At 64.1% G+C, this 54993-nt stretch carries 57 protein-coding genes and 1 tRNA gene (2 of these 58 running past the window's edge); 27 read left to right on the forward strand and 31 right to left on the reverse strand.

The annotated features are described in order from the left end of the window. Both RBB39_RS08090 and RBB39_RS08095 read right to left on the reverse strand, forming a co-directional pair. Window positions 1-148, reverse strand: the 5' portion of a protein-coding gene (locus RBB39_RS08090; protein WP_045995061.1) for a DsbA family protein. The gene continues 533 nt to the left of window position 1, outside the view; only the first 148 of its 681 coding nucleotides appear in the window; the start codon lies at window positions 146-148; its stop codon lies off the left edge, out of view. A 190-nt stretch (window positions 149-338) separates the two neighbouring features. Next, on the reverse strand, window positions 339-827 hold the full coding sequence (locus RBB39_RS08095) for an Lrp/AsnC family transcriptional regulator (RefSeq protein WP_197037138.1): 489 nt from the start codon (window positions 825-827) through the stop codon (window positions 339-341). A 164-nt stretch (window positions 828-991) separates the two neighbouring features. Here RBB39_RS08095 and RBB39_RS08100 point away from each other — a divergent pair, with 164 nt between their 5' ends. Further along, complete coding sequence (locus RBB39_RS08100) at window positions 992-1915, forward strand: DMT family transporter (RefSeq protein WP_124803971.1); 924 nt, start codon at window positions 992-994, stop codon at window positions 1913-1915. 89 nt (window positions 1916-2004) lie between these two features. Here the strand turns inward: RBB39_RS08100 and RBB39_RS08105 are convergent, their stop codons facing one another. Continuing rightward, the gene (locus RBB39_RS08105) at window positions 2005-3006 is read right to left on the reverse strand and encodes an NADP-dependent oxidoreductase (RefSeq protein WP_253028900.1); all 1002 of its coding nucleotides are present in this window, start codon (window positions 3004-3006) and stop codon (window positions 2005-2007) included. A 388-nt stretch (window positions 3007-3394) separates the two neighbouring features. Here RBB39_RS08105 and RBB39_RS08110 point away from each other — a divergent pair, with 388 nt between their 5' ends. The 6 genes from RBB39_RS08110 to RBB39_RS08135 all read left to right on the forward strand — a co-directional run bounded on the left by RBB39_RS08110 (window position 3395) and on the right by RBB39_RS08135 (window position 8967). Continuing rightward, entirely contained in the window at window positions 3395-4195 is an 801-nt protein-coding gene (locus tag RBB39_RS08110; protein WP_306169001.1) for a FadR/GntR family transcriptional regulator, read from the forward strand. 7 nt (window positions 4196-4202) lie between these two features. Then, entirely contained in the window at window positions 4203-5243 is a 1041-nt protein-coding gene (locus RBB39_RS08115; protein ID WP_108449155.1) for a TRAP transporter substrate-binding protein, read from the forward strand. 187 nt (window positions 5244-5430) lie between these two features. Further along, window positions 5431-5991: a TRAP transporter small permease subunit gene (locus RBB39_RS08120; protein WP_253028901.1), complete on the forward strand. Its 561-nt coding sequence runs from the start codon at window positions 5431-5433 to the stop codon at window positions 5989-5991. Continuing rightward, on the forward strand, window positions 5991-7295 hold the full coding sequence (locus tag RBB39_RS08125) for a TRAP transporter large permease subunit (RefSeq protein WP_124803967.1): 1305 nt from the start codon (window positions 5991-5993) through the stop codon (window positions 7293-7295). The genes RBB39_RS08120 and RBB39_RS08125 overlap by 1 nt, the downstream gene beginning before the upstream one ends. Before the next feature lie 92 nt (window positions 7296-7387). Beyond that, window positions 7388-8062, forward strand: a complete 675-nt coding sequence (locus RBB39_RS08130; RefSeq protein WP_222516707.1) for a 2-dehydro-3-deoxy-6-phosphogalactonate aldolase — start codon at window positions 7388-7390, stop codon at window positions 8060-8062. Beyond that, complete coding sequence (locus RBB39_RS08135; protein WP_124803965.1) at window positions 8059-8967, forward strand: 2-dehydro-3-deoxygalactonokinase; 909 nt, start codon at window positions 8059-8061, stop codon at window positions 8965-8967. Before RBB39_RS08130 ends, RBB39_RS08135 begins: the two co-directional genes overlap by 4 nt. Before the next feature lie 317 nt (window positions 8968-9284). Here RBB39_RS08135 and RBB39_RS08140 read toward each other — a convergent pair whose 3' ends face one another. The 10 genes from RBB39_RS08140 to RBB39_RS08185 all read right to left on the reverse strand — a co-directional run bounded on the left by RBB39_RS08140 (window position 9285) and on the right by RBB39_RS08185 (window position 17900). Continuing rightward, complete coding sequence (locus RBB39_RS08140; protein WP_045995291.1) at window positions 9285-9593, reverse strand: hypothetical protein; 309 nt, start codon at window positions 9591-9593, stop codon at window positions 9285-9287. 380 nt (window positions 9594-9973) lie between these two features. Continuing rightward, complete coding sequence (locus RBB39_RS08145; protein ID WP_124803963.1) at window positions 9974-10513, reverse strand: gluconokinase; 540 nt, start codon at window positions 10511-10513, stop codon at window positions 9974-9976. 120 nt (window positions 10514-10633) lie between these two features. Next, the gene (locus tag RBB39_RS08150) at window positions 10634-11491 is read right to left on the reverse strand and encodes a nitrilase-related carbon-nitrogen hydrolase (RefSeq protein WP_124803961.1); all 858 of its coding nucleotides are present in this window, start codon (window positions 11489-11491) and stop codon (window positions 10634-10636) included. A 60-nt stretch (window positions 11492-11551) separates the two neighbouring features. Next, window positions 11552-11728, reverse strand: coding sequence for a hypothetical protein (locus tag RBB39_RS08155; RefSeq protein WP_253028864.1), 177 nt, complete (start codon window positions 11726-11728; stop codon window positions 11552-11554). A gap of 140 nt (window positions 11729-11868) precedes the next feature. Continuing rightward, the gene (locus RBB39_RS08160; protein WP_108450189.1) at window positions 11869-12618 is read right to left on the reverse strand and encodes an SDR family oxidoreductase; all 750 of its coding nucleotides are present in this window, start codon (window positions 12616-12618) and stop codon (window positions 11869-11871) included. Window positions 12619-12772: 154 nt separating this feature from the next. Further along, window positions 12773-14080 carry an MmgE/PrpD family protein gene (locus RBB39_RS08165; protein ID WP_253028863.1) on the reverse strand — a complete coding sequence of 436 codons (1308 nt, stop codon included), beginning with the start codon at window positions 14078-14080 and terminating at the stop codon, window positions 12773-12775. A gap of 131 nt (window positions 14081-14211) precedes the next feature. Next, window positions 14212-15105 carry a glycine betaine ABC transporter substrate-binding protein gene (locus RBB39_RS08170; RefSeq protein ID WP_253028862.1) on the reverse strand — a complete coding sequence of 298 codons (894 nt, stop codon included), beginning with the start codon at window positions 15103-15105 and terminating at the stop codon, window positions 14212-14214. Between the two features lie 45 nt (window positions 15106-15150). After that, window positions 15151-15882 (reverse strand): ABC transporter permease, encoded by a 732-nt coding sequence (locus RBB39_RS08175; protein WP_124803953.1) that lies wholly within the window; start codon window positions 15880-15882, stop codon window positions 15151-15153. Between the two features lie 4 nt (window positions 15883-15886). After that, on the reverse strand, window positions 15887-17047 hold the full coding sequence (locus RBB39_RS08180) for an ABC transporter ATP-binding protein (RefSeq protein WP_108133011.1): 1161 nt from the start codon (window positions 17045-17047) through the stop codon (window positions 15887-15889). Window positions 17048-17234: 187 nt separating this feature from the next. Then, window positions 17235-17900, reverse strand: a complete 666-nt coding sequence (locus RBB39_RS08185; protein ID WP_045995115.1) for an ABC transporter permease — start codon at window positions 17898-17900, stop codon at window positions 17235-17237. Between the two features lie 430 nt (window positions 17901-18330). Here RBB39_RS08185 and RBB39_RS08190 point away from each other — a divergent pair, with 430 nt between their 5' ends. The 7 genes from RBB39_RS08190 to RBB39_RS08220 all read left to right on the forward strand — a co-directional run bounded on the left by RBB39_RS08190 (window position 18331) and on the right by RBB39_RS08220 (window position 25223). Next, entirely contained in the window at window positions 18331-18792 is a 462-nt protein-coding gene (locus RBB39_RS08190; protein WP_306169002.1) for an SUF system Fe-S cluster assembly regulator, read from the forward strand. Between the two features lie 79 nt (window positions 18793-18871). Beyond that, a complete protein-coding gene (gene sufB / locus RBB39_RS08195) occupies window positions 18872-20314 on the forward strand; it encodes a Fe-S cluster assembly protein SufB (protein ID WP_045995117.1) in 1443 nt (480 codons plus the stop codon). Between the two features lie 75 nt (window positions 20315-20389). Next, window positions 20390-21142 carry a Fe-S cluster assembly ATPase SufC gene (gene sufC / locus RBB39_RS08200; RefSeq protein WP_045995118.1) on the forward strand — a complete coding sequence of 251 codons (753 nt, stop codon included), beginning with the start codon at window positions 20390-20392 and terminating at the stop codon, window positions 21140-21142. Then, entirely contained in the window at window positions 21139-22485 is a 1347-nt protein-coding gene (gene sufD / locus RBB39_RS08205; RefSeq protein ID WP_108133009.1) for a Fe-S cluster assembly protein SufD, read from the forward strand. Before sufC ends, sufD begins: the two co-directional genes overlap by 4 nt. A 2-nt stretch (window positions 22486-22487) precedes the next feature. Beyond that, entirely contained in the window at window positions 22488-23729 is a 1242-nt protein-coding gene (locus tag RBB39_RS08210) for a cysteine desulfurase (RefSeq protein WP_108133008.1), read from the forward strand. 86 nt (window positions 23730-23815) lie between these two features. Beyond that, the gene (gene sufT / locus RBB39_RS08215; RefSeq protein WP_045995121.1) at window positions 23816-24388 is read left to right on the forward strand and encodes a putative Fe-S cluster assembly protein SufT; all 573 of its coding nucleotides are present in this window, start codon (window positions 23816-23818) and stop codon (window positions 24386-24388) included. Between the two features lie 58 nt (window positions 24389-24446). Continuing rightward, window positions 24447-25223 carry a vancomycin high temperature exclusion protein gene (locus RBB39_RS08220; protein WP_071211162.1) on the forward strand — a complete coding sequence of 259 codons (777 nt, stop codon included), beginning with the start codon at window positions 24447-24449 and terminating at the stop codon, window positions 25221-25223. Between the two features lie 100 nt (window positions 25224-25323). Here RBB39_RS08220 and RBB39_RS08225 read toward each other — a convergent pair whose 3' ends face one another. From RBB39_RS08225 to RBB39_RS08240, 4 genes are all read right to left on the reverse strand, one after another. Further along, window positions 25324-25800 (reverse strand): hypothetical protein, encoded by a 477-nt coding sequence (locus tag RBB39_RS08225; protein ID WP_045995122.1) that lies wholly within the window; start codon window positions 25798-25800, stop codon window positions 25324-25326. Between the two features lie 288 nt (window positions 25801-26088). Next, on the reverse strand, window positions 26089-27003 hold the full coding sequence (gene rimK / locus RBB39_RS08230) for a 30S ribosomal protein S6--L-glutamate ligase (protein ID WP_045995123.1): 915 nt from the start codon (window positions 27001-27003) through the stop codon (window positions 26089-26091). 33 nt (window positions 27004-27036) lie between these two features. After that, window positions 27037-27474, reverse strand: coding sequence for a RimK/LysX family protein (locus tag RBB39_RS08235; RefSeq protein ID WP_045995124.1), 438 nt, complete (start codon window positions 27472-27474; stop codon window positions 27037-27039). Window positions 27475-27565: 91 nt separating this feature from the next. Next, a complete protein-coding gene (locus RBB39_RS08240) occupies window positions 27566-28603 on the reverse strand; it encodes a DUF3549 family protein (protein ID WP_045995125.1) in 1038 nt (345 codons plus the stop codon). Window positions 28604-29082: 479 nt separating this feature from the next. Between RBB39_RS08240 and RBB39_RS08245 the strand changes: the two genes are divergently transcribed. The 5 genes from RBB39_RS08245 (at window position 29083) to RBB39_RS08265 (ending at window position 32337) form a co-directional block, all read left to right on the forward strand. After that, complete coding sequence (locus RBB39_RS08245; protein WP_306169003.1) at window positions 29083-29829, forward strand: amino acid ABC transporter substrate-binding protein; 747 nt, start codon at window positions 29083-29085, stop codon at window positions 29827-29829. 17 nt (window positions 29830-29846) lie between these two features. After that, a complete protein-coding gene (locus RBB39_RS08250) occupies window positions 29847-30521 on the forward strand; it encodes an amino acid ABC transporter permease (protein ID WP_045995127.1) in 675 nt (224 codons plus the stop codon). Continuing rightward, window positions 30518-31267 carry an amino acid ABC transporter ATP-binding protein gene (locus RBB39_RS08255; RefSeq protein WP_306169004.1) on the forward strand — a complete coding sequence of 250 codons (750 nt, stop codon included), beginning with the start codon at window positions 30518-30520 and terminating at the stop codon, window positions 31265-31267. Before RBB39_RS08250 ends, RBB39_RS08255 begins: the two co-directional genes overlap by 4 nt. 184 nt (window positions 31268-31451) lie before the next feature. Next, complete coding sequence (locus RBB39_RS08260; RefSeq protein WP_108133007.1) at window positions 31452-31796, forward strand: YqcC family protein; 345 nt, start codon at window positions 31452-31454, stop codon at window positions 31794-31796. A gap of 40 nt (window positions 31797-31836) precedes the next feature. Beyond that, a complete protein-coding gene (locus RBB39_RS08265) occupies window positions 31837-32337 on the forward strand; it encodes a gamma-glutamylcyclotransferase family protein (RefSeq protein ID WP_124803947.1) in 501 nt (166 codons plus the stop codon). Window positions 32338-32636: 299 nt separating this feature from the next. Here the strand turns inward: RBB39_RS08265 and RBB39_RS08270 are convergent, their stop codons facing one another. Both RBB39_RS08270 and RBB39_RS08275 read right to left on the reverse strand, forming a co-directional pair. Then, window positions 32637-33278 (reverse strand): OmpW family protein, encoded by a 642-nt coding sequence (locus RBB39_RS08270; protein ID WP_124803945.1) that lies wholly within the window; start codon window positions 33276-33278, stop codon window positions 32637-32639. Window positions 33279-33546: 268 nt separating this feature from the next. After that, entirely contained in the window at window positions 33547-34155 is a 609-nt protein-coding gene (locus RBB39_RS08275) for an OmpW family protein (protein ID WP_124803943.1), read from the reverse strand. 299 nt (window positions 34156-34454) lie between these two features. Here RBB39_RS08275 and RBB39_RS08280 point away from each other — a divergent pair, with 299 nt between their 5' ends. Continuing rightward, complete coding sequence (locus RBB39_RS08280) at window positions 34455-34775, forward strand: hypothetical protein (RefSeq protein WP_108450176.1); 321 nt, start codon at window positions 34455-34457, stop codon at window positions 34773-34775. 143 nt (window positions 34776-34918) lie between these two features. Here RBB39_RS08280 and putP read toward each other — a convergent pair whose 3' ends face one another. The 4 genes from putP to RBB39_RS08300 all read right to left on the reverse strand — a co-directional run bounded on the left by putP (window position 34919) and on the right by RBB39_RS08300 (window position 41243). Beyond that, the gene (gene putP / locus RBB39_RS08285; RefSeq protein ID WP_045994400.1) at window positions 34919-36397 is read right to left on the reverse strand and encodes a sodium/proline symporter PutP; all 1479 of its coding nucleotides are present in this window, start codon (window positions 36395-36397) and stop codon (window positions 34919-34921) included. Window positions 36398-36606: 209 nt separating this feature from the next. Next, on the reverse strand, window positions 36607-39798 hold the full coding sequence (putA, locus tag RBB39_RS08290; RefSeq protein ID WP_306169005.1) for a bifunctional proline dehydrogenase/L-glutamate gamma-semialdehyde dehydrogenase PutA: 3192 nt from the start codon (window positions 39796-39798) through the stop codon (window positions 36607-36609). A 180-nt stretch (window positions 39799-39978) separates the two neighbouring features. Further along, entirely contained in the window at window positions 39979-40803 is an 825-nt protein-coding gene (locus RBB39_RS08295) for an AraC family transcriptional regulator (protein WP_306169006.1), read from the reverse strand. 68 nt (window positions 40804-40871) lie between these two features. Next, a complete protein-coding gene (locus RBB39_RS08300; protein WP_045994420.1) occupies window positions 40872-41243 on the reverse strand; it encodes a hypothetical protein in 372 nt (123 codons plus the stop codon). Between the two features lie 385 nt (window positions 41244-41628). Between RBB39_RS08300 and RBB39_RS08305 the strand changes: the two genes are divergently transcribed. Further along, window positions 41629-42552, forward strand: coding sequence for a YeeE/YedE thiosulfate transporter family protein (locus tag RBB39_RS08305; RefSeq protein WP_306169007.1), 924 nt, complete (start codon window positions 41629-41631; stop codon window positions 42550-42552). A 115-nt stretch (window positions 42553-42667) separates the two neighbouring features. Here RBB39_RS08305 and RBB39_RS08310 read toward each other — a convergent pair whose 3' ends face one another. From RBB39_RS08310 to RBB39_RS08335, 6 genes are all read right to left on the reverse strand, one after another. Next, window positions 42668-43075 (reverse strand): DUF1090 domain-containing protein, encoded by a 408-nt coding sequence (locus RBB39_RS08310; protein WP_306169008.1) that lies wholly within the window; start codon window positions 43073-43075, stop codon window positions 42668-42670. A 369-nt stretch (window positions 43076-43444) separates the two neighbouring features. Then, window positions 43445-43518: transfer RNA gene (locus tag RBB39_RS08315), tRNA-Gly, on the reverse strand. A gap of 164 nt (window positions 43519-43682) precedes the next feature. Further along, window positions 43683-44936: a methyl-accepting chemotaxis protein gene (locus RBB39_RS08320; RefSeq protein ID WP_045994406.1), complete on the reverse strand. Its 1254-nt coding sequence runs from the start codon at window positions 44934-44936 to the stop codon at window positions 43683-43685. Window positions 44937-45291: 355 nt separating this feature from the next. After that, a complete protein-coding gene (locus RBB39_RS08325; RefSeq protein ID WP_045994407.1) occupies window positions 45292-45636 on the reverse strand; it encodes an AzlD domain-containing protein in 345 nt (114 codons plus the stop codon). Further along, on the reverse strand, window positions 45633-46358 hold the full coding sequence (locus tag RBB39_RS08330) for an AzlC family ABC transporter permease (protein ID WP_045994408.1): 726 nt from the start codon (window positions 46356-46358) through the stop codon (window positions 45633-45635). The genes RBB39_RS08325 and RBB39_RS08330 overlap by 4 nt, the downstream gene beginning before the upstream one ends. Next, the gene (locus tag RBB39_RS08335; protein ID WP_306169009.1) at window positions 46355-46921 is read right to left on the reverse strand and encodes a helix-turn-helix domain-containing protein; all 567 of its coding nucleotides are present in this window, start codon (window positions 46919-46921) and stop codon (window positions 46355-46357) included. The genes RBB39_RS08330 and RBB39_RS08335 overlap by 4 nt, the downstream gene beginning before the upstream one ends. A gap of 116 nt (window positions 46922-47037) precedes the next feature. Here RBB39_RS08335 and RBB39_RS08340 point away from each other — a divergent pair, with 116 nt between their 5' ends. Beyond that, window positions 47038-47712 carry a metallophosphoesterase gene (locus tag RBB39_RS08340; RefSeq protein WP_306169010.1) on the forward strand — a complete coding sequence of 225 codons (675 nt, stop codon included), beginning with the start codon at window positions 47038-47040 and terminating at the stop codon, window positions 47710-47712. A gap of 461 nt (window positions 47713-48173) precedes the next feature. Here the strand turns inward: RBB39_RS08340 and RBB39_RS08345 are convergent, their stop codons facing one another. Continuing rightward, window positions 48174-48596: a CBS domain-containing protein gene (locus tag RBB39_RS08345; protein WP_045994411.1), complete on the reverse strand. Its 423-nt coding sequence runs from the start codon at window positions 48594-48596 to the stop codon at window positions 48174-48176. A gap of 50 nt (window positions 48597-48646) precedes the next feature. After that, window positions 48647-50113, reverse strand: a complete 1467-nt coding sequence (locus tag RBB39_RS08350) for a dihydrolipoyl dehydrogenase (protein WP_306169011.1) — start codon at window positions 50111-50113, stop codon at window positions 48647-48649. 194 nt (window positions 50114-50307) lie between these two features. On the opposite strand from RBB39_RS08350, the gene RBB39_RS08355 reads away from it, so the two are divergent. The 5 genes from RBB39_RS08355 to RBB39_RS08375 form a co-directional block, all read left to right on the forward strand. Then, on the forward strand, window positions 50308-50922 hold the full coding sequence (locus RBB39_RS08355; RefSeq protein ID WP_306169012.1) for a YqaE/Pmp3 family membrane protein: 615 nt from the start codon (window positions 50308-50310) through the stop codon (window positions 50920-50922). Window positions 50923-51071: 149 nt separating this feature from the next. Next, window positions 51072-51941: a DMT family transporter gene (locus RBB39_RS08360; RefSeq protein ID WP_306169013.1), complete on the forward strand. Its 870-nt coding sequence runs from the start codon at window positions 51072-51074 to the stop codon at window positions 51939-51941. A 121-nt stretch (window positions 51942-52062) separates the two neighbouring features. Continuing rightward, complete coding sequence (locus RBB39_RS08365; protein ID WP_108132991.1) at window positions 52063-52944, forward strand: NAD(+) kinase; 882 nt, start codon at window positions 52063-52065, stop codon at window positions 52942-52944. Between the two features lie 13 nt (window positions 52945-52957). Further along, on the forward strand, window positions 52958-53944 hold the full coding sequence (locus RBB39_RS08370) for a metallophosphoesterase (protein WP_108133024.1): 987 nt from the start codon (window positions 52958-52960) through the stop codon (window positions 53942-53944). 271 nt (window positions 53945-54215) lie between these two features. Next, window positions 54216-54993: the 5' portion of a rhomboid family intramembrane serine protease gene (locus RBB39_RS08375; protein WP_306169014.1), read on the forward strand. The gene runs 68 nt beyond the window's last position; the window shows 778 of its 846 coding nt (coding positions 1-778); its start codon is at window positions 54216-54218; its stop codon lies beyond the right edge, outside the window.

The raw sequence follows: 54993 nt of genomic DNA on the forward strand, positions 1-54993 counted from the left end.
GCTCGAAGGGGCGCCAGACGACGCGGATGTCATGACCGAACCTGTCTTCCAGCGCCTCCAGTTCGGGCAACTCCAGGTAGCAGAACGGGCAGCGCAGATCGCTGAAGACCTCCAGGGTCAGGCGTGGGGGAGCGGGCGGGGTCGGCATGCAACTCTCCTGGGTGGCGGTACGTGGGCCCGGACGGCAATGGGATCGACCCTAGCTTGACGATTGATGACGCCGAAGTGAAGCGCCGACGTCAGCTAGGCTCGATGCTGGCGAAGCTGCGTCAGCCGTGATCACCGGCTGAGGCGACGTCTGCCTGGTGGGGCTGTGCAGCGGATCCTCGTGTGGAGCCTTACGAATCGTCGTCAGTTGGACGGGCGTCGCGCAGATCCAGGGCGCCGGCGCGCTTGACGGCACGGATGGCAAAGCTCGAATCCACGGTATTGACCATGGGCAGGGTCTGCAGCTGTCGCACCCAGCGCTCGTAGCCTTTCAGGTCGGCGCTGACGATCTGCAGCAGATAGTCGAAGGCGCCGGACACGGTGTGGCACTCGATGACTTCGGGCATGTCTGCCACGGCGGCTTCGAAGGCTTCCACCAGGGCGTCCTGGTGGCGGCTGAGCTTGACGTGGACGAACACCGTCAGCCCCAGCCCCAGGCGTTCGCGGTCCAGCTCGGCGCGGTAGCGCTGGATCAGCCGCTGTTGCTCCAGCCGGCGTATGCGCCTGGCGCAGGGTGACGGCGACAGCCCCACCCGCTCGGCCAGTTGGTGGCTGGTGAGTCGTGCATCCTGCTGGAGCAGGGCGAGCAGATGGCGATCGATACGGTCCAGTTTTTTCAACGGATTGGCTCAATCTTGCGGGTCGAAGAAAAATATTGGCATGTCCTGCCAATATGGGTCCAGCGCGTCGTTGTCTTTGCCTGCATTTGCCCGACCGTTGGCGGCAGACTGAGGGTCAGCAGGGGGCTCGTTCAGGCGCCCATCGAACCTCACGGAGTTCTTTCATGTCGTCTTCCTTGACCCAGGTGGCACCGCTTGTCGCCTCTCCCCGGCGCGCCCTGTTGGGGGTCGCCGCTGCACTGGGGGCGGTGCTGATCTGGTCGTGCTACTTCCTGTCGCTGCGCCAAGGGGCGCTGTCACCACTGGGAACGCTCGACCTGACCCTGTTTCGCTACGCCGTGCCTGGCCTGGCGCTGCTGCCGTTGGCGCTGCGTCGGCGCCAGCGTCTGCTGGCGGTCAACCCGGTGTGGCTGGTCGGCATGATGGCCGGCGCCGGCATACCCTTCTTCCTGCTGGGGGCGGTGGGCATGGGGCTGGCCCCGGTGGCCCACGGCAGCACCCTGATCCCCGGGGCAGCGCCGCTGTTCGTCAGTACCCTGGCGGTTTGGGTCTTCGCTCAGCCGTTGTCGCGGGGGCGTGCCGCCGGCCTGGTCGCCATCGGACTCGGCGTCGTCTGCCTGCTGGCGTCCGGGGGACAGGGCTCGCAGAGCCTGCTGCTGGGGCAGGGCATGTTCCTGCTGTCCAGCGTGATGTGGGCGGTGTTCACCCTCAGCGTGCGTCAGAGCGGTCTGTCGGCGCTCGAGGCCACGGCGGTGGTCACGGTGCCCAGTGGACTGGTCATTGTGCTGACGGTGATCGGGCTCGAGGCGAGCGGGGCGGGGGGGCTGTCCCTGCATCTGGTGCCCACGAAGGAGTGGCTGGTGCAGTTGGTGGTGCAGGGCATCCTGGTGGGGCTGGGGTCTGGCCTGCTGATGGGCGTGGCGATTCGACGGCTGGGGGCCGAGGCGACCTCGGCGCTGGGCTCGCTTACCCCGGTGGCGGCCACGGCGCTGGCCTGGTGGGCGCTGGACGAGACGATCGGTGGGGTCACGGCGGTGGGCATGCTGATGGTGGTGTCCGGCGTGATGATTGCCAGCCGTGGCCGTTGATGGCGCGGCGGTCATTCGAGCAGTGCTGAACCAGAGACACCGCCCGTAGGCGGTGTCTGGGTCAATCGTCCAGCAAGGGCAATCAGCAATCAGCCCAGGCGCACCAGCATCTTGCCGGTGTTGGCCCCCTTGAATAGGTCGAGGAAGGCTTCCGGCGTGGCCTCGAGGCCCTCGCGCACGGTCTCCTGGTAGTCGATCTCGCCGGCCGCGACCTTGGGACCGACGTCCTTGAGAAAGGCCGGGTAGTTGTCCCAGTGCTCGAACACGATAAAGCCCTGCATGCGCGCTCGGCGAATCAGGATCATCGCCAGGTTGGCCGGTCCCGGTGCCGGGCCTTCATCGTTGTAGCGGGAAATCATGCCGCACACGGCGATGCGGGCGCCGACCCTGAGGTTGTTCAGCGCGGCTTCCAGGCAGACACCGCCGACGTTCTCGTAGTAGACATCGAAACCGTCCGGGCAGGCCTTGGCCAGATCCTCGCTGAGGGTGGCGGCGTCCTTGTCGCGGTAGTCCACCGCGATCACGCCCTGGGACTCGAGCCAGTCGCGCTTCTTCTGGCTGCCGGCCAGGCCGACCACAACACCACCCTTGGCCTTCGCCAGCTGTACCGCCAGAGAGCCCACCGCGCCGCTGGCGGCGCTGACCAGCACATTGTCACCCTGCTGCATCTCGGCGATGGCATTCAGGCCGGTCCAGGCGGTCATCCCCGGCATGCCCAGCACGCCCAGGTAGGCCTGTTCCGGCACGTCCAGATCGGGCAGGGCGGTCACGCCGTCGGCGGGCAGTTGGGCCACGTCTCGCCAGCCACCCATGTGGCTGACCTTGTCACCCACCTTGAAACGATCGTCACCGGATTCGATGACCTCGCCGACGGCGGCTCCTTCCAGCGGTGCCTCGAGTTCGAAGGGTTCGATATAGGTGGTGACACCGCTCATGCGCCCACGCATGTAGGGGTCCACCGACAGCCAGCGATTGCGGATGCGCACTTCACCGTCAGCCAGCGCCGGCAGTTCCTGCTGCTTGAGCTTGAAGACGTCCTGGCTGGGGGTGCCGGTGGGATACTCGCTGATGGTGTAGTAGTTCGACTGCATCATGCCTCCTTTGCGTGATGAACCGGAAGTCGATTGGCTGTCGTTCCGGAGAGTGCGAAGCGTGGCCGAGGGTCGCTCGGATTCACGCCTCGCTCCGTGATCATCGATAGGTGTACGGTCGCCACAATAGACCAGTCGGTCTGTTTCGTAAAGGGGGCGATTGTCTTCCTGGGTCCGAGGTCTATTCACTACGACTGTGCCGAATCAGCGAGGTTCCCCGAGGAGCGCCATGGACAGGGCGTGGCGGCAGGGCGCTACCCAATCATGACTAAAGTCTAAAGGCGTTTGAAACACGTTTTCGTCAAGCTATGTCGTACATAGCGTGTAGCACCGTCCGACACACGGCGCTACATGTCCGATTTCTCTCGTTCCCTGTATGGATGGCTCCATGTCGGCAAGTTCCACTTCCACGCGTCGCGCGCGCCCGGACATCGCCGATGCCCTGGCCGAGGCGATCTTCGCCGGTGAGTATGCGCCGGGGGACTTCCTGCCCAGGGAAGTGGATCTGTGCGAGCGCTTCGAAGTCAGCCGCTCCACCGTGCGCAGTGCGCTGCAGGTACTGGTGGCGGCGGGCATGATCACGCGGATCTCGGGCCAGGGATCTCGGGTTCAACCACTGGAGGGCTGGCACCTGCTGGACCCCAGGGTGAGCGGCTGGCTGGCGCGTTTTGCCCATCCCAATCCGGTGATCCAGCGCGAAGTCTTCGCCTTTCGCGTGGCGGTGGAGCCCTTTGTCGCCCGTCTCGCCGCCGAGCACGCCACCGCCGCCGACCTGCTGGCCATCGAGACGGCCTATGAAGGCATGATCGAAGCGCTGGCCAACGATGATCTACGCTTTGATGGCAAGAGCCACGACGAGTATGACGTGGCCTTTCACGAGGCGATCTTTACCGCATCGCACAATCTGGTGTGGGCCCAGATCAGCCACGTTCTCAAACCCGCCATCGCGCTGCTGGTGGAACGCTCCAACCACAGCGCCGACAGGCTCAACGACAGCATGGATCGTCACCGCCGGGTGATGGAGGCGATCCGGCTTCGCCAGCCGCAGGAAGCCGCCCAAGCGGCTCTCGCGGTACTGGAGCGCACCGGGCAGGACCTGGGTCTCGAAGGGGTGACAAGGTCGCCCGCCACGATCGAGACCACCTTCGACGCTCCCGAATTCCCTGCAACTCGCCAACAAGAAGGATGAGATTCCCATGATGGCAAGCACCAAGCTCAAGTTCTCTGGTTCCGCGCTCACGACGTTGGGCGCGGCGATCCTCGCGGCAACGGCGACCTCTGCCCAGGCGGCCGAGTACGAGTGGACCTTCCAGACCTCCGAGACTGCGGGTGAGCCGCAGTTCGAGATGAAGAAGGCCTGGGCCGACAACGTCGAGACCATGTCCAACGGCCGCATCTCCATCGAGATCCTGCCGGTCAACGCCGTGGTCCAGGCCAACCAGACCCTGCAGGCCGTGCAGTCCGGCATTCTTCAGGGCCACCTGACCGACCCGAGCTACTTCACCGGCCAGAACCCGGCCTTCGGCATGATCGGCAACCTGGTAGGCGCCTGGAGCGATCCCTACGACTTCCTCGACTACATGAACAACGCCGGTGGCGAAGAGCTCTACAACAAGCTGGTCGAACCTTACGGAGTCCACCTGATCGGCGCCGCCGCCACTGGCCTCGAGTCGCTGCCGTCGACCAAGCCGGTGCGCTCCATCGACGACATGCAGGGCCTCAAGCTGCGTGCACCCGAGGGCATGGTCTACAACATCTTCGAGGCCGCCGGCGCGACTCCGGTCAACCTTCCGGGCTCCGAGGTCTATACCGGCCTCGAGAAGGGCGTCATCGACGCTGCCGACTACACCGTGTTCGCCACCAACCAGGCCCAGGGGCTGCACGAGTTCGCGCCGTACCCGCTGTACCCGGGCTTCCACTCGCTGCCGATGGTGGCGGTGTCGCTCAACAAGGACGTCTGGGACAGCCTCTCCGATGACCTGAAGGGCATCCTCGAGACCTCGGTCGACGCCCTGGCCTACGAGATGGTGGCCGAGCTCAAGACCCGCGACATGGAAGCCGTGCGCGAGGCTCGCCAGAACCCGGATATCGAGATCATCGACCTGCCGCAGGAGGAGCGCGTGGCGTTCCGCAATATCGCCAAGCAGGAGTGGGAGAACTGGGCCGAGAAGAACGAGATCACCCAGGAATTCTACGAGTCCGTGGTGGCCTACCTCGAGAACCACAACCTGCTGTAATCCTCGCTGGCGTGCGCCAGTGGAACCCGGGGCGGTGCCGAGGCACCGCCCCCTCCTTTTCATCTTGCGATGTCCGCGCCCGTTGGGGCGATAGATCACGGGCGTCGCGATACATCAATGTCGAGGATGTCTCATGAGTGACGAGACACGTGCAGGGCCTGGGCCCGACCCATCACCCGATCCGTCAATGGACAAGACGCCCGAGCGTGCCCCCGATGTGGTGCGCAGTCGGTTCGACCGTGGCGTGGTTCGGGTGGCCCAGTTCGCCGCCTGGCTGGTGTTCATCGCCATGGCCATCAGCGTCTATGAGGTGATCATGCGCTATGGCTTCGGCGCGCCCACCTCCTGGGTCCACGAGACCGTGGTCATGCTGGTGGCGGTCAGCTTCTGTCTCGGCGGCCCGGCCGCGCTGGCCTCCAACCGCCATATCCGGGTCAAGGTGCTCTACGACGCCGTGGGCCCGAGGTTCCGGCTGTGGCTCGATCGCTTCAATGACTTGGTCACCTTCGGCTTCTGCCTGGGCATGACCTACGCCGCCTGGGTGATGTTCTATGGCGCCTCCCACAACCCCCTCGGCGAGTGGCAACTGGAGCGCTCCGGCACCTCCTGGAACCCGCCGTTCCCCGCCCTGGTCAAGGGCATGATCCTCGCCGCGGTGGCGATCATGTGCGTCCAGGCGCTGATTCACCTGATCCAGTCGATCAAGGGCAAGCCCGCCCCCGACGCACCCGAAGGAGGCGCTGACTGATGAGCATCGCAGACGGAACCCTGCTGCTGGTCGGCGCCATCTTCGCGCTGCTGGTCACCGGCCTGCCGCTGGCCTTTATCACCGGCCTGGTGGCGCTGGCCTTTACCTTCGGCTGGTTCGGCCCCAACGCCCTGCCGCTGGTGACCAGCCGGGTCTACGGCTTCGTCACCGAGTACTCGCTGGTGGCGGTGCCGATGTTCGTGCTGATGGCCTCGCTGCTCGACCGATCGGGCATCGCCAAGGATCTGTTCAACGCCATGCGGGTGTTCGCCGGGCGACTGCCCGGGGGCGTCGCCGTGCAGACCGTGGTGGTGGCCTTCTTCCTGGCCGCGCTGTCCGGCATCATCGGCGGCGAGATCGTGCTGCTCGGCATCCTGGCGCTGCCGCAGATGCTCCGCCTCGGCTACGACAAGCACCTGTCGATCGGCGTGGTCTGCGCCGGCGGGGCGCTCGGTACCATGATGCCGCCGTCCATCGTGCTGATCATCTACGGCCTGATCGCCAGCGTCTCCATCGCCGACCTGTTTACCGCGGCGATCACCCCGGCGGTGATCCTGATGCTGTCCTACATCGGTTATGTGCTGGTGCGCTGCCTGCGCAACCCCGCCATGGGCCCGCCGATGAGCGAGGAGGACCGCAACGCCGGCTTCGCCTCCAAGGGTGCCGCGCTGCGCTCGATCATCGTGCCGGCGCTGATCGCCTTCATGGTGCTGGGCTCGATCTACGGTGGCGTGGCCTCGGTCACCGAGGCGGCGGCCATGGGCGTGTTCGGCGTGCTGCTGGCGGTGCTGGCCCGGGGCGAGTTCTCGTTCTCGATGATGCACCAGAGCCTGTCCCAGACCCTGGTGACCTGCGGCATGATCATCTGGATCGGCATCGGCGCCGCCGCCCTGGTCGGGGTCTACAACCTGATGGGCGGCAACCGCTTCATCTCCGGCATGATCATGGATCTGGACGTCTCGCCCATCGTGATCATCCTGGTAATGATGGCGATCCTGATCGTGCTCGGCATGTTCCTCGACTGGATCGGGGTGGCCATGCTGACCCTGCCGATCTTCGTGCCGATCATCGTGCAGCTGGGCTACAGCCCGATCTGGTTCGGCATCCTGTTCGCGGTGAACATGCAGGTGTCCTTCCTGTCGCCGCCGTTCGGTCCCGCGGCCTTCTACCTGAAGGGCGTGGCGCCACCGGAGATCAGCCTCAAGGACATCTTCGTCTCGGTGCTGCCCTTTATCGCCCTGCAGCTATGCGTACTCGCGGCGCTTCTGGTGTGGCCCGAGATGGCCATGTGGCTAGTCAACTAGGTCTGAACCCTGACGGCGAAGGGCGGCAACAGCCGCCCTTCGCTTTATCATGGGGCTGAGTTTTCCTTCTTTTCGACTTCGAGGACTTTGCGATGAACGACGCTCAACGTCGCGTGCTGGACGCTGCCATGGCCGAGACGCCGCTGGTGGCGATCCTGCGTGGTATCACGCCGGACGAGATCGAGCCGGTCTGTCACGCCCTGGTCGAGGCCGGTTTCCGGCTGATCGAGATTCCGCTCAACTCGCCTGAGCCCTGGGTCAGTATCGAGCGCGCCGTGGCCTGTTGTCCCGACGACGTCTTGATCGGTGCCGGCACGGTGCTCGACGAAGACGATACCGCTCGGCTTGCCGAGCTCGGGGCGCCGTTGATGATCACCCCCAACACGGAGGCCGAGCTGGTGGCGCTGGGCGCCGAGCGTGGGCTTGCGCCGATGATCGGCTGCATGACCCCGACCGAAGCCTTGGCCGCGGCGCGGGCAGGGGCGACGGCACTCAAGCTGTTCCCGGCGGCACGCCTGGGTACCGGCTACTTCAAGGACATCAGTGCGATCCTGCCCAAGGGCCTGCCGGTGCTGGCGGTGGGCGGTATCAATCGCTCCAACATGGCCGAGTGGCATGCCGTCGGCATCGCCGGCTTCGGTTTCGGCAGCAACCTCTACAAGCCCGGACGCAGCGCCGTCGAGGTGGGGGAGATCGCACGCGAGCTGGTGGCCGAATGGCAGCGTCTGGCGGCTGACCAGGCAGGCCAGCAAGGGGGTGGCGCATGAGCCGGCGGCTGATCGCCATTGACTGGGGAACCAGCAACTTTCGGGCCTTTCTGGTGGACCGCGACAGCGGCGAGTGTCTCGATAGCGTGCGCTCGGATGCCGGGCTCAAGTCGTTGAGCACGGACGAATTCCCGCATTACTGCGAGGCCCAGGTCGGGGCCTGGCGAAAGGGCGGTGAAGTGCCGGTCTACCTGTCGGGCATGGTCGGCTCGGCGCGGGGCTGGAGCGAAGCACCGCAGCTCGAGGTGCCGCGTTCGGCCACCGACCTGGCCGACAATGTCGTAGCGGCGCCGGGGCTGGACAACGCCTGGATCGTGCCTGGCCTCAAGGTGGTGCGCGAGGATCACGTCGACGTGATGCGCGGCGAGGAGATCCAGGCCTTCGGTGCACTGGCGCTGCTGGGCTTGTCCGCCGGGGTCTGCTGTCTGCCGGGCACCCACAGCAAGTGGGCCCGTCTGGAAGGAGAGCGGCTGATCGACTTCTCCACGGTGATGACCGGCGAGCTCTATCATGCGGTGCGGTTTCATACCCTGCCGGGAGAGCCGGCCAGGGGCAGCGACGCCCACGACGCCGATGGCTTTGCCCAGGGGCTGGCGGCGGCGGACCATCCGGCGGGCTTGATGCACGCCCTGTTCGAAGGCCGAAGCCGCCACCTGTACGCAGGACTTGGCGCCCACCAGGTGGGCAGTTTTCTGTCCGGGGTGCTGATCGGTGCCGAGGTGCTGGCCCAGCGCGAGCATCTGCTGGACCACCAGGGCGCGGTGGTACTGGTCGGCTCGTCCAGTCTCAATCCGCTCTACCGCCAGGCGCTGGAGCGCCAGGGCATTCGCGTCGAGGAAGTCGACAGCGACAACGCCACCCTGGCCGGGCTGGTTGCCTTGGCCGAACGCCACCGCGCGGGCTGATTGTCTGGGCCATGTCACCAGGGCTGAATTGCCCAAGCCCAGTCACCCAAGCCTAGTCACCAAGGCCTGATCACCAGTGTCTTGATCATCGGCGTCATGTCATCAGCGATGATATCTGCACGCCAGCGGTGGGGAGTTGAGGCCGAAGCCTGAGGGGTGGCCCAAATGGGCCATCACAGGCATCAAGGACCGGCGACCGATGCAGTTTCTCGACGGTCCTTGATGTCCGCTGGTGCTTGATGCCTATCTAGACTGTTTTCAGGTGCCAGGCGATTACCAGGTACGGCGTGGCCATATCAAGGCGCGGCCGCCAGGATTCAGGACGGGCGGAACTCGCCACTGGCGGTGGAGGACAGACCGTCAAAGGCACCATGACCGACAAAGGTCATGTCGTTGAAATCCAGCACGTAGCGCAGCGCCAGCTGTTGCTCCTCGAGTCCGTAGACGAAGATCCGGTGCTCATCGACCGGGGTCGCCAGGTAGGCGGAGCTGATGTCCTGAGCTTTCTGGGACGGTGAATTGCCGCCCAGGCGATGACGCATGCGGGTGGCATTCTCGAAGACGACGCCCCAGGTGGTGCCGTCACAGTTGAATTCAAACGTCTTGCCTACCATTGGATCTGTCATGGGAGCCTCCTGTCTGCTGATATCGACGCGCTGGCCAACTGTACTGACTAATCAGTAACGTGCCGTCCGATAACGTGCTGACGAGTTACGTACTGACCAGCGACGCGCTGATGTCGACGTTCCGTTGTCGACGGCCGGTTGTTGCCGCGATTTGCCGGGATGCGGTCAACGCTGTTCGCCGTCGGTACTGGTGGTCGACCAGAGTTGCAACATGACGACTTGGTGACAATTCTACGGGCTTCATTACTGCTGCATGGGCGAGAAACTTTGCCTTCGCGCTATCACCGATAAAAAAGCTGACAGCAGCCTGTCAGGAAAGGGCGATACCGAGGTCGGGTCGGGTCTCACTGCGACAGGTCGTTCAGCGCTGGCATGCGGGACTATCGACGGCTCGCAAGCTGTGCCAGGAAGTCATCGATGATGGCATCGGGGGTCATCTGGATATCGCAACGGATGGCCTCGTCATCGCCTGGCATCTCCAGGGTGGCGAGCTGACTCCTGAGCATGTGCTCGCCGGCGAAGAAGTGCTGTCCACGGCTGTTCAGCCGCTCCAGCAGGACCTCGTGGCTGCCATGCAGATAAAGAATCTCCAGCGCGGGTGCTCCTTCACGCAGCAGGTCCCGGTACTGGCGCTTGAGCGCCGAGCAGCCGATGACAAGCGATTGCCCCTGCTGCTGATGCTCCCGGTAGAGCCCTGCCAGGGTGGCAAGCCAGCCCTGACGATCCTCGTCGGTGAGCGGTTCTCCGCGGGACATCTTGGCGATGTTTTCGGGGCTGTGATGGTCATCACCGTCGATAAACAACGCGCCGGTTCGTTCGGCCAGCAGTTTGCCGATATACGATTTTCCCGAACCGGACACGCCCATGACGAGCAGGCAAGAAGGAGAGGAAAGGCCGCAGGATCGAGACGATGTTGTCATAGGTGGCGCCGAAAATTGTCTGCAAGATGGAAGCGTTATCCTAGCATTTTCACCTTGAGAATTCTCGACGCCTGGCGTCTCGATACCGTTGTCGAAAGCGCTACGCGAACCGGCGCTGTATCAGCGATAGCCGCTCATCAGTTCGCGAATCAGGGGGCTGTCGGCGTCACGCAGGGTCGGCAGTTCGAAGCGTGCCCTGGCGATGGCGGTACGTGACAGTTCGGCGCAGATCAGGGTCTCGCGATCCTCGGCCTCGGCCAGGCTCTCGCCGCGTGGCCCGAGGATGCGCGATCCGCCCCAGAAGTGGCTGTCGCCTTCGGGTCCATAGCGGTTGGCCATCAACACCGGCGTGCCATAGGTCATGGCGTAAAAGCGCACGTTGAGCGCCCAGTTTTCCTCGTTGGAAAAGTCCTCGGAGACGATGCCGGAGGCCGAATTGATCGGTGCACACAGTACCGTCGGCCGTGCCAGCAGGGCGGCATGCACCAGCGCCGGATTCCACAGGTCGGCGCAGATCATCGAGGTGGTGCTCCAGCCGGGGCGCACCGCCACCTCGGTCAGCCTGGCGCCATGGCTGAACCACTTGCCTTCCTCGAGTCCGCCGTAGGTGGGCAGGTTGAGCTTGCGATGCACCGCCGCGATGCGACCGTCCTGGAGGATCGCCAGGGCGTTGTAGATCTCGCCGGGGCTCGCTTCCTCGACGAAGCCGACGATGACCTGCATGCCGGCGGCCGCCTTGGCCAGCTGGATCAGCCGCGGGTCTTCCGATGGCATGGCCACCTCCAGCACCCGCGGGCCCAGGCCATAACCGGTCAATGAGAGCTCGGGAAAGACCAGCAATTCCACGCCACGACGGCGGGCGTCATGAATCACGTCGAGGTGATGGGCGAGATTGGCCTCGACGTCACCAAGGCGCGCGTTGATCTGGGCGCAGGCGACCTGTAGCTGGTCCTGATGCTGCTTGGCCTGATGCTGCATTGCTGGAATTCCTGAGGGTGGGGGCAGGGCGCCACAAGGTGCCGCAATTTGCCTGGCGGATCAACGTTCCTCACTGCTGTCGCTGTTGTCTCTGCTGCGCCCGGGCGTTGCGTCGCGGATGGCATCGCTTTCCTGGGGAGGCTGCAGCTTGCGCTTGAGCATGCGAAAGCCGATCCAGTGGATGACGGCCAGCCCGACGAGGACCGCGGCGATAAGGAGATAGAAGCGAGTGTCCATAGAAAGGGCTCCGTTGCGGGCCCCGGATCGCCTGGGGCCGAAAAAATGCCTGACAGCAACATCTTCTATACGTCAAAAAGACAGACGGCGAGGCGACCTGGGTCACGAGCCGACGAAACCAGGCGCTTGTCAGACGAGCCCTAACGACCTCCGGCGGGGTCGATAAAGGACCCCGTGACATAGGAGGCCGCGTCGGACAGCAGCCAGACGATGGCCTCGGCGACCTCTTCCGGACGACCGGCACGCCCCAGCGGACAGCCGGGCCCGAGTTCAGCCAGCCGCTCCGGTCGACCTGCCCGGGCATGGATATCGGTCTCGATCAGCCCTGGACGTACGGCATTGACGCGAATGCCACGGGGGCCCAGTTCCTTGCTCAAGCCGATGGTCAGCGTATCCAGTGCGCCCTTGCTGGCGGCGTAGTCGACGTACTCGTTGGGTGAGCCCAGGCGAGAGGCCATGGAGCTGACGTTGACCAGGGCGCCATGGTCGATCAGGGCGCGCGCGGCTTCCCGGGCGACCAGCAGGGCGCCGAGCACATTGGTGTCGACCACCTGACGCAGGCGCTCCACTGACATATCCGTCAGTGCCATGGAGGGCGCCACGATGCCGGCGTTGTTGACCACCCCGGTGATCGGGCCCAGACGTTGTCGCGTGCTGGCAAACAGCGCCATCACCTGGGCCTCCTCGACCACGTCGGCCTGAAGGGCAATGGCGCCGTCTTCGCCGGTCAGCGCCTGACAGGCTGCCAGGGTGTCCCGGGCGGCAGCGTCATCGCTGCGGTAGCTGAAGGCGACTCGCGCACCGGCACGGGCGCAGGCCAGGGCGGTGGCGCGGCCGATGCCGCGGGAGCCGCCGGTGATCAAGATGACGTCGGAGGGGGCGAAAGGCATGTCGAATCCTCGGGTAGCGGTCTCATCTGCCTATCCTTGGCGCTTTCACGGCGCTTGTCACCTTTGCCACCTTTGTCACCCATGGCACCTTTGTCACCCTAGCCACCTCCCGTCTTGTTCGACGCCCTGGGCTCGCGCGTTCAAGCTCGCGCGTTCAAGGTTGTCCCAGCAACCTCCGCAGATCGCCGATGGGGCGTGTTTCCAGGGTGCCGACGACCTCCTCGATCTCATTGGCGCGTGCGCCCAGCACCGGGCTCGCCAGGGCCTGAAACTTGGCTGCGATCTCGTCATCGCTCAGCGGATTGTGAGGATTGCCACGGGCTTCCATGGCAGGGCTTTGAATACGGCGACCATCGCGCAGGTGCAGCGTAGCGCTGGCCCAGCGCTCGGCCGGGAAGCGTGCGTTGCAGTCATCGCATTCGGTGATCGTCACCCGCCGTGACAGCGCCACGAGATCGTCGTCGCCGAGATCCCGGCTGATGGCGGCGACGTCGATGGTGCCTCGATCGAGGGCGCAGGCGACCGACCAGGGCAGGCTGTACTGGGCCTGTTCGGTCGTGGTCGGGGCGATGGTATGAAGGCGTCTGGCCTCGTGGAAGGTGGTGATCTCGATGCGTTCGATATTGTCCACCTGGCGTTCGGCGGCGGGTATGGCGAGTACCGCCTCCACCGCCGGCTGGGCCCAGCGGCATACCGGATAGGCCTTGAAGTACTGTTCCGACAGGTAGTCACGCCGTCCCAGATCACCCCATACCGCGGCTTGCTGCTCGTCGCACAGGGTCACCGCCGGGGCGCCGGTGAAGCCGTCCTCGGCCAGCAGCGTGGCCGCGACGCCGGCCTGGGCACCCCAGCCGCTGCCATCCTTGAGCATGGTGGGGTGATCGATGCAGCGCATCATCTGGCTGCGTGGACCATAGAATTCGGCGATGCCGAGGGCGTGTTCCAGCTGGGCCGGGTCGAGGCCCTTGAGGCGCGCGGTCACCGCTGCCACACCGAGGGCATTCCAGGCCCCCGAGGTGTGGTAGTCGGGGCTCGAGGCGTGCAGCGCGATGCCGGCCCGGGTGGCGATCTCGTAGCCCATCGCCAGCAGGCCGAGAAAATCCCTGCCGCTGACCTGCTCGATCTCGGGCAGCGCCAGCAGTCCCGGCAGGATGGCAACGCCGGCGTGGCCCTTGGTCAGCACCTGGCCGTCGTGGGCGTCGAGTGCATCGATCAGCCAGGCGCCGTGCAGGGCGACGCCGGTAGCCGACGCCGTTGACGACGCGAACAGCAAGGGGCGATCCCCCGCGTGCTGCACCCTGACGTAGCTCCGTGCGTGCTCGGCCAGGGCAGTGTCGGTGGCGCCGGCGGCGACGCCGATCAGGTCGACCAGGCAGCGCTTGGCGTGGCGACACTGAGCGTCATCGAGGCGGTCGAGGGGAGACGTGAGGATCCAGTGGATGACGTCCCGGGAAGTGCTCATGGGGAGGTCCTTTGTCGAACAGGGAGAGCAGCAATGCAGGAGGGGGGGCGACCGGTCGCTGCTGCTGCAGGTTCCGCTCGCCGCACGCTGGCGAGCTAAGAAAAAGGCCCCCGAGCGGGGGCCTTGAAGGGTCACAGCAGTTCGTTGTCCTCGAGGAAGGACTCGGCGACGTCCTCGATGGTCTCGCGCTCGACGTCCACCCGGGCGTTGAGGCTCGCCATGGTGTCGTCATCGAGCAGCGCCGACAGCGCGTTCATCTGCTCTGCGAGCTCCGGGTTGGCGTCCAGGGTGTCCTGGCGGACCACCGGGGTCAGGGCGTAGGCCGGGAAGAAGCCCTGGTCGTCTTCGAGGATCTGGAAGTCGAAGGCCGGCACACGGCCGTCGGTGGCAAACACCAGGCCGATATCGACCTGGCCGTCGCGCAGCGCCTGATAGACCAGGCCGGAGTCCATGCGCTTGACGGCACCACGCTCGACGCGGAAGTCGTAGGCGCGCTGCAGCGGACGCCAGCCGTCTTCGCGGGCGTAGAACTCGGCGTTCATGGCAAAGGCAAGCTCTTCACCGTCATTCACCGCGGACGCCAGGTCGGACAGCGTACTGATGCCCGTTTCCTCCACGCTCTCGGCGCGCATGGCCAGGGCGTAGGTGTTGTTGGCGGCGGAAGGCTCGAGCCACACCAGGCCCTTCTCGCCGTCCAGTTCCTTGACGCGCTGGTAGGTCTCGTCGGCGGACAGCGATTCGGTGACGTCGTTGTAGTTGATCAGCGAGGTGCCGGTGTACTCCCAGTAGAGGTCGATCTGGCCGTTTTCCTGAGCCTGGCGCAGTACCGCCGAGCCCATGCCGGCGCGGGTGTCGACGTCGTAGCCGAGCCCGTCCAGATACTGGGTGGTCATGCTGGCCAGTAGTTGCTGCTCGGTGAAGTTCTTGCCACCGATCACGATCTCGTCGGCACTGGCGGTCGTCGTGGCGGTAGCCGTAGCGGTAAACAGGGCCAGGCCGGTCAGGGTGGTCATCAGGGTCTTCATGCGAATATCTCCTTGCAGGGTGTCGTTGTTGGAAAGCCCAGGTGTTTAGGCCCGCGCCGGATTGACGCCGCGCGGCACCACGATGAAGGCCACGCCGGCCACCAGGGCGTCCACCAGGATCGCCAGCAGCGCGGTGGGGATGGCCCCGGACAGCATCATGATCGGATCGTAGAGATCGATGCCGGTGAAGATCAGCTCACCCAGTCCGCCTGCGCCGATCAAAAAGGCCAGGGGCACCGTGCCGACGTTGATGGTCAGGGCGGTACGGATACCGGCGAAGATGACGTAGAGGGCATTGGGCAGTTCCACCTTGAGCAGGCGCTGGGTCGGCGACATGCCGATCCCGGCAGCGGCCTCCTTGAGCGCCGGCGAGACGCCCTTGAGTCCGGCGTAGGTGTTGCGCGCGATGGGCAGAAGGGTGGCCACGAACAGGCCAAACACCGCTGGCACGGTGCCGATGCCGAGAAAGCTCATGGACAGCGCCAGCACCGCCAGGGTGGGGATGGTGGTGCCGACGTTGAGCACCTGCATCATCGATTCCGCGGCCTTGGCCATGCTCGGGCGCGACAGCCACACCCCCAGCGGGATCGCGACCAGGATCGCCAGGCTGCCCGACAGGAAGGTCAGCCACAGGTGCTGGACCACCAGATACTGGACGTCGGGCAGGTACCACAGGAAGTCATCGATGGCGCCGCTGGCCTGGGCCCATACCCCGAGCAGGAAGATGGCAATCAGGGCAAGGACGAGTCCGGCGCTTTTCAGGCTTCGAATCAGCATCGGCTCACTCCTTGGGCTCGGCGGCCACGGCGGACGTCTCGCGCTGCTTGGTACGGAAGCGGGCGCCCAGGTGGTGGGTCATGGCGCGCTGGGTGATCTGCCCGCAGACGCGGCCCTCCTCGTCGACGCAGGGCAGCCAGGTGATGTCCTGGGCGAACATCAGCGAGGCCACTTTGCGCAGGTCGTCGTCGAGACTCACCGTGGCCGGCACGTTCTGGAAGTGGTCGCGGCAGTAGCCCTTGGTGGTGCGGGCCAGGGAGCGGCTGATCAGGCCCACCGGCTGGCGCTTGTCGTTGATCATCAGGATCGAATTCTGGTAGCCGAAGTCGTCGATGCGTGCGAGCGCCGTGGTCAGGGTGTCCTCGGGCTTGACGGTACCGATCTCATCGCTGACCACTTCGGCGACCTTGACCAGGTTCAGCCGCTTGAGCGCGCGGTCCTCGCCCAGGAAGGACTCGACGAAGGCATTCTTCGGCGCCGCCAGCAGGTCGTCGGGGGACGAGTACTGCACCAGCTTGCCCTCGCGGAACACCGCGACCCGATCCCCCATCTTGATCGCTTCGTCGATATCGTGGCTGACGAACATGATGGTCTTCTTCAGGTCCTGCTGCATCTTCAGGAATTCATCCTGGATCACCGCCCGGTTGATCGGGTCGATGGCGCCGAAGGGCTCGTCCATCAGCATCACGGGGGGATCGGCGGCCAGTGCCCGGGCCACACCGATGCGCTGCTGTTGACCACCGGACAGCTCGGACGGATAGCGCTTGAGAAAGGCGTCGGGTTCCAGCGCGATCATGTGCATCAGTTCGCGTGCACGCTCCTTGTAGCGCGCCTTGTCCCAGCCCAGCAGCTTGGGCACCACCGCGATGTTCTCCTCGATGGTCATGTTGGGGAACAGGCCGATCTGCTGGATGACGTAGCCGATGTTGCGGCGCAGGTCCTGGGTGTCCATGCCGGTGGTGTCGTCGCCATTGATGAACACCTTGCCGGAGGAGGGCTTCACGATCCGGTTGATCATCTTGAGGGTGGTGGTCTTGCCGCAGCCGGAGGGGCCGAGCAGGATGCAGATCTCGCCGCTGGGGACCTCCATGTTGATGTGGTCGGCAGCGACGACCGCGCCCTTGGGCGTATCGAAGACCTTGGTCAGGTTTTCCAGACGAATCATGAGCAAATCCTTGTATGCAAGTCGGCGTCGGCGAGCTCCGGGTCGTCGATGGGCGTCGACGGTGCCGCTGTCGAGGCGGCGGCTCACCTGTTGTCGTGTCGACGTTCCGGCTGCGCTCGGGCGGTGTGGCGTGCAGGACGCCAGCCGCCGCAGCGGTATTTTCCCGACGCTGCCGGAACACAAATGGTCAGGCGGCGTTGGCGGCGCCTTCCATGCCCTTGGGCGTGAAGCGCTTCTGCACCGCCAGCAGGCCGTAGTCGACGATAATCGCCAGCAGGCTGACCGCCACCGCGCCGACGATCAGCTGGCGCGGGTCGGACTGGGAGATACCACGGCTGATAAAGGTGCCGAGACCGCCGGCGCCGATATAGGCGGCGATCGCCATGACACCGATATTGAGCACCACGGCGGTGCGCACCCCGGCCATGATCACTGGCACCGCCAGTGGGATCTCGACCATCCGCAGGCGCTGGCGGTGGCTCATGCCGATGCCACGGGCAGCCTCGCGCAGGGCCGGGTCGACGTTGTTGATGGCGGTGTAGGTGTTACGAATGATCGGTAATTGGGAGTACAGCAGCACCGCGATCACCGCCGGCAGGTAGCCGATGCCCTGACCGATCAGCGACAGCACCGGAATCATGATCCCGAACAGCGCGATGGAGGGCACGGTGACGATGATCGACGCTGCGTAGAGCACCGCCTGGGCGACGCGCTCGTTGCGGGTGATGGCGATGCCGATGGGCACCCCGGTGAGGGTGGCGATGCCGACGGCAACGCCCACCAGCGAGATGTGCTCGAGGGTCCGGGACAACAGCAGGTCGGCGTTGTCCAGGGCGTACTGAATCAGTTCCAAGGCAATAGCTCCTGTCGAGGCCTCGCGGCGGGGTGAGTCGGGCCTGTGAACGGCCCTGGGCCAGGACACACGTCATCGGCTCGGCCTTACAAGAGGCGAGGCGTTGCGTTCACTGGCCGTTGATACGGCACAAGCTTAGCAGAATGAAGTATCTATTTGGTTTGATCATGAATGACGATCTGCAATGACGGGAATTGATGGATCTGATGCTTGGGGGTGAGGCTGTCAACCCGGACGCATAGTTAAAGTAAATGAGAATGATTGGTTTTAATGTGTCTATCGGCGGCGATCGTGCCGAGAACGTGAGGACTATCGACGTGATAGATGTGTGCCGCTCTTCACATGGAGGTTATACAGGACTAAAATGGTCCCCAATCGAAGCAGGGGCTGAGCCCTGCACCGACGAGGGGAACTCCCCGAGGAGATGGGCATGCTGAAGCTTTCCCGGTTGACGGACTATGCGGCGGTGGTGATGGCACAGATCGCACGTCACCCCCAGCAGCCGCACGCCGCCGGAGAGCTCGCCGAAGCGGTGCAGTTGCCTCACCCCACGGTGAGCAAGACGCTGAAGATGCTGGTGCGCGCGGGACTGCTGGTGTCCCGGCGCGGCGCCCAGGGTGGCTACTACCTGGCGCGTACTGCCTCGGAGATCACCGCCAGCGACATCATCGCGGCCATCGAAGGGCCGGTGGCGGTGACCGAATGCAGCCACGCCGATGGCGAATGCGACCTGGCCTCCACCTGCGGGGTGGCCGACAACTGGCAGCGAGTGTCGCTGGCGATCCGCGAACTGCTCGACAGCATCACCCTGGCGCACCTGGCCGACAGCGCGCCGCTGAAGCTGCCGATTCGCCTGCCGATCCAGAGCATCAGCCTGGCGGCGGAAGCCTGACCAGCGCCTCATCGACATCGACTTCATTACCCTGGGCGGGTAACGCCCGCCGACCGAACCGTCCGGGAGGGGACACATCATGGCAAGTCAGGAAATGGAACAGCTCGTCCGTCGCGAATATAAAGAAGGATTCGTGACCGACATCGAGAGCGACACGATCCCGCCGGGGCTGGATGAAGACACCATCGCCTTCATCTCCAAGAAGAAGGGTGAGCCGCAGTGGATGCTCGATTGGCGCCTTGACGCCTACCATCAGTGGCTGAAGATGACCGCGCCGTCCTGGGCCCATCTGGACTATCCGCCCATCGACTACCAGGCGATCTCGTATTTCAGCGCGCCCAAGCGTGAGGAAGACAAGCCCCAGAGCCTCGACGAGGTGGACCCCAAGCTGCTCGAGACCTACGAGAAGCTGGGCATCCCGCTGCATGAGCGTGCGGCCCTGGCTGGCGTCGCCGTGGACGCGGTGTTCGACTCGGTGTCGGTGACCACCACCTTCAAGGACAAGCTGGCCGAGGCCGGCGTGATCTTCTGCTCCATCTCCGAGGCGATCCGCGACTATCCGGAGCTGGTCAAGCAGTACCTGGGTACCGTGGTGCCGACCAGCGACAACTACTTTGCCGCGCTCAACTCGGCGGTGTTCACCGACGGCTCGTTCGTGTTCGTGCCGGAAGGCGTGACCTGCCCGATGGAGCTGTCCACCTACTTCCGCATCAACGCCGCCAACACCGGCCAGTTCGAGCGCACCCTGATCGTGTGCGAGAAGAAGGCCCAGGTGTCCTACCTGGAAGGCTGCACCGCACCGATGCGCGACGAGAACCAGCTGCACGCCGCGGTGGTGGAACTGGTGGCGCTGGAAGACGCCAGCATCAAGTACTCCACGGTGCAGAACTGGTATCCGGGTGACGAGGACGGCAAGGGCGGCATCTACAACTTCGTCACCAAGCGTGGCGACTGCCGTGGCGACCGTTCCCACATCAGCTGGACCCAGGTCGAGACCGGCTCCGCCATCACCTGGAAGTACCCGTCCTGCATCCTGCGTGGCAAGGACTCCATCGGCGAGTTCTACTCGGTGGCGGTGACCAACGGTCGCCAGCAGGCCGATACCGGCACCAAGATGATCCACCTGGGCGAGGGCTCCAAGTCCACCATCGTCTCCAAGGGTATCTCCGCCGGGCGTTCCAACCAGTCCTATCGTGGTCTGGTCAAGGTCGGCCCGCGGGCCAAGGGCGCGCGCAACTTTACCCAGTGTGATTCGCTGCTGATCGGCGATACCTGCGGTGCCCACACCTTCCCGTACCAGGAGATCGGCAACTCGACGGCCACGGTGGAGCACGAGGCGACCACCTCCAAGATCGGCGAGGACCAGCTGTTCTACTGCCAGAGCCGCGGTATCTCCGAGGAAGACGCGGTCAACATGATCGTCAACGGCTTCTGCAAGGACGTCTTCCAGGAGCTGCCGATGGAGTTTGCGGTCGAGGCAGAGGCACTGCTCAACGTGACGCTCGAAGGCGCGGTGGGCTGACCCCCGGCGCCAACTTCCACCCTTATTCGTTTTTCTCCCGCCGCCCGGCGCGGCGGGCATCGCAAAGGTGTCTACATGCTCGAAGTCAAGGATCTCCACGTCACCGTCGAGGGCTCTGAAATCCTCAAGGGTCTGACCCTGTCCATCCAGCCTGGCGAAGTGCACGCCATCATGGGTCCCAATGGCGCCGGCAAGTCGACCCTGTCCGCCGTCATCGCGGGCAAGGACGGCTACGAGGTGACCGCGGGCTCGATCACCTTCGAGGGCAAGGATGTCCTCGAGATGGAGATCGAAGAGCGCGCCCAGGCCGGTCTGCTGCTGGGCTTTCAGTACCCGGTGGAAATCCCGGGGGTCAAGAACATCTACCTGCTCAAGGCGGCGCTCAACGCCCAGCGCGAGGCGCGCGGCGAGGGCGAGATTCCGGCACCCGAGTTCATGAAGCTGATCAAGGAAAAGGTGTCCTTCATGAAGATGGACAACAGCTTCCTGCAGCGTGCCGTCAATGAAGGCTTCTCCGGCGGCGAGAAGAAGCGTAACGAGATCCTGCAGATGCTGGTGCTGCAGCCCAAGCTCGCGATGCTCGACGAGATCGACTCCGGCCTCGACATCGACGCCATGAAGGTGGTGGCCGATGGGGTCAACTCGCTGCGCAGTGAAGATCGCGGCATCCTGCTGGTGACTCACTACCAGCGCCTGCTCGACTACATCGTGCCCGACCACGTCCACGTGCTGGTGAACGGCCGGATCGTCAAGAGCGGCGGCGCCGAGCTTGCCCATGAACTCGAATCCCGTGGCTACGACTGGGTCGTAGAGGAGCCCGCTGCATGAGTGATGTGCAACGCTTTCTCGATCGTCTGAACGAGCGCAGCGAGGCGCGCCGCGGCGAACCCACCTGGATCGCCGCACGGCGCCAGGCCGGTGCGGCCCGCTTCGAGGCGATGGGCTTTCCCGATCGCCGCGTCGAAGAGTGGAAGTACACCGACGTGCGCGCCATTAGTCGCACCGACTTCCAGCTCACAGGCTCTGCCGAGTTTTCCCAGGCCAGCGCCGCTGCCCTGACGCTGCCGCTGGACGCCCACCGTCTGACCTTCGTCGACGGCGTCTTTTCCAGCGCCCTGTCGGACCTGTCCGAGCTGCCGGGTGGCGTGCAGGTGCAGCCGCTGTCCCAGGCCCTGGAAGAGAACCACGAGGCCGTCGGCGGCCCGCTGGGGCGCCTGACCGGGGTCGAATTCTCGGCCTTCTCGGCGCTCAACACCGCCTTCTTCGAGGAGGGCGCGCTGGTGCGCCTGGCGCCCGGCACCGTGGTCGACAAGCCTATCGTGCTGCAGTTCCTGTCCCGGGCCAACGAGGCGCCGGTGATGAGCCACCCGCGTATCCTGATCGAGGCGGGCGGACGCAGCCAGGCCACCGTGATCGAACACCATGTGGGTGAAGAGGGCGCCGCCAACTTCACCAACCTGGTGGAAGAGGTGATGCTCGATCGTGGCGCCAACCTGACCCACTACAAGCTGGTGGAGTCGCCCGAGCAGGACCTGCACGTGGCCAGTATCCACGTGGAGCAGTGCCGCGACGCTCAGTTCACCTCCTTCAACATCACCCTCGGTGGTGGACTGGTGCGCAACGACCTGGTCAGCGACCTCAATGGCCAGGGCGCCGAGGTGACCTTCAATGGTCTGTTCTACGGCCAGAATCGCCAGCACGTGGACAACCACACCCTGGCCAACCACAACGCGCCCCACACCTTCTCCCACGAGAACTACAAGGGCATCCTCGATGACCGCGCCCACGGCGTGTTCAACGGCAAGGTGATCGTCAAGCGCGACAGCCAGAAGATCGAGGCCGACCAGAGCAACGCCAACCTGCTGCTCTCCGATCGTGCCCAGATCGACACCAAGCCCGAGCTCGAGATCTACGCCGACGACGTCAAGTGTTCCCACGGCGCCACCACCGGTCAGCTCGACGAGGAAGCGGTGTTTGCCCTGCGTACCCGCGGGCTGGATGAGGCCACTGCACGTGGACTGCTGACCCTGGCCTTCGCCGGTGAGGTGATGGACCAGGTGAATCTGGACGCGGTGTCCGAGCGGGTCGAGCTGACCGTGGCCGGTAAGCTGCCCGAGCGCTTCCACCTGGCCGGTCTGGTGGAAGCCGCCGTGGCCCTCAACGAGGACTGAGCATGACCCACTTCAGCGATCTGCTGCTCGATGTGGCGAGGGTGCGCAAGGACTTCCCGATCCTCGATCGGGAGGTCCACGGCAAGCCCCTGGTCTATCTGGACAACGCCGCCACCAGCCAGACGCCACGTCAGGTGATCGAGGTGTTCGATCACTACTACAGCCAGATGAACGCCAATATCCATCGTGGCCTTCACACCCTGGCCGACGAGGCCACGGCGGCCTTCGAGGGCACCCGGGAGACCGTGCGTGCCTTTGTGAACGCCGCGAGCACCCGCGAGATCGTGTTCACCCGTGGCACCACCGAGGCGATCAACCTGGTGGCCCAGAGCTGGGGGCGCGCCAACCTCGGTCCCGGTGACGAGGTGCTGATCTCCCAGCTCGAACATCACTCCAATATCGTGCCCTGGCAGCTGCTGGCGGCCGAGCGCGGCTTCACCATCAAGGTGATCCCGGTGGATGAGCGTGGCGCGCTGGATCAGGACGCCTACCGTGACCTGATCGGCGAGCGCACCCGGCTGGTGGCGGTCAATCACGTCTCCAACGCCCTCGGTACCATCAACCCGGTGGCCGAGATGGCCCGGGTCGCCCATCAGCACGATGCGCTGATTCTGGTGGATGGCGCCCAGGCGGCACCCCATGAGCCGATCGATGTTCAGGCCATCGGTGCCGACTTCTACGCATTTTCGGGGCACAAGGTCTATGGTCCCACCGGCGCCGGCGTGCTCTACGGCCGCGAGGCGCTGCTCGAGGCCATGCCGCCCTGGCAGGGTGGCGGCGAGATGATCGCCACGGTGTCCTTCGAGACGCCGACCACCTTTGCCGCCATCCCCCACAAGTTCGAGGCGGGCACGCCGGCCATCGCCGAAGTGATCGCCCTGGGCCGTGCCATCGAATGGGTCAACTCGATCGGCCTTGAGCACATCAGCGCCTGGGAGCATCGTCTGCTCGAGCACGCCACCGAAAGCGTGGCGGCGGTGGATGGCCTTCGCGTGCTGGGCACCGCGCCGGACAAGGCAGGCGTCTTGTCCTTTGTGGTCGACGGCGTGCATAGCCAGGATATCGGTCTGCTGATCGACCAGCTCGGCGTGGCGATTCGTACCGGCCACCACTGCGCCCAGCCGCTGCTGGCCCAGTTCGGCGTCGATGCCACCTGTCGCGCTTCCTTTGCGGCCTACAACACCCCGGAGGAAGTCGACGTGCTGGTCGAGAGCCTCCAGCGGGTGATCAGCATGCTGCGCTGAAGCAGCAGGGCGGCTCGGGGCGGCGCGTACCGCCTCGAGCCCTGGTTGGCAAGGGAGTCATTCGGCGTACCCGCCTAAGGAATTGCATGAGCGAACACGATCAGATTGCTCAACTGAGCAAGGGCCAGCAACTGCCGTTGCAGCGGGACGTGGAGGTCATCTCCATTCCCTTCGGCAAGACGGTGACACTTGACGAGGACAGCATCGTCTCGGTGATGCAGGCCAAGGGCAGCACCCTGAGTGTTGCCTACGAGGGACGTCTGTACCTGATCGAGGGATCCAACCTGGACGCGGTGGGCCTCGAGCCGATGCCACGCCCGACACTGGACCCCGAGGCCGACGATGCGGCGATCGAGGCGTTTGTCTGGGATCAGCTCAGGACTTGTTTCGATCCCGAGATCCCGGTCAATATCGTCGATCTGGGACTGGTATACGGTTGTCGTATCGAGCGCCTGATCAGTGGTGAGCGCATCGTCACCATTCGCATGACCCTGACAGCCCCCGGTTGTGGCATGGGCGATGTGATCGCGGCGGATGCGCGCAACAAGATTCTGGGAGCACCGCAGATTTCCAAGGTGCATACCGAGATCGTCTTCGATCCCCCCTGGAGTCGTGAGATGATGAGCGACGAGGCCAAGCTGGAACTTGGCATGTTCTGACCCGGCCCTCTCTGGCCCGCGCAGCGGGTCCTGACCTCCGCTGTCAATTGGAATCGTCATGCGCGAGCCGCTGTTCACGATGTTTCGTCGCCTGCTGCTGTGTCTCGGTAGCCTGGTCCTGTTGCTCGCCCTGGCCTTTGTCGCGGCCAACGCCTGGGTGGTGGCCACCACCCGCGATCGCATCGCTCCTCGCCTCGTCGAATGCCGCCCCCACCAGGTCGGCATCGTCTTCGGCACCTCCCACTGGACCCGCAGCGGTACCCGCAATCCCCACTTCGAAGGGCGCATGATCGCCGCCGCCCGGTTGATGAACGAAGGACGTCTGCGCCACCTGCTGGTGTCCGGTGACAATGCCACCCGCTACTACAACGAGCCGGTGACCATGTGGCGCGATCTCAAGGCGCGTGGCGTGCGCGAGGTCGACATGACGCTGGACTACGCCGGTTTCAGCACCTTCGATACCCTGGCCAGGGCCCGCGACGTGTTCGAGGTGGAGCGCGCGCTATTGATTACCCAGGACTGGCACCTGCCGCGGGCGCTGTTCATCGCTGATGCCCTGGGACTTGAGGTCGAGGGCTGCCCGGCGCCCGAGAGGGAGGGTTCTCGCTGGCTGATCCTGCGAGAGTGGGTGGCCCGGGTGGCGACCCTGGGCGATCTCTACCTGTGGCAACGAGAGCCGCGCTTTCTTGGCCCGCTGGAGCCTTTGAAGATCGCGGCGCCGGCAGCTCGCATCGAGGCTCGGAGTCTTCACGAGATCATCGATGAGGTGTTGACCAGAGGCGACGCCAGTGTGGCGCCATTGCTGCTGCGCACGCCCGACGCCGACAAGAACTGAGAGCAGCCCCTTTACCCAGGCATCCGCTTCACCAATAAAAACGCCTTGCCGGCAGAGCCTGGCAAGGCGTTTTCGTGGATTGGCGTTGTGGTCGGCGGCGTCAGCGTTTGACGGTTCGACGGCCTGCGCCACGCTTCTGGGCGGTCGACTTCTGCAGGTCGTAGAGCTCGCGAATCAGCGCGCGGCAACCCTTCCATACCTCTTCGATCACCGGCTCGATGGGGCCCGGCAAGGGATGGGTAAACAGGGTGGAGAGGGACTGCATCAGCACCCGCTCCTGCTCGAGCAGCTCGTTGATCAACACCTGTGAGTCGTTGCCGACAAAGCTCTTGAGACGACTCCACAGCCACATGTAGTCGTCGCGTTCGACGTCGGCATCACGCGGCAGCAGGTCGAGGTGTTCGCGCGCCAGCTCCTGGAGCTCGCGCATGGTCTTCTGGCGCGTCTCGAAGTGGGGCTCCAGAGCGTCGCGCAGCGAGGGTCGCAGGCGCTCGAGATTGTCCTGGAAATAGTCGACGCTGTCGGCCAGGGCCTCCAGCAGGCTGTCCATCGCCACCTGGCGATTATCGAGAAACATGCGCGTCACCTCCTCCGGTGACGCAAATTGTGGGGCTCCAGCAGGAGTTTTGCCACCCCTAATGTGGCAAATATTTATGATTCTTGCGGTGGGGTGGTCGATCGCTTCGACCTTGGTCGAAAAGCGCTGACAAAGTTGGCCCGGTTGCGGCGAGATATCGTCGTAGGCGAAGGGCCGCCTCGCGCTTGTGAGCGGTAAGTGAGCGCCAATGACAAGACGGGCGACCGTACTATCGGTCGCCCGTCGGCGTCATCCTTTACGGGGCTTTTATCTTGAGCCCTTGCCGCTTCAGCCCTTGGGTTTGGCCGGCGTACGGGTCCGTGGACGCGCCGTGGCGCTCTTTTCCAGGTGTTCGATGACCAGGCCGGCGATGTCCTTGCCGGTGGCGCTCTCGATGCCCTGCAGGCCGGGCGAGGAGTTCACCTCCATCACCACGGGGCCATGGTTGGAGCGCAGCAGGTCGACACCGGCCACGCGCAGCCCCATGGACTTGGCCGCGCGGATGGCGGTGGAGCGTTCTTCCGGGGTGATACGGATGACGCTGGCGCTGCCGCCGCGGTGCAGGTTGGAGCGGAACTCGCCTTCGGCCGCCTGGCGCTTCATCGCTGCCACCACCTTGTCGCCGATGACAAAGCAGCGGATGTCGGCGCCCTTGGCTTCCTTGATGTACTCCTGAACCATGATGTTGGCCTTCATGCCCATGAACGCCTGGATCACCGATTCCGCCGCCTGGTTGGTCTCGGCCAGCACCACGCCGATACCCTGGGTGCCTTCCAGCAGCTTGATCACCAGCGGGGCGCCCTTGACCATGGTGATCAGGTCCGGGATGTCATCGGGGGAGTGGGCGAAGCCGGTCACCGGCAGGCCGATGCCCTTGCGAGACAGCAGTTGCAGTGAGCGCAGCTTGTCGCGGGAACGGGTGATACCGACGCTGTCGTTGAGCACGGTGACGTTCATCATCTCGAACTGACGCAGCACGGCGCAGCCGTAGAAGGTGACCGAGGAGCCGATGCGCGGGATGACGGCGTCGAAGGGCTCGAGTTCCTCACCCTTGTAGTGAATCGACGGATGGTGAGAAGCGATGCTCATGTAGCAGCGCAGCGTATCGACCACCCGGGCCGTATGGCCGCGTTGTTCGGCGGCTTCCACCAGGCGACGAGTGGAGTAGAGATTGCGGTTGCGGGACAGCAGCGCGATATGCATGTGCGAGTCTCCAGGTCAGGGGCGGTGGATCCGTCAGGGTTCGCCGTGCAGAAAGGTAGCGCCGGGCGCCACCAGCAGGCGGCGCAGTGCGCGGCGACCGAGAAGCATGGGGTGGCGCATGTTGCGCCGGTCGGTCAGGGATAGCTCGACGGGAAATTCCAGATCCCCCATCTGCATCTGGGTGCGAATGAAGTAGCGCCACTCGGCCTGGCCGTTGGAGCTGGTGACCTTGCGCCGATCATGCAGGTGCATGCGGTACTGATGTGACGGACTGTCGGGGCCGCCGGCACGGGTGACGAAGCTGACCCATAGGATCTCGTCCTCCTCGAAGGACTCGATCTCCTCGGCGTGCAGCGCCGAGGTGCGAGCGCCGGTGTCCACCTTGGCACACAGATGCAGGTGCATCTGCGGCAGGATCACCATCTCGCGGCGACCGACGACGGCCTGAGCCTGAAAGGGCAGGTCCTTCATGTCTTCTCCTTGTCGCGGGATGCTGCTTGTTATTCAGGCGACGTCCGTTGTCGAACTGTCAGTGGCAACGAACGTCACACGGGCAAGCGAATCAATGACCGCCTGTGCCCTTGACCGCCGCCAGTCGGCGAGCGGTGGCGGAGTCCTTCGGCGCCTGACGCAGCGTCATCAGTACCGGCAGACGCAGCCGGGGGATCTGCGCCAGGTCCCTCGCAACGGCCAGGAAGTCGGCCCCGTCGCATTCGGCGACCCGCTCCAGAAACAGCGGCAGGCGCTCGGCGTGCTCCAGGTGTTGCCAGCCCCGTGCGGCGATTGCCGCGAGGGTGTCCGGGCCGCAGGCATCGCTATCGGCCAGCAGGGCGTCGAACCAGTCACCGGCCAGGCTGTCGGGCGCGTTGCCCACGGCGCGTACACAGGCGCAGAAGGTCTCGATGTCGCCCTGGCTGGCGGCCTGTTCGCCGCGCTGACGCAGCGCCTCCGCAAGCTCTGCTGATAGTGCTACATGTTCCAGACAGTAGCATAGCGATGTCAGCACTTCGCTGTGCAGCTGCGGGATAGCGGCCACCAGCGAGGCCTCAGTCTCGGGGGTGAGACGCGCCACATGGTCGGCCAGCCCCTGCAGGCCCAGCGCCTGCCAGTCGTGGCCACCCTGGCCCGACAGGAAGGCTTCGACCGGCTCAAGGTGCTCGCTGGCGGGACGCTCAAGATCGGCGCTGGCTCGGGCGTGCAGCATCGCCTGAAAGGTCAGGGAAGGGGTGAAGGCCAGCGGGTTGTCCTTCATCAGGTTGTCGATCTCGCCGCCGTCGGACTGCTCCAGCGCTTCTGCGCTGCGGCCCAGGGTGGACAGCAGGCGCTCGAGGAAGGCGTCCCGCTGGGCGGCATCCAGAAGGCCCTGTTCGTCCACCGGCAGCGCCAGGAACCAGATCAGCGGGTCGCTCATGTCACCCAGGCGAAACACCAGCGCCAGGCGGGCACGACCCTGCCAGGGTTCCGGCCAGGGGACCTGGCCGCTCTCGAAGTCTGCCAGGGTCTCGAGCGCGCAGGGGTGCACACGCCGTCCCATATGATAGAGACGCACCTCGGCACCGGTCAGGGTGAAAAAGTCGTGAAGACGATGGATCGCTTGCATGGCCCCTCCGAAAGATCAGCGTGCACTCTATCGCGCCGCTCGAGGAGTGTCAGCCGTCCACGGCGGAAATTTGTGCATCCCTCGCACTGTATTTTGCTGCACCGCTGGTGAATTTTTGATCAAGCGCCGCGAAAGAGCGTCAGAAGCGGCTCGGCGTCATCTGTCAAAGGGTTATCCACAGGGACATTCAGCGCTTCTGTGAATGAATGATGGTGGGGATAAGTCGGTGAGGTGACAGTTAGCCGACGGCTGTCGGCGGTTGTTCCCGGAAAGGGCGGTCGCAATAGCAGGAGGCTATGGTTCACCCTGGGATTTTTCACTGCGTCTGCTATCGATTTGGAATATAATAGCGGTCGTTTATTCCAAATCATGCTGAGCCATCGAGCAGCCCAGGGTTGAAGTGGCGATGGATGCCTCCACCTGTCACCCTCCCGGGCCATGCCGCACTGGCCGCCCCAATCGTTTTCAAGGAGCCGTCCATGGTTCGTCATCTGGCTGTTTCTCTTGCCGCCGCAGGTGCCATCGGTGTCGCTGCCGGTGCCCACGCCGACACCCTGAAAGTCGGCATGTCCGGTGGTTACTTTCCCTTTACCTTCGTCGAGCAGGACACCCTCAAGGGCTTCGAGGTCGACGTGATGGAAGCGGTGGCCGAAGAGATGGGCACCGAGGTGGAGTTCGTTACCGCCAACTTCTCAGGATTGTTCGGCATGCTCGAGTCCGGGCGCATCGACACCATCGCCAACCAGATCACCATCACCGAGGAGCGTGAGCAGAAGTACCTGTTCACCTCGCCCTATGTGTATGACGGTGCTCAGGTGGTGACCAAGGAAGGCAATGACGAGGTCTCCGGGGTCGAGGATCTGGCGGGCAAGACCGTGGCCGTCAATCTGGGCTCCAACTACGAGCAGTTGCTGCGCGAGCTGCCCTACGCCGACGAGATCGATATCCGCACCTATGAGAGCAACATCGAGCAGGACACCGCGCTGGGTCGTGTCGATGCCTTCGTCATGGATCGCGTCAGCGCCACCCAGGTGATCAAGGAAAAGCCGCTGCCGCTGGCGCTGGCCGGCAAGCCGTTCTCCGAGATTCGCAATGCGCTGCCGTTCCGCCAGGACGACCAGGCACTGCGCGACGAGGTCGACCAGGCGCTGGACACCCTGCGTGAAGATGGCACCTTGAGCGAGATCTCCGAGCGCTGGTTCGATGCCGATATCACCACGCCCTGAGTGGTGATCGACTCTCCATGAGCATTCTCGACCTCGACTACATGGTTGGGCTGGTGCCCATCCTGCTCAGCTATCTTCCCCTGACCCTGGGGATGGCGCTGGCCGGGATGGCGCTGGCTCTGGTGCTGGCCTGTGGCCTGGCGGTGATACGGGTACTCAAGATCCCGGTTCTCAACGGCCTGACGCTGTGGTTCATCTCGTTCTTTCGCGGCACGCCGCTGTTGGTGCAGCTGTTCCTGTTCTACTACGGGCTGCCCCAGGTGCTGTCGTTTCTGACCACCATCGATGGCATCACCGCCACCATCATGGGGCTGACGCTGCACTTCTCGGCCTATATGGCGGAGTCGATCCGCGCCGCCATCGTCGGCGTGGATCGCAGCCAGACCGAGGCGGCGCTGTCCATTGGCATGACCAACGGCCAGTTGATGCGCCGGATCGTGCTGCCCCAGGCCACTCGCATCGCGGTGCCGACGTTGATGAACTACTTCATCGACATGATCAAGGCCACCTCGCTGGCGTTCACCCTGGGCGTCACCGAGTTGATGGGGGCGACCCAGAAAGAGGCCGCCGGCAGCTTCCTGTACTTCGAGGCCTTCATCACCGTGGCGCTGATCTACTGGGCCATCGTCGAGGCGCTGGCCTGGCTGCAGCGGCGCCTGGAATCCCGACTCAACGAGGCCTATCGTCGATGATCAAGCTAGAGCGACTGACCAAGCGCTTCGGTGATACCACCGTGCTCGACGGTATCGACCTGGAGATCCAGCAGGGCGAGATCATCGTGGTGATCGGCCCCTCCGGGACCGGCAAGTCGACGTTGCTGCGCTGTCTCAACTTTCTCGAGCAGCCAGACGGTGGCCGCCTGACGCTGGGCCCGCTGAATCTAAACCTGACCCAGGCCAGCAAGTCCGAGATCCTGGCTGCCCGTCGTCACACGGCCTTCGTGTTCCAGAACTACGCGCTGTTTGCCAACAAGACGGCGCTTGAGAACATCGCCGAGGGCCTCATCGTGGTCAACCGCTGGCCCAAGGCCAAGGCCCACCAGCGAGCGCGTGAGATCCTCGAGCGCATCGGCATGTCGGACAAGGCGGACGCCTATCCGGCGTCGCTGTCCGGGGGCCAGCAGCAGCGGGTGGGGATCGGCCGCGCCATGGCCGCCCAGGCCGAGGTGATCCTGTTCGACGAACCTACCTCATCGCTGGATCCCGAGTGGGTGGACGAGGTGCTGGCGTTGATGAAGCAGTTGGCGCGTGAACGCCAGACCATGCTGGTGGTCACCCACGAGATGGCCTTTGCCCGTGACGTGGCCGACCGGGTGGTGTTCATGGAGGGCGGGCGCATCGTCGAGCAGGGGCCTCCTTCGGAGCTGTTCCATGCACCGCAGGACCCGCGTACCCGGGACTTCCTGCGCAAGGTGCTGCCCGCCGCCGAGCCCCTGTAGGCCGAGTCGCTCATCCATCCGGCGAGATCCTCGTTCGAGAAAGTCTGCACGTCGAGGCGTGCCCTTCGAGGTGCCGCATTTGCAGCGGTTTCTTTGGGGGGCGCGTGTTGCTGCCGGGCTGGCCCTCGCTGGTCCGGCACGCGACAATGACGTGCACCAAGCCCATTTTCAAAGCGGAGGCATCATGCCCACCGAACCTTCCGTCCACGACGCCCTGGGCGCGGCCCTGCGCGAGCTCGAGGCGACCATGAAGGCCGCCAACATGTGGCGTATGGACAAGCCGGAGGCCGCCGCCTTCAACAGTCGGCAGCCGTTCTGCATCGATACCATGTCGCTGCCCCAGTGGCTGCGCTTCGTGTTTATCGCCAGGCTCGATACCCTGGTCGAACAGCGTGCACCCCTGCCCGCCAGTTGCGATGTGGCCCCGGCGGTGGACGCCTACCTGATCCAGGAAGGCGCGCGCGCCCAGGACCGGATGCTGTTGCAGAAGGTTGTCGAGGATATCGACCGGCTGATCACCGAGAACTGAATCGCCGGTAACGGAAGAAGTCCCCAGCGAGGAGAAGGCGATGCCCTGGTACTTTGCCTATGGCAGCAACATGAACATTGAGCGTGTCGCCGCCCGCATCGGCGAGACCCGGCGTGTGCTGGCCGGCAGCCTGGAAGGCTACGCGCTGCGCTTCAACAAGGCCTCCCGGGTGCCGGGCATCGCCCACGCCAATGTGGTGCCGGCGCCAGGCGATCGGGTCGAGGGTGCGCTGTTCGAACTCCTCGAACCCGAGCAGATCCGGCAGATGGATCCCTTCGAAGGTTACCCACACGAGTACGACCGTCATCGTCTGCCGGTGATCACCGAACAAGGGCCGATCGAGGCCTGGGTCTATATCGCCGGCGCCGAACGCCAGGGGGATGACCTGCGGCCCGCCCGCGAGTACCTTGAGCACCTGCTGGCCGGTCGGGACTTCCTCAGCGAGGGCTATCATCAGGCGCTGGCGGCGGTAGAGGCCGTCGAGCACCTCGATGATGCCACTCTGGGGCGACTGGGGCTGTCACGTTATCATCCCCGCTAAGGCTTGTACGAAAAGTGCCTGCGCTCGGTAATGCGGCGTTAAAAATCGCGTCAAAATGCTCATTTACACCTCGTAAACTGCGCTTTCTTACCGATTTTTGCCTTGTCTAACCATCGCTCGCCGGCTTTTCGTACTAAGCCTAGGCCTCTGCTTGCCCTGTTACCGCAGCCCCTCCCTCGAGAATTGCAGTGGCAACTGCCACGCGAGCGACCACAGAAGCCATCTTGTGACGGTGACAGCACAGCGCCCGCTCCTGCCAGGCAGGAGCGGGCGCTGCGTGTTAGCGGTCGAGCCCTGGATCAGAAGCGGTAGCTGATACCGGCCATGATCACGTAGGGGTCCACCTCGATCTCGCCGATGTCCTCGCCGTTGAGGTCGACGTCGCTGTCGATATCCAGATACCACACCGCCATGTTGGCCGCCCAGTGGTCGTCGATGACCAGGTCGAGGCCCGCCTGGCCGGCCCAGCCCCAGGACTCTTCCAGATCGAGATCGGCACCCTCCAGCGCGATATCCTCGTCGGAGAAGTGGGTGTAGTTGACCCCCAGGCCGACGTAGGGCTGCACCCGCGCCTCGGTGCCACCGAAGGGGTAGTACTGCACGGTCAGGGTCGGCGGCAGGTGCTCGACGCTGGCGCCGATATCGGTGCCACCTACGTTCAGGTCGACGTCGTGCTCGAAGGGCTCGGCGGCCAGCAGTTCGACGCCGAACTTGTCGTGGAAGCGGTAGCCCAGGGTAAAGGCGAAGCCGTTGTCGTCATGGACGTCGGTGTCCATGGTGCCACCCATCAGCGAGCCGTTGTCGGAGTCGGGCTTGACCTTGGCCACACCGATGCGGGTATAGATGTCACCCTTGCCGTAGGCGGCAAAGGCCTGGCTGCTGACGAGGGCGCTGCCGGCGATGGCGGCGACCAGGGCGGTGGTGATCAGGGGGTGGCGCATGGTGTTCTCCTTGCGTACTGGCAAAAGTGGGCGAGCCGGTCGGCGAGCCATTTGGCGAGCCATTCGGCGAGCCCGATTGCCAAGCAGTGTATGCCGCATCGAGAACGTGGTTATTGATCTACCTCAATACCTCCTTTGGTCGACATAAATGAACCGGCAACGCACCAAAAAAGGCGCCTGGCAAAGCCAGACGCCTTCGATGCTGCGGTTGGAATGCGGCGTGATCGAGCTGACCGCTTAACCGCTTATTTCAAGACCGCGCAGGCGCTTAGAAACGATAGGTGACGCCGGCACCGATGGTCATCGGATCGATCTCGGCCTCGCCAACATCGTGGCCGTCGACCTCGATATCGGAATCGACCTCGGCGTAGCGGGCGTAGGTGCCGACCAGCAGGTTGTCGGTGACGCTGAGGTCGAGACCCACCTGGGCTGCGGCGCCGTAGGAGCTATCGAGGTCGGCGTTGAAGCTCTCGTCGGAGAAGTGGGTGTAGTTCATGCCCACGCCAACGTAGGGGTGGACGCGAGCGTTTTCCACGCCGCCCAGCGGGTAGTAGTTGAGCATCAGGTTGACCGGGGTACGGTCGACGCTGCCCACATTACCGCCGTTGACCGCGATATCGTGCTCCATGGCCTCGGAGCCGTTGAGCTCGACACCGAACTTGTCGTGGAACAGGTAGCCGGCGCCGTAGGCGAAGCCGTTCTCCTCGGAGACATCGAGATCCTGGTTGGCGATATCGCCGTTGTCCGAGGTGGGATCGGCCTTCTCGAAGCCACCGCGCACGTAGATGTCACCTGCCTGATAGGCCAGGGCAGACTGGGCGGCGAAGGTGGTGGTAGCGAGCAGGGCTGCGGTGCCCATCAGTCGAGTCATGTTCATGCGGGACCTCCTTGATGATCCGATGGCATCCTTCCCGAGGGAAGTAACCTTGTACGCTTCGCAGTTTACGAACAGTGTTTCTAAATGTCTTGTAGAAATAGTTAATTGGCCAGATAGCAGTAACTAGCCAGAATTTATGGAACTAAATCGACTTGGGCGGGTAGGTAATGTAAATGCTGTACAATTTTTTTGCACATTGTGGCGTAGACGTCGATGCGCGCTTGTGCACTGCATAAACGCTCGCCGTCCGGCGATAAATCGTCTTCACTGTGGGAGAAGACTCCGGAGGAGAGTGCGGGATGGTGGCCAGACGAAGGCGTGAGAGGTTGCTCGGCATGTCGACGCTGCCCTGGGGCGGGGCGGCACTGGTGCTCGCACTGACCGCTCTGTTGGCGGTGTGGCTGCTGCTGGAACCCTGGCTGATTCGTGATCTCCCGACGCCGGCGAGGCTGGCCATGGTAGTTCTGGGCGTGTGGGCGCTGGGCGGGGGGTTGTCCATGCCGCTGCACTTCTCAGCGGTACCCGGCTGGTGGCGTCTGGCGGGGGCCATGCCTTGGTATCCGCTGGCACTGGTCAGCTTTATCGTGCTGCTGCTGTGTCGCTACGCCGGCCTGTTTTGAACGGGGCTGATGTGCACGGCTAAGGTGGGCAGGGCGGTTCGACCGTCAGTGAGCGTTGAGCGCCAGGTGCGTGCTGGATGTGTCCCGTAACGAAGAAGGCCGCCCGAGGGCGGCCTTCTTGCGTGGCAGACGATCACTGACGATCAGGCGTCTTCCAGGGTGTCGAACTGCTCGGTGATCTCCTTGCTCGGCTCGGCGGTCATCAAGCTCACCACCACGATGGCGATGTAGGCGAAGATCACGCCGGGCACGATCTCGTAAAGATCGAACAGGCCGCCGGACATCTCGGCCCAGGCCACCACGGTGATGCCACCGACCACGATACCGGCCAGCGCACCCCACTGGTTCATGCGACGCCAGTACAGCGACATGATCAGTGCAGGACCGAAGGCGGCGCCGAAACCGGCCCAGGCGTAGGACACCAGTCCCAGTACCGTGGAGTCCGGGTTCATCGCCAGCAGGTAGGCAATGACGGCGATGCCGATGACCGCAAAGCGGCCGACCCAGACCAGCTCGGACTGGCTGGCGTCGGGGCGGAACAGCGCCTTGTAGAAGTCATCGGTCAGGGCAGAGGACGACACCAGCAGCTGGGAGTCGGCGGTGGACATGACCGCAGCCAGGATGGCGGCGAGCAGCACACCGGCGACCAGCGGATGGAAGATGGCGTTGACCATGACCATGAAGATGGTCTCGCCGTCACCCAGGTCGCGGGTCATGTAGACCAGGCCCAGCAGACCGACCGCCATGGCGCAGACCAGGCACAGGCCCGACCAGGTCACGGCGATGCGACGGGCGGCGGGGATGTCGGCTTCGGAGCGGATGGCCGCGAAACGCGCCAGGATGTGCGGCTGGCCGAAGTAGCCAAGGCCCCAGGCCAGCGAACTGATGATGCCGATGGCGGTCAGGGTTTCACCGGTGGACGCATCGACGAACCAGCTCAGCATGTCGGGGTTCTCGGCCAGGATCTGCTGGCCACTGCCGCTGAAGCCACCCAGTTCGGTCAGGGCGATGACCGGCACGACCAGCAGCGCCGCTGCCATCATCAGACCCTGGATCAGGTCAGTCCAGGAGACCGCCAGGAAGCCGCCAAAGAAGGTATAGGAGATGATGGCCAGCGTACCGACGGTCACCGCGATGGTGTAGTCGAAGCCGAATACCGTCTCGAACAGCTTGCCGCCGGCAACCAGGCCGGAGCTGGTGTAGAACAGGAAGAACAAGAGGATGAAGACCGCCGAGATCACCCGCAACAGCGGTGCCTTCTCGCGAAAGCGCTTGGCGAAGAAGTCCGGCAGGGTCAGGGCGTCATTGGCCTTGAAGGTGTAGACGCGCATGCGCCGGGCGACAATCAGCCAGTTGAGCCAGGTGCCGATCAACAGGCCCACGGCGATCCAGGAGGCCGACAGACCGCTGACGTAGGCCGCACCGGGCAGACCCAGCAGCAGCCAGCCCGACATGTCCGAGGCGCCGGCAGATATCGCCGACGTCCAGGGGCCAAGCGAGCGGCCACCAAGGATATAGTCGGACAGATTGGTGGTGCGCTTGTAAGCAATGATACCGATGACCAGCATCAATATCAGATACAGCGCGAACGTGATGCCAATGGTGGCGTTGTTTTCGACCATGGGAGCGTTCCTTGTGGTTTTTGTCGTGGGTGGTTGGCGTTCTCAAGTCACCGGCCCTGTGTCGAGCGCGATGATCTCCCCGTGTGGGCGCGGTCGTCACGCGCGTCCCTGCGATCCGGCGCTCCCCTCGGGGTAGTGGGTGAGCGCCGGTTGCCGACGGTGCGCCGACCGTCGGGTGAGTGCGTTGGACCAGCAGGCCAGGGCCTGACTTACTCGTCCCCTAGCGCCAGCAGCGAGGCGTTGCCGCCGAGTGCCGCCGTGTTGTTGGTCACCGTCTTCTCGGTGGCGAAACGCAACAGGTAGTTGGGGCCGCCGGCCTTGGGACCGGTGCCGGAGAGCCCCTGACCGCCGAAGGGTTGAACGCCTACGACAGCACCAATGATATTGCGGTTGATGTAGACGTTGCCAACGCGCACTTTCCGCGCTATTTCATCGGCAAAGGATTCGTTGCGGCTGTGCACGCCGAAGGTCAGGCCATAACCACGCGCGTTGATCGAGGCGATCACCTTGTCGAGCTCGTTGGACTTCCAGCGCACCACGTGCAGCACCGGGCCGAACTGTTCACGCTCGAGCGCATCGATACCATCGATGGTGAAGGCCGCCGGGGCGACAAAGGTGCCTTCACTGGTGTGCTCGGGCTTCAGCGGTGTTTCGCTGATCAGACGTCCTTCACCCTTGAGCCGATCGATATGCGCCTGCAGGTTCTTGCGCGCGTCCTCGTCGATCACCGGGCCTACGTCGGTGCCGAGGTCGCGCGGATCGCCCACGTGGAGTTCGGCCATGGCGCCGTCGAGGATCTGTAGCACACGGTCGGCGACGTCATCCTGCAGGTAGAGCACCCGCAAGGCCGAGCAGCGCTGTCCGGCGCTCTGGAAGGCCGAGTGGATGACGTCGGCGACGACCTGCTCGGGCAGGGCGGTGGAGTCGACGATCATCGCGTTCATGCCGCCGGTCTCGGCCACCAGTGTCGGCAGCGGCGCATTCTCACGCTCGGCCAGGGCGCGGTTGATGATCTGGGCGGTATCGGTACCGCCGGTGAAGACCACCCCGGTGATCCGCGAATCGCCGGTCAGCACGCTGCCCACGGTGGGGCCGTCGCCGGGCAGCAACTGGACCACTTCACGCGGCATGCCGGCCTGGTAGAGCAGCTCGACCACCCGGTGGGCAACGATCGACGTCTGCTCGGCGGGCTTGGCCAGCACGGTATTGCCGGCCACCGCGGTGGCGACCATCTGGCCGCAGAAGATTGCCACCGGGAAGTTCCACGGGCTGATCGCGGCGAACACCCCCTTGCCGCCCATGTGCAGACGATTGGACTCGCCGGTGGGGCCGGGCAGCTCGGTGGGCTCACCGAAGATCTCCTCGGCGCGCACCGCGTAGTAGCGACAGAAGTCTACCGCTTCGCGGATCTCGTCGACGCCGTCGGTCAACAGCTTGCCACCTTCACGCGAGCACAGCGCCATCAGCTCCGCCAGGTGCTCTTCCATCAGGTCGGCGAAGCGCCTCAGGATATCGGCGCGCTCCTTGACCGGGGTGACCTCCCACGCCGGGAAGGCAGCCCAGGCCGCGTCCACCGCTCGCTCGGTCTGTTCGCGGGTGGTCCACTGCACGCTACCGACCACCTGGCGACGGTCGTAAGGACTGGTGACCTCGTGGGTCTGGGCGGGGTCTTCGGCGACCTCGAAGGCCAGCAGCGGGCGCGCCTGGTAGCGGGTATCCATGTGCTTGCCCATGGCCTCCATCAGCGGCTGGTACTGGCTGTTGATGGTCAGGTTGACGCCGCGGGAGTTGGGGCGGTGCTCGCCGTAGATGTCGCGAGGTAGCGGAATCTGGGGATTGGACAGGCTGTCGAACTGTCGCAGTGTCTCGATGGGATGGACGCACAGCGACTCCACCGGCACCTTGGGGTCCACCAGCTGATGCACGAAGGAGGAGTTGGCACCGTTCTCGAGCAGTCGGCGAACCAGGTAGGGCAGCAGGTCCTTGTGGGCGCCCACTGGGGCGTAGATACGGCAGTAGGTGCCTTCAGGTGCACGCTTTAGCGCGGCATCGTAGAGTGCCTCGCCCATGCCGTGCAGGCGCTGGAACTCGAAGGCTCGGCTGGTGTGGTTGGCCTGCTCGAGGATGGTGGTGATGGTGTGGGCGTTATGGGTGGCGAACTGCGGGAAGATGCGGCCCTTGGTGGCATCGGACAGCAGGAAGCGCGCGCAGGCCAGGTAGGCCACATCGGTGGAGGCCTTGCGGGTGAACACCGGATAGCCGTCGACGCCGAGCTGCTGGGACTCCTTGATCTCGGTGTCCCAGTAGGCACCCTTGACCAGACGCAACGGGATCTCGTCACCCTGGAAGTCGGCCAGACGGTTGAGGTAGTGCAGCACCGGCAGGGCGCGCTTGGAGTAGGCCTGCACCACCAGACCGAAGTGCCCCCAGCCACGGCAGATGTCGCTCTCGTAGACGGCGCGGAAGACCTCCAGCGACAACTCCAGGCGGTCGATCTCCTCGGCGTCGATGGTCACCGCCACGTCATTGTCCCGGGCCAGCTTGGCCAGCTCCTTGACGCTGCCCACCAGCTCCTCGAGGACCTGTTCGCGGCGGCCAAACTCGTAGCGCGGGTGCAGCGCGGACAGCTTGATCGAGATCGACGGTGCCGGCGTCCTGTCGCCCAGGTTGCGGCTGGTCTTGCCGACCTGGCGGATGGCGGTGGCGTAGTCGTCGAAGTAGCGGCCGGCATCACGCCGGGTACGGGCGGCCTCGCCCAGCATGTCGTAGGAGTAGGTATAGCCCTTGTCGAACAGCGGCTTGGAGCGCTTGAGCGCTTCGTCTATATCACGCCCCAGCACGAACTGCTTGCCCATCACCTTCATGGCTTCGACCATGGCCCGGCGAATGACCGGCTCGCCCATGCGGTTGACCATCTTGTTGATGAAACCGCTGGGCTTGCCATCCTTGGGCTTGTCCAGGCTCACCACCCGGCCGGTCATCAGAAGGCCCCAGGTGGAGGCGTTGACCATCCAGGACTCGCTCTTGCCGAGGTGGGCCTTCCAGTCGGCCGGGCCCAGTCGATCTTCGATCAGTGCATCGGCGGTGGCCTTGTCGGGGATGCGCAGCATCGCCTCGGCCAGACACATCAGCATCAAGCCTTCGTGGGTATCCAGGCTGTACTGCTGCAGCAGCTCGTCGATGGTATCGACGGCGGTGTCCATCTCGCGCACTTCGCGCACGAGAGAAGCCGTCTCGTCGGCGACGCGCTCGATGTGCTCGTCCTTGCCATCGATCAGCTTGATCAATTCACTTACGAAGGCGTTTTCTTCGACCACGTAGTGATCGCTGATGCGCGCAAAGAGTGTATCCAGATCCTGCTGCCAGGTGGAGTTGTCGAGCATATTGTTGGCGTTGAGCATGTCAGTCCCCAAATGGTGAACCGCCGCGGGCGGAGAAAGGGCTTGCCGCAAAGTCGATCGCGGACGTGCAGTCGCGCAATCCGGGCATGTTGGCAAGACTAGGTTGCATGCCTCTTCCATGCTTGCCAAATGCACCGAAGGATTTGGCAAATCCACGGGCGTTATCGACTAACCCTAGCTTTAATGTGCCGATTTGGCAGTCAGATGGTGGAGATTCGCTGGCGAAATCTCGCTGACATGACGTCGGGTCTGGCTGGGGGGATGGCCATAGTGCTTGCGGTAGGCGCGGGACAGGGCGCTCTGATGGGCGAAGCCGGTGAGGGCGGCGATTTCCGACAACGGCAGGCGACTGCGCATCAACAGCTGACGTGATGCCTCCAGGCGTCGACGCATCACGTATTGCCAGGGTGACATGCCCGTCTGGGCGCGGAAGCGTTCGGTAAAGTGGGTTTCGCTGAGGCAGGCAAAGGCTGCCAGATCGGCGACCTTGAAGCGGCGCGCCAGGTGATCGTCGATGTAGCGATCGAGCGCGCGCAGGTCGATGCGCCGGTGGTGCATCGCGCCGGTTTCATCGCCGGCCAGACGCGCATGCAACGAGCCCAGCAAGGTGGTCGCCAGGCGTTCCTGATGCAGGGCAGGGACGGGGCCCTCGAGCGCCAACTGATTCATTTCGGCCACCACGAACCCCAGGAACTGTTTCAGAGGTGCGTCCAGGGTGAAGAAACGTGGCGCGTCGAACAGCCTGGCCAGTTCATGATGATGGCCGGTGAGCGCCAGGGCGTCATCGGGAAGGTCGAGGATCAGTTGGCGGTTGTTGCCGGTGCCGGCGTAGTAGTGGAGGTGGTTGGCGGGCACGATGCAGCCGCAGAATGCCTCGATGGTGCCGCCAAGGCCTTCGATGTCGAAGTCGGCGCGCCCGGCCAGGGCGATCACGATCTGATGGTAGTCGTGGGAGTGATGCCGGGTCGCGGTGTCCAGAGGGATCTGCCTGATGGCGCTGCTCATCGGGGGGCTCCCGCAGGCGGTAACGAGGACGTCATCATACCCGATGGGTACAGGATTCTCACTGACTCTCAGTCCCCCCTGGGCTGCTCCCTGAGGCGGATACGAGCGGCCAGGTGGTCGCGTAGTGCACGCAGGTCCTCCTGTCCGGCGCTGTCCAGCAGGGCCTTGCCCCGGGTCACCCGGCCAAAGCGCCCGTGTTCATCGACCAGGCTGCGAGCGCGGCGTCGGACGCCGTCCAGGTACTCGTCGTGGCGAATCGGATAAAGGATGACGGCATTCCATTCATCTTCGCCAACTGTGCTGTCGAGAGCACGGTCGAACAGGTCAAGCAGGTGCTGTGGCTCGGTGCGGTATCGTGGCGTGCCGGACAGCATCAACACCGCGAGCACCGCGACGAAGACGACCAGACAGACGACGAACACGAGCAGAAACAAGGACAAGGTCATGGCACGGTAGATCGCTTGAAACGGGAAAGGACGGCTGATCGCAAGGCTCTCACATCCAGCCGCACATGTCGCGGGTCCCGATCTGCGTTGACGCTGGTGTGGTGGCAGGGGCGTTCATTGCATATTGTTACATTATGGATGGATGTGAGGCCGCACGACCTCGAGATCGTCGTCGGGGTGACGGCCTGTCCGGCCATCCGCCGCGACACCAGCTCTGACCCCCGTTCTGAACAGAAAGGAATGCAGAGAGGAATGCCGAGAGTAGAGGGACACCGGGCAATAGCATGGCGTGCCGGCCAATATCGCACCATCGCCGGCCATGATCGTCAGATAGTGTTCCGTCCTTGTATTTCCGGAACCGTGTAAACGAGGAGGTGTGATGGCTCTGTTGGTCTCCCTGCTGCTGGCTGTCGCGCTGGGGTGGCTCGCCCAGCGTACCGGTCTTTGCATGGTGCGTGCGGTTCAGGGGATACGCATGTGGCGGCCGGGTCTGTTGCTGACCATCGTCGGCTGCGGCGTCTGGTTCTGGCTTGCCAGCCCCCTGTTCATCCATTTCCCTCTTGGCGAGGTGCTCAGACGTCACGCGATAGGGTGGCCCTTCGCCGTCGGTGGGCTGCTGTTTGGCCTGGCCGCGGCGGTCAATCATGGCTGTTCGATCTCGACCCTTTCCGCCCTGGCGCGGGGGCAGTGGCACATGCTCGCGACCATTCTGGGCTGGGTGCTGGGTTGGTGGATGCTGTATCTGGGCGCCCCTGATATCTCCTACACCCGTCTGGCGACGATCTTCACGCCGGCCTGGTGGCTGGTACTGAGTATCGTCGCAGTCTCGCTGCTGGCGATCTGGCGGCTGTCGCCGGCTCACCGCCGTATCTACGCGGGTGTCATGGTGTTCGGCGCGGTAGGCGGTCTGTTGGGCGTGCTGGAACCACTGTGGTCACCGAGCCAACTGATTCGAGACGTCACCGAGCGTCCTCTGGCGATGGACATGGCCGTCGCCTGGCCTAGCCTCGGACGCGTCCTGATCAGCGTCGCGATCCTGGCGGGAATGCTGGTAGCGGCGCGAGCCCACTTCCGACCGGGCGAGTATCAGGGGTCCCTCGGGCGCTGGATGAAGCATCTGCTGGCCGGAATCTTGATGGGCATCGGCGCCTCGCTTGCGCTGGGTGGCAACGATCTGCAGTTATTGATCGCGTTGCCGGCCGGCTCGCCGGGAGCGGTCGTCGCCCTGGCCTGCATGATCGCCGGCATCTGGATAGGGCTCGCCGTCGAGGAGCGCTGGGAGCGACGCCAGGACCGGGACTAGGCGCGGCCAATGGCGGTCGGCAAGCATCCTGACAGCCGATTGTCAGACTGGCGGTGCGACCAGCGCTTGACGCTCTGCGGCTGGCACTGTCCCTCGAATGTCAGCCGTACAAGGTTCAACTGGCCGACGGCAGCAGCACCTTGAGCGCGGCGATGCGAGCGTTGAGCACCTCGATGGCGACCTCGAGAGCCTCGCGTTTACGCGTTATCTGGCCGATATCACCTTCGTCGAAGGCCTCGTTCAACTCCTGCTGGCGCTGTTCCACCATCTGCTGACCCTCACGTACGCGTGACTCGGCCTGGCTGAGCACGTCTTCGCTGGTGCAGCCGCTTCGGACACCATCCAGGGCGAGTTCCAGTTCATTCACCCGTGCGGTGTCCTCGGCATGACGAGCGAAGGCGAGGTCATGCTCGAGTGCCTGCGCGCGCTGATCGCAGCTATCCCTCGCGCCATCGGCCATGGCAAGTGTGCTCAGCAGCAGCCAGACAGGCGTCAGCAGCAGGGTGTGGCGATAAAAAGGCATACGGCGTCCCCACGACTTTATGATTGTGGCGCCAGCCTAGCGTGCGAAAACCGAGCTTGAACAGGGGCCCATCGAAGGGGGGCGTAGTCTTTAAGTATGAGGCCGATTCAGCGGTAGCGGCATGAATGGCGACATGCCGGGGCTCGCAGTACCCGGGGCGCTGAACAGGCAAGGCCAAAGCACGAGACAGTGCTCGAAAACGACGCTTGATCGCAGGATGAGGGATAGGTCAGGGGAGCGCGCAGCGGGAAGGGAGCGCTGTGAAAGGCAGAGCGAAGCGAACTAAAGGGCGCAGCGAAATAAGGGGCGTAGCGGGTCAGCTTGCTAAGCAAGGATGCAAGAGCACTGTGACCGAGAAAGGGGAGGCCCTGGAGCGGGTGAAGGGAATCGAACCCTCGTCTTAAGCTTGGGAAGCTTCTGCTCTACCATTGAGCTACACCCGCAAGGCGTTTTTGATAGTAATCTCCGTTGGTTACGCCTTGCAAGCAAAAGGCTCGCGCGGCGTGATTTTCGTCAACCGGACGAGCCCGGAGCCACGCCGCAGTCATGTGGCTTGTAGTGGCGACAATGACTGCGGTGCGGTATTGGTGCCTATCACACGCCACGATCAGAGCTTGCGAATCGCCGCCGAGACGTTGTGGGCGCCGTCCAGGATCTCGCGTATCACCAGTTGCGCCTCGCCGACCCGTTGCTGGCTGAGGTCACTGCGGGTGGCCACCTCGGTGATCTTCTGGTTGGCCAGTCGAATGCGTTGGTTGTTGTCGTTGAGCACCTGGGTGATCTGCTCGGCGGCGCGGGTGGAGCCCTGGGACAGTTCGCGAACCTCCTGGGCCACCACCGCAAATCCGCGGCCATGCTCGCCAGCGCGCGCCGCTTCGACCGCCGCATTCAGCGCCAGCAGGTTGGTCTGCTGGGCGATCCGCGAGATGGAGTCGGTTATGTTGTTGATCGCTCGCGTCTGCTCCTCCAGGGCGGCCACGATGGCTTGGGTCGCCTTGATCTCGTCGGCGGCCTGGCGCGACGACTCGACAGCCTCTTCGAGCTGGACCAGACCATTGTCGGCGATGGTCTCGGTCTGCTCCGCGGTGACTCGGGCGGACTCCACGGCACTGCGAGCGGCATCGTCGGCCTCGACAGAGCGGGTGATGTCGGTGGCGAACTTGACGACGCGTGTCACCCGGCCGGTTTCGTCGATCACCGGGTTGTAGGTGGCCTCGAGCCAGACGGTGCGCCCACTGGCGGTTATGCGTCTGAAGCGTCCCTGCTTGAAGGTGTTGGCGGCCAGTTCCTGCCAGAAGTCGGGGTGATCTCGATAGAAGGTATCGTCGCAGAACATCCTGTGATGCCGTCCAAGGATGTCGTCGAGACGATAGCCCATGGTGGTCAGGAAGTTGCCGTTGGCACGCAGTATTTCGCCTTCCGGTGTGAATTCGATCACCGCCATGGACGCGTCGAGGGCGCTGAGCACAGCATCCTGACCGGACGCCGCAAGGCGATCGTCGGTGACGTCATTGGCAATCTTGAGAATGTAGTGAATCTTGCCTCGAGCGGAGCGCACAGGAAGGTAGGTCGCCTCCAGCCATAACGGATTGCCATTGGCGTCGATGCGGCGAAAGGTGCCGGTTTTCGACTGGCCGTCCGCCAGCCCCCGCCAGAATGCCTCGTAGGCGGGGTCCTGATGCACCTCTGGCGGGCAGAACATGCGGTGGTGCTGGCCGCGTATCTGATCGAGCCGATAGCCGACGGTGGCAAGAAAGGCATCACTGGCTTCGCGGATGGTGCCGTCGGGACGAAAGACAATACAGGCGGTGTGGCTATTCAGTGCGCGATACAGGGCGCTTATTCTTCTGGCCGATACCATCAAGTTACCTCGGGAGTGGAAGGTGCTGGGAGCAAGGTCGAAGCAGGTTCTTGTTTTTTCTTTTTAAAATGCCTTTTCCATCCTGGAGCCGGCACTGGAGCCGAACGAGTATCGGCCGATATCGCGCGAGCTTTAGTATCTTGCGCGCATAAATGAGGGAGAGCGCCTGGCCGCGCAGGAAAAGCCTGCGGGTCAAACGATGGAACACGGCGAGTTGGGGGCAGGAAGGCAGCGGCCCGCCACCATTCGGTGCGGGCCTGACGGAAATAGGCACAGGGAAAGGAAAAGGCAAGACCGCTTGGGTTGCGGACAGCAATACCCGGTAGGCCTTTTCGGGTCAGCGTCGACTTGAGTGTCAGAGCGAACCGGCCAATACCAGCGTCAGTCCGTAGGCGGCCACGCCGGCAGCGACCGGCCAGCCCAGCGATCGCGTTCGATACCATACCGCCAGCGTCGCCAGTACCCCCACGCCAGTGGCGCTCCAGCTGGCGATGCTCGGCTGTGCCGGTACCAACGAGACGCCCAGCACGGCGGCGATCATCAAAGGCCCCAGCACCGACAGCCACTGCGGCATCGGTTCGACGCTGTCTTCCGTCTGGCGCTCGGCGAGACGACGGCGCATCCATATCAGGGGCGCCATTCTCATCAGCAGGGTGCCCAGGGTGGTCGCTACCACCGCCATCCACAGCGTAGTGGTCATGATCGACTCCTTGTGACCGGTGAACGTTTGACGATAAAGAAGCACAGTGCGCCGCACAGAGCCGCCAGGGGGATGCCGGCATTGGCCACCCCCAGAACCGCCAGCAGGGCGCCTGCGGCGATAGTCACCAGGGTCGCCAGGCCCCAGCGGAAGCTGGACAGGCGAGGCACCACCAACACGAGAAACAGGGCAGGCAGGGCAAAGGGCATCACCTCGCCCAGCAGCGGCCAGCGTTCCACCACCCATTCGCCCCCCAGTGCACCCACGGCGGTACCGGCGATCCAGGCCAGCCAGGCCAGCAGGGCGGCGCCGGTGTACCAGCCAAGCCGAGCCGCCTCCGGCAGTTGCGGCAGACGCGTCAGCGCCAGGGCGAAGACCTGGTCGGTCAGACCGTGCATCAGTGCAGGCCACCAGCGGCTCGTGCTCATCGAGGCGGCAAGGTTCGGGGCGTAGACCACGTGACGAACATTGATCAACAGGGTCATGGCGACCACCAGCCATAGAGGAGCGCCACCTGCCACCATGCCGACGAACACGAACTGGGAGGCGCCGGCATAGATCAGGGTAGAGATGGCGACGGCTTCCCAGGCACTGAAGCCCGCCTGGACGGCTACCAGGCCAAAGGAGATGGCGATGGGGATATAGCCGCCGAGCAGCGGGATCGCCTCGCGGACGCCGGTCACCCAGGGGCTGGCACGCAAAGGAGTCGTCGTGGTGGTCATCGAGAGGTTTCCGGTGGATGGTAGACGATGGTCAGGGTGGCGGAAGTGGCCTGGTTGTCGGACGCGTAGAGGTGTGGACGATCCGCCGCGAAGGTGATGCTCTGGCCGGGACCCAGGGTGTGGCTCTCGTGCTCGGGGCCGGTGGTCAACCGGCCGGAGATCACCGTGACGGTCTCGTGCACGCCGGCGGGGTGCGCTTCGCTGAGCCGATAGACGTCAGGGTCCAGGCGCATCCAGTAGACGTCGACGGCCGGTTGGCTATCGCCCTGATCGATCAACTGGACCTGCACGCCCTGGTCATCCAGCGCCGTGGTCACTGGCTTTATCAGGGTGCCGAAAGGCACCTCGAGACAGCTCGCCAGGCGCCACAGGGTGTCCAGGGTAGGGTTGCCGTTGCCCTGCTCCAGCCGAGACAGATTCGACTTGGCGACGCCGGCGTCGCTGGCCAGGCGGGATAGCGACCAGCCACGCAATTGGCGCAGATGCTGAAGATGCCGGCCGAGTGCTTCGGCATGCAGCGTGTCGTCGCTTGAGAAGCTAGCTTGGGAGAAGGGCTCGATCATGAGGGCACTGTTCGGTTGAGCTGTTGTTCCATTTATCGAACGTTCTGTAAAAGGAACATAGGACGAATGTTGCGATGGCGTCAAGCCTGAGCTCGCACTGGGGCGGGAGAAGACTCATGCGCTGTATCCGTCATGGACCAAACCGAATAGGGCGTGATTACGTCGTCGGTGACGTGCACGGCCAGTACGCCCAGTTGATGGAAGCGCTGGAGAGGGTCGACTTCGATGTCGCCCGGGACCGGCTGTTCTGCGTCGGTGATCTGGTCGACAGGGGGGAGGCATCGCTCGCCTGTCTGGCGCTGGCGCTTGAGCCCTGGTGCTTTGCGGTGAAGGGCAATCACGAACAGATGGCGATCACCGCTCTGGCCGAAGGCGGAGGAATGGCCTGGGATCTGTGGCAGCGCAATGGCGGCAACTGGGTCTTTCTCGATGGCGTCGAGGAGGCCCGTAGCACCATGAACGCCGCCCGCCCGCATCTTCCGCTGGCTCGGGAAATCGTCGCGGGACATCGTCGCCTGGGCGTGGTGCACGCCGATCCACCCGACGACTGGGGCCAGATCGAGCAGACCTCGTCCGAGCACCTGCTATGGTCGCGGCGTAGATTCCGACGTGACAGCGGCGGCAGCCTGGACTCGACCCGCGTCGAGGGCGTCGATGCGGTGGTGGTGGGGCACACCATCGTCGAGGCACCGCTGTGGCTTGGCAATGTGCTACATCTGGATACCGGTGCCTGTGCCGGCGGGCGCCTCACCCTGGCCGCTGTCGACGACATCCTTGATGCCATTCCCTGAACGACCTGGCCGGCGGTGCCCGTTGATGGCCGTCGAGTAGTGGCAGCGTCGAGCTCTTGCCACAGACCTTGGAACCGACGCAGAACGCTGTGGTCAGTAGGGCGCTTCTCTCACCGCTGTGCACCGTCGAGCCCAGGAGAGGAAAAAAAATTTTCGATGAAAGGAGAACTTTTCTGGTGACGACTGTCATATGTGGTACAGACAGCATGCGCGATGGCAGTCGTTAGCAGTGTTGATCTGGTTTGCTAAATCGATCGTTGCGCCTCATGGCTTCCATGGGGCGTTTTTTTTGCTTTGGCGAAGGTGCTCTCCCTCTCTTCCTTACCTGTGAGCCCGGGGCATATCAGGCATGCTCCATGAACGCCCTTACGGTTTGCACAAGTGCCTGGGGCATCTGGAGGATCGGGGAGGCCGATGCAAGGCGGTGGGCGTCTACAGAAGGTGTTACGCAACAGGAGGGGTCAGGCGCTTCGTTGATGGCGTCGCATGGTGAGCACGGCGGTAAGCACGTCGCGGCGGGTGACGATACCCACCAGTCGGCCCTGTTCGGTGACGGGATACACCTTGGGTTTTGCTCCCAGCATTTCCTGGGCCAGATCGACGATGCTCTTGGTGGGAGACACCGACAGCACTTCGTTACGCATCATTTCATGGACCAGCGGTGCCTCGTGATCCAGATAGAGGCTCTCGATCACCTTGCCCAGCACGTCCTGCTCGGAGATGAAGCCGATCAGGTGATCGCCGTTGTCCACCACCGGGGCCCCTGGCAATCGGTGCAGAGCGAGACCTTCCGCCAGGGTGGAAATTGAGGTCTTGCCGCTGACGCGGTAGCAGTCCTTGGACATGATGTCCCGGACGATCGATGGAGGTGCCTTGTGTGGCATAACCGCTCTCCTTTGAAGCGGCCCGGCGCCATGCGTCGGGCCCTTGACCGTCAAGCGCCTGGACCGCACTCCAGGCAGCGTTCGGTGATCGCCGGACCCCTGCGCAGATGCACGTTGAGGTCCCTCAGTGCTGTTCTCAGGCCTTCTTCGACCACCGGGTGGTAGAAGGGCATTTCCAGCAGGCGATCCACGGTCAATCGTTGGTCGATGGACCAGGCCAACAGGTGGCCCAGGTGTTCCGCCCTTGGGCCGAACATTTCCGCGCCGAGAAGAATTCCCGAGCCGTGCTCAGCGTAAAGCCTCAGCATGCCTCGGTTCTGCCGCATCACCGTGGACCGTCCCTGATCCTCGAACGAGACCTCACCGATGGCCACGTTGGTCAGTTGTTCATCCCGACGCTTGAGTTCAGCGTAGCCTACTCCAGCGCTTGCCATCTGCGGATCGGTAAACACCACCGCCAACGGAGTACGCCTGCGACCGGCGCGAATATCCGGGTAGCGTCCGGCGTTTTCGCCTGCGATGCGTCCCTCGTCGGACGCCTCGTGCAGCAGGGGAAGATCCTGGTTGGCATCACCGGCGATAAAGATCGGTGCGGGCGAACCGTCATCGAAGCGACACTGCATGGTCAGCCGGTCGAACACCGGCACACCGCGGTCGTTGAGTTCCAGCCCGGTCTTCGGCAGGTCCAGCTTGTCCACGTTGGGCCGACGTCCGGTGGCCGCCAGCAGGTAGTCGAAGCGCTCGGTCTTCTCGGTGTTGCTGTCGCGACAGTGGAAGGTCACCACCACCTGATCGCCGTCCCGGTCGACCTTCTTGACGGTGGCGTCGGGGTCCAGCGGAAACCCTGTGTTGAACTCCTTGTCGGCGAGCGCCTTGAGATCGGGGGCGCCGAGAGGACCGATGGCGCCGCCGACGCCGAACATGCGCACTCGCACGCCCAGGTGGTGCAGCGCCTGACCGAGTTCGAGGCCGATGACGCCGGGCCCGAATACCACCACCGACTCGGGCAGGTCATCCCATTCGAACAGGTCGTCGTTGATGATCAGGCGATCCCCGGCGGCATTGAGAAAGTCGGGCCAGGAGGGGCGGGAGCCGGTGGCGATGACGATGCGCTTGGCCTTGATACGCGTATGGTCGCCCACCACCAGGGTGTTGGCGTCTTCGAAGCGAGCGGCACCGACGATGCGGTCGTCTTCCTCGATACGGGCCATCGAACTCAGTACGCTGCCGACGAAACGATCCCGCTCCCGCTTAAGGCGCGCCATCACAGCGGGGCCGTCGACGCTGACGCCGCTGACCTTGACCCCGAAGCCCTCGGAGTCACGTGCCTGCTGGGCCACGTCGGCGGCGGAAATCAGCAGCTTGGACGGCATGCAGCCGACCCGTGCGCAGGTGGTGCCGTAGGCGCCGGATTCGATCAGCACCAGCTTGTCGGTATGTTGTCGCGCCGCGTGCCAGGCACCAAGGCCGGCGCTTCCTGCTCCGATAATGGCGATCTCGACCTGTCTTTCCTGCATGATGTCTCTCCTGGGAGCTGAACATGGCGCTGTGGGGAACCCGTGGGGGTGACCTCTATCAAAACAGTAGGACAGTTGAGGCGGGTTTCTCTATCAATCAGGCGTTGCTGTTACATCAAAGCCTGTATTGGCACACTGAAATGGGCCATCGGAGATACCGGTGGCGTCATTCGACCCTGGAGGTAAGTTCTCTGATGGACGCGCGAGAGTATCTGGCCCGCAAGGGGCTCGACGGTGAGCGAGACAAGGAAAGGCCCAACACCCTCGAGGAAAAGGCCTGGGACCGAGCGCGGGAGTCCCACGACCATCGTCCCAGGGCCGGGACACCCCATGACTGGGAAGACTGGGAGCGTTACCACGATGTCCTCGCCGAAGGCGCGGAAAGCCTGGAGCAGAAGATTGACGCCGAGGCCCATCGCCAGGCCCAGGAGCAGGCAGCGCGTGATGCGCAGCCGCAGCGTGCGCAGGCTGGGGCGATGGATAGCCCTTCAAATAGCCCGGCAGATAGCCCGGCGGTGGAGCACTTCACCCCACCGTCTGCGCCCGAGCAGAAGGAAGGCACCGATGCGCATGCGTCCAGCACCAGTGACGAGGCCGTGACATCCTCGCCCCAGGTGGCGTCGGCGTTGATGGCGTCGCCAGCGGCCCGGCTCGCCTTGATGGTGCTGGTGCTGCTGATGCCCCCGCTGGCGGTGGCGGTAGCCGAAGGTGGTTCGCGCCGGATCGCGATTGCGTTCCTGCTGACCCTGCTGGGCTGGCTGCCTGGGGTGGCGTACGGGGCCTGGTGGTTGAAGCAGGTCAATCATTGAGACGAGCAGGACTGCCTACTCTGTCTCTTGCACGCGCGCCTGACGCAGCTTTGGATGAGATCAGCGAGGCTCAGAGGGGGGCAAGCGTTGGGCCGAGGAGGGTGTTCGCGTATACTGCCGTAAACCTTTTTGACTAGTGGGAGTTTACGGTGGGCTATCTGGTGGTGGTCACCGCCCTGTGGGCGTTCTCGTTTTCGCTGATTGGCGTCTATCTGGCCGGTCAGGTGGACAGCTATTTCGCGGTGATGATGCGGGTGGGGCTGGCGGCACTGGTGTTCCTGCCGTTGTTGAAGCCCGGCCTGCTCGATCTGCGCCACAAGCTCGCGCTGATGGCACTTGGTGCCGTCCAGCTTGGCATCATGTACATCTTCTTCTACCAGTCCTTCGTGCTCCTGTCGGTGCCGGAGGTGCTGCTGTTCACCATCTTCACGCCGCTGTACATCGCCATTCTGGATGACCTGGCGTTTGGTCGTTTCACGCCCTTCCATCTGGTCACTGCAGGGCTTGCGGTTATCGGCGCGGCGGTCATTCGCTACAAGGGCGTCAACGACGACTTCTGGCTGGGATTCCTGGTGGTGCAGGGGGCCAATCTCTGCTTTGCCATGGGGCAGGTCGGCTATCGGCGCCTGTCGGCGGCACTGCCCCCCTCGTTGCCTCGCCACCATGTGTTCGCCTGGTTCTACCTGGGTGCGGCCTGCATCGCGCTGCCGGCCTTCGCGCTGTTGGGAAGCACCTCGGGGCTGCCGACGACACCCCTGCAGTGGGGGGTGCTGCTGTGGCTGGGACTGGTCGCCTCGGGGCTCGGCTACTTCCTGTGGAACCTGGGCGCCGTGCGGGTGGATGCAGGGGCCCTGGCGATCATGAACAACATGCTGATTCCTGCTGGCCTTGCGGTGAACCTGGTGATCTGGAACCGCGAGGCTGATCTGCTACGTCTGGCCATGGGAGGCGCCATCATCGCCGGTTCGCTGTGGCTCAACGCCTGGTGGCAGCGGCGTCAGAGGACGGTGCCGGTCTAATTCATCGTCAGTCTGGGTGATCATCGATCTGGGCCAGCAGTTGGCCTGAGGCGCCGGGCGCGGTTTGCTCCGCCAGGCCCCCCTCGCCATAATGAGCGGTCGCCAAGGGAAGGATGCGTGGATGCAATCGTTCAAGAACATCGGACTGATCGGGCGCCTGGGCAGCGCCAAGGTGGTCGAGACCCTCAAGCGGCTGATTCGTTTTCTGGATGACGCCGGCTACCACGTGATCGTGGAAGACCGTACCGCCTCGGCGTTGCTGGAACGTGGCCACGCCGAGGCCAGTCGCCGCATGCTCGGCGAACTGTGTGATCTGGTGATCGTGGTCGGGGGAGACGGCAGCCTGCTGGGCGCGGCCCGCACCCTGTGTCGCAGCGGAACCCTGGTGCTGGGGGTCAATCGCGGACGGCTGGGCTTCTTGACCGATATCTCGCCGGATGAGCTCGAGGCCCGTGTCGGTGAGGTGCTGGCGGGACAGTACGAGGTCGAACAGCGCTTTCTGCTCGACGCCGAGCTCTACCGCGGGGATTCCCTGGTGGGCAGCGGCGATGCCCTCAATGAAGTGGTACTGCACCCGGGCAAGGCGGTGCGGATGATCGAGTTCGAACTGTTCATCGATGGCCAGTTCGTCTACAGCCAGCGCAGCGATGGCCTGATCATCGCCACGCCGACCGGTTCCACCGCCTACGCCATGTCCGGCGGTGGCCCGATCATGCATCCGAAGCTCGACGTGGTGACGCTGGTACCGATGTTCCCGCACACCCTGTCGAGCCGGCCCATCGTGATCGACGCCGGCTGCGAGATACGCTGTCATATCGGTGAGACCAACCAGACCTATCCCCACATCAGCTGTGACGGCCAGACCCGTGCCGTGGCCAAGCCCGATGATGTTCTGGTGATCCGGCGCAAGCCCCAGAACGTTCAACTGGTGCACCCTCTGGGTCACAACTTCTATGACGTCCTGCGCAGCAAGCTGGGCTGGAGCAACAGGCTGGGAGATTGACGTGAGCAGGCGACTGGACGGCTACGACCTGATCGGTGACGTTCATGGCTGCGGCGCCACCCTGGCGGCGCTGCTGGAACGGCTGGGGTATCACCTGCGTGGCGGTGTCTATCGTCATCCCCAGCGCAAGGCGATCTTCCTCGGGGACCTGATCGACCGTGGCCCGCGTATCCGCCTGGCGGTCTCCATCGCCAGACGCATGGTGGAAGAGGGCGAGGCCTATATCGTGCTGGGCAATCACGAGATCAATGCCCTGACGTACACCCAGAAGGCCCCGCCTGAGCACGGCAGGGAATGGCTACGCCCGCATACACCGCGTCACAACCGCATCATTCGTGAAACCCTCGAGCAGTACCATGACCACCCCCAGGAGTGGGATGATGCCCTGGCGTGGTTTCGCCAGATCCCCCTGTGTCTCGAGATCGACGGCATCCGGGTGGTCCACGCCTGCTGGGACGACCGCCTGATCGAATCCTTCAGGCAGCTCCGGCCCGACGGCTGTCTGGACCACGACTTCCTGCTCCAGGCCTCGAGCCCGGGTACCGAAGAGTCGAGGATCCTCGAGCGCCTGACCCGCGGCGGTTCCATCGACCTGCCCGGGGACACGGTTATCCATTCCGGAGACGGTTTCACTCGACGAAGCTTTCGGACCCACTTCTGGGCACGAGACCCTCGCACCTGGGGTGACGTGGTGTTCCAGCCGGACAATCTACCGGGAGACCTCGAGGACCGGCCGTTGAGCGACAGCGAGCGGGCCAGCCTCAGCTACTATGGCCCCGACCAGCCTCCGCTGTTCATCGGCCACTATTGGTGCGAAGGCGTCCCGGCCTTGCCGGCACCGAATATTGCCTGTCTCGACTACAGCGCGGTGAAGTTCGGTCGACTGGTGGCCTATCGCTACAGCTTTGAATCCCGCCTCGACGCCAACCACTTTGTATGGGTGCCGGTGCCCAGGGACGTGCGTGCGAGGCCCTTGCCCCGAGAGATCGTCTTCGATTGATACAAAACGTTACATTAAAGTCGAGCACCCGACTGAACCCTTTATCAAAAGCGGCGTCTGAGTAGGTGTTCCCTTGAATGATCCCTTGCTCTTGTCCGGCGGCCCCCTCCGCCGGACTTTTTCTGTGTGGATGAAAAAGACATCCTGCCATGCCCGGCTTGCCGTCGGGCCTTTCGCCCATCTGCGCCGCGTGTGACCGCTGCCCCTACCGGCCAACGTCATTTCAGGCCATCATCTCTGGGCCGCCACCCTTTTTCGCGCTGGAGACGCCATGTTCCGGGTCATGCTGATCCCCCACGATATCGATACTCGCGAGCTGCGACAGGCGCTCTGGTCGCACCGCATCGGACACCGTATCACCGACGAGGACGACGGCCAGGTACTGTGGCTGATGGACCCGAAACAGCAGGACGCTCTGGCCGAGGTGATCACTCGCTGGCAGCGTGGAGAGGCGATACCCGCGCCGAGTGCCTCGAAGCCGAGACCGGCACGTCACTGGTGGCCGCTGCTGCGCCAGCATCCGGTCACCTTGTCGGTGCTCGGGCTGTGTCTGCTGGTGTTTGGTGCCATCGCTGTGTGGGGAGACATGGTGCTGGCGTGGCTGGCGATCGTGCCTGTGGGCATCCGTGGCGGGGCGCTGGCCGTCGGCAGTATCCCCGATGCGCTGGCGGCGGGGCAGGTATGGCGCCCGCTGTCGCCGATCTTCCTGCATTTCGGCTGGATGCACCTGATCTTCAACATGATGTGGTTGTGGTATTTCGGCCGTCAGGTGGAGACCCTGCATGGCCCATTGCGCATGCTGACGCTGGTGGTGGCGGCGGGGCTTGCCGGCAACCTGGCCCAGTACGCCACCGGCACGGTGCTGTTCGGTGGCATGTCGGGCGTCGACTTTGCGTTGCTTGGCTACGTCTGGTTGATGTCCCGTCGGGCGCCGGCCAGCGGCTTCTTCGTGCCGCAGATGCTGGTGCTGTTCATGCTCGGCTGGATGGTCTTCACCATGACCGACGTCGCCGGGCTGGTGGGCTTTGGCAATGTGGCCAACGAGGCGC

Source organism: Halomonas sp. MMSF_3323 (assembly GCF_030733595.1).
In the GTDB taxonomy this organism is placed as follows: Bacteria; Pseudomonadota; Gammaproteobacteria; order Pseudomonadales; family Halomonadaceae; genus Halomonas; species Halomonas litopenaei.

Bases quoted from the DNA above. Each gene is read 5' to 3' on its own strand.
- RBB39_RS08100 (WP_124803971.1), top strand. From the start codon at position 992: ATGTCGTCTTCCTTGACCCAGGTGGCACCGCTTGTCGCCTCTCCCCGG.
- RBB39_RS08105 (WP_253028900.1), bottom strand. From the start codon at position 3,006: ATGCAGTCGAACTACTACACCATCAGCGAGTATCCCACCGGCACCCCC.
- RBB39_RS08110 (WP_306169001.1), top strand. From the start codon at position 3,395: ATGTCGGCAAGTTCCACTTCCACGCGTCGCGCGCGCCCGGACATCGCC.
- RBB39_RS08115 (WP_108449155.1), top strand. From the start codon at position 4,203: ATGATGGCAAGCACCAAGCTCAAGTTCTCTGGTTCCGCGCTCACGACG.
- RBB39_RS08120 (WP_253028901.1), top strand. From the start codon at position 5,431: ATGGACAAGACGCCCGAGCGTGCCCCCGATGTGGTGCGCAGTCGGTTC.
- RBB39_RS08125 (WP_124803967.1), top strand. From the start codon at position 5,991: ATGAGCATCGCAGACGGAACCCTGCTGCTGGTCGGCGCCATCTTCGCG.
- RBB39_RS08130 (WP_222516707.1), top strand. From the start codon at position 7,388: ATGAACGACGCTCAACGTCGCGTGCTGGACGCTGCCATGGCCGAGACG.
- RBB39_RS08135 (WP_124803965.1), top strand. From the start codon at position 8,059: ATGAGCCGGCGGCTGATCGCCATTGACTGGGGAACCAGCAACTTTCGG.
- RBB39_RS08140 (WP_045995291.1), bottom strand. From the start codon at position 9,593: ATGACAGATCCAATGGTAGGCAAGACGTTTGAATTCAACTGTGACGGC.
- RBB39_RS08145 (WP_124803963.1), bottom strand. From the start codon at position 10,513: ATGACAACATCGTCTCGATCCTGCGGCCTTTCCTCTCCTTCTTGCCTG.
- RBB39_RS08150 (WP_124803961.1), bottom strand. From the start codon at position 11,491: ATGCAGCATCAGGCCAAGCAGCATCAGGACCAGCTACAGGTCGCCTGC.
- RBB39_RS08155 (WP_253028864.1), bottom strand. From the start codon at position 11,728: ATGGACACTCGCTTCTATCTCCTTATCGCCGCGGTCCTCGTCGGGCTG.
- RBB39_RS08160 (WP_108450189.1), bottom strand. From the start codon at position 12,618: ATGCCTTTCGCCCCCTCCGACGTCATCTTGATCACCGGCGGCTCCCGC.
- RBB39_RS08165 (WP_253028863.1), bottom strand. From the start codon at position 14,080: ATGAGCACTTCCCGGGACGTCATCCACTGGATCCTCACGTCTCCCCTC.
- RBB39_RS08170 (WP_253028862.1), bottom strand. From the start codon at position 15,105: ATGAAGACCCTGATGACCACCCTGACCGGCCTGGCCCTGTTTACCGCT.
- RBB39_RS08175 (WP_124803953.1), bottom strand. From the start codon at position 15,882: ATGCTGATTCGAAGCCTGAAAAGCGCCGGACTCGTCCTTGCCCTGATT.
- RBB39_RS08180 (WP_108133011.1), bottom strand. From the start codon at position 17,047: ATGATTCGTCTGGAAAACCTGACCAAGGTCTTCGATACGCCCAAGGGC.
- RBB39_RS08190 (WP_306169002.1), top strand. From the start codon at position 18,331: ATGCTGAAGCTTTCCCGGTTGACGGACTATGCGGCGGTGGTGATGGCA.
- sufB (WP_045995117.1), top strand. From the start codon at position 18,872: ATGGCAAGTCAGGAAATGGAACAGCTCGTCCGTCGCGAATATAAAGAA.
- sufC (WP_045995118.1), top strand. From the start codon at position 20,390: ATGCTCGAAGTCAAGGATCTCCACGTCACCGTCGAGGGCTCTGAAATC.
- sufD (WP_108133009.1), top strand. From the start codon at position 21,139: ATGAGTGATGTGCAACGCTTTCTCGATCGTCTGAACGAGCGCAGCGAG.
- RBB39_RS08210 (WP_108133008.1), top strand. From the start codon at position 22,488: ATGACCCACTTCAGCGATCTGCTGCTCGATGTGGCGAGGGTGCGCAAG.
- sufT (WP_045995121.1), top strand. From the start codon at position 23,816: ATGAGCGAACACGATCAGATTGCTCAACTGAGCAAGGGCCAGCAACTG.
- RBB39_RS08220 (WP_071211162.1), top strand. From the start codon at position 24,447: ATGCGCGAGCCGCTGTTCACGATGTTTCGTCGCCTGCTGCTGTGTCTC.
- RBB39_RS08225 (WP_045995122.1), bottom strand. From the start codon at position 25,800: ATGTTTCTCGATAATCGCCAGGTGGCGATGGACAGCCTGCTGGAGGCC.
- rimK (WP_045995123.1), bottom strand. From the start codon at position 27,003: ATGCATATCGCGCTGCTGTCCCGCAACCGCAATCTCTACTCCACTCGT.
- RBB39_RS08235 (WP_045995124.1), bottom strand. From the start codon at position 27,474: ATGAAGGACCTGCCCTTTCAGGCTCAGGCCGTCGTCGGTCGCCGCGAG.
- RBB39_RS08240 (WP_045995125.1), bottom strand. From the start codon at position 28,603: ATGCAAGCGATCCATCGTCTTCACGACTTTTTCACCCTGACCGGTGCC.
- RBB39_RS08245 (WP_306169003.1), top strand. From the start codon at position 29,083: ATGGTTCGTCATCTGGCTGTTTCTCTTGCCGCCGCAGGTGCCATCGGT.
- RBB39_RS08250 (WP_045995127.1), top strand. From the start codon at position 29,847: ATGAGCATTCTCGACCTCGACTACATGGTTGGGCTGGTGCCCATCCTG.
- RBB39_RS08255 (WP_306169004.1), top strand. From the start codon at position 30,518: ATGATCAAGCTAGAGCGACTGACCAAGCGCTTCGGTGATACCACCGTG.
- RBB39_RS08260 (WP_108133007.1), top strand. From the start codon at position 31,452: ATGCCCACCGAACCTTCCGTCCACGACGCCCTGGGCGCGGCCCTGCGC.
- RBB39_RS08265 (WP_124803947.1), top strand. From the start codon at position 31,837: ATGCCCTGGTACTTTGCCTATGGCAGCAACATGAACATTGAGCGTGTC.
- RBB39_RS08270 (WP_124803945.1), bottom strand. From the start codon at position 33,278: ATGCGCCACCCCCTGATCACCACCGCCCTGGTCGCCGCCATCGCCGGC.
- RBB39_RS08275 (WP_124803943.1), bottom strand. From the start codon at position 34,155: ATGAACATGACTCGACTGATGGGCACCGCAGCCCTGCTCGCTACCACC.
- RBB39_RS08280 (WP_108450176.1), top strand. From the start codon at position 34,455: ATGGTGGCCAGACGAAGGCGTGAGAGGTTGCTCGGCATGTCGACGCTG.
- putP (WP_045994400.1), bottom strand. From the start codon at position 36,397: ATGGTCGAAAACAACGCCACCATTGGCATCACGTTCGCGCTGTATCTG.
- putA (WP_306169005.1), bottom strand. From the start codon at position 39,798: ATGCTCAACGCCAACAATATGCTCGACAACTCCACCTGGCAGCAGGAT.
- RBB39_RS08295 (WP_306169006.1), bottom strand. From the start codon at position 40,803: ATGAGCAGCGCCATCAGGCAGATCCCTCTGGACACCGCGACCCGGCAT.
- RBB39_RS08305 (WP_306169007.1), top strand. From the start codon at position 41,629: ATGGCTCTGTTGGTCTCCCTGCTGCTGGCTGTCGCGCTGGGGTGGCTC.
- RBB39_RS08310 (WP_306169008.1), bottom strand. From the start codon at position 43,075: ATGCCTTTTTATCGCCACACCCTGCTGCTGACGCCTGTCTGGCTGCTG.
- RBB39_RS08320 (WP_045994406.1), bottom strand. From the start codon at position 44,936: ATGGTATCGGCCAGAAGAATAAGCGCCCTGTATCGCGCACTGAATAGC.
- RBB39_RS08325 (WP_045994407.1), bottom strand. From the start codon at position 45,636: ATGACCACTACGCTGTGGATGGCGGTGGTAGCGACCACCCTGGGCACC.
- RBB39_RS08330 (WP_045994408.1), bottom strand. From the start codon at position 46,358: ATGACCACCACGACGACTCCTTTGCGTGCCAGCCCCTGGGTGACCGGC.
- RBB39_RS08335 (WP_306169009.1), bottom strand. From the start codon at position 46,921: ATGATCGAGCCCTTCTCCCAAGCTAGCTTCTCAAGCGACGACACGCTG.
- RBB39_RS08340 (WP_306169010.1), top strand. From the start codon at position 47,038: ATGCGCTGTATCCGTCATGGACCAAACCGAATAGGGCGTGATTACGTC.
- RBB39_RS08345 (WP_045994411.1), bottom strand. From the start codon at position 48,596: ATGCCACACAAGGCACCTCCATCGATCGTCCGGGACATCATGTCCAAG.
- RBB39_RS08350 (WP_306169011.1), bottom strand. From the start codon at position 50,113: ATGCAGGAAAGACAGGTCGAGATCGCCATTATCGGAGCAGGAAGCGCC.
- RBB39_RS08355 (WP_306169012.1), top strand. From the start codon at position 50,308: ATGGACGCGCGAGAGTATCTGGCCCGCAAGGGGCTCGACGGTGAGCGA.
- RBB39_RS08365 (WP_108132991.1), top strand. From the start codon at position 52,063: ATGCAATCGTTCAAGAACATCGGACTGATCGGGCGCCTGGGCAGCGCC.